Source organism: Serratia sp. NPDC087055 (genome assembly GCF_044900985.1).
Taxonomy (GTDB): domain Bacteria; phylum Pseudomonadota; class Gammaproteobacteria; order Enterobacterales; family Enterobacteriaceae; genus Serratia.
The window spans coordinates 57,672-115,148 of sequence record NZ_JBJDOG010000003.1; the positions used below are offsets into that span (position 1 = coordinate 57,672).

Genomic DNA, 57,477 nt, shown 5'->3' on the forward strand with positions numbered 1-57,477 from the left:
GGCCAATGACCTCATGCCCCATCGAAAATCTGACGATCACCTGGCCGGTCACGTCACGCAGAAATTCGTAATCCATAGCACGCCTCCTGAGCACTTTCCTTTAGTGTAAACATTAATTCATGACTAACTCAGTGAGCGCTCGCAAAGTTGGCAACTGAGAAAAATAAAACGCCGGTGGCGCTATCGCCGCGCAATATAGCCGCTTGCGTCGGCAATGGGAAGTCGCCTGTCGCTCGCTCGATAGGCTCGCGGTTTTGTTTTGCTCCCCGTGGGCGAGACACTAAGCCCACCGCCATCTCCGCGGTGCACAAATTGCCCCGATAATCCTCTCACCACCCTGTCGGCATTAAGGATTAGCTCAATCAAGTTGTCATAAAAAATAGAAGGAAGAGTTGGCGCTATTGCCGGGAGAAAAGTAAACCAGCACGGCTTATTTCGAGATATGGGTAAGGCAGGATCATGGAAAATGTTCAATAATCTTATTTATTCGAACAATGTAAAGAAAGTGAAGATGCATGTCAAAATAAGGCAAATGAAAACAATATACCATTGAAAAATAGATATATTATTATGGCCATGACAATCCTTCTCTTTTGACTTTCTGCAAATATCGATTAGCTTTTACATTATGGAGCTTTCATAAAAGTTCAATACCGGCCAGAGGCGATTTCATCGCCTTCATATCTATCATCAAGATCAGGATGTGTGCCATGAAATACATTATCCCAATCGTTGCACTGAGCATTATTTTCTCAGCATCTTCTTTTGCCGCCAAGCAGATCACCCTTGAAGATTCTGCCAGCTATACAAAACTCGGCGACCTCTCAATCCAACAAACCGGCGTGCCAACCGTCGGACATAAAGGCATCTCCAACGCTGTCGATCAAAAATGCAATGAACTCAGCGGATTGAGCGGCAAAGATTGCTACTACCGAATTGTCGGTGCATCCGGCCAGGAAAGCGATCATAAAGACATCCACGTTGAAATCTTCAAAAAGTAGACAGTGGGTAACCCCATTTTGTGAGCATGAAAACAAGCAGGCATGATTGCCATAAAAAACGGGGGCCTTTATAGGCCCCCGCTTCACATGACGACTCTGTCACTCAATTAAACCGCGGTTTGGAAAATCACGCCGTCAGCTTTTTCAGTGTACTGGCCCAGTTGGTCAAAGTTCAGATAACGGTAGGTATCCGCCGCTGTCTTGTCGACCTGCGCCATATAAGTCTGATACTCGTCCGGCGTTGGCAGACGACCCAGCAACGAAGCAACCGCGGCCAATTCTGCAGACGCCAGATAGACATTAGCGCCGGTCCCCAGACGGTTCGGGAAGTTACGGGTCGAAGTGGAAACCACCGTCGCACCGTCAGCCACACGCGCCTGGTTACCCATGCACAGTGAACAGCCCGGGATCTCGATACGCGCGCCGCTCTTGCCGAATACGCTGTAGTAGCCTTCTTCGGTCAACTGAGCCGCATCCATCTTGGTTGGTGGAGCAACCCACAGACGCGTTGGCAGCTGACCTTTGTGCTGATCCAGCAGCTTGCCGGCAGCACGGAAGTGACCAATGTTGGTCATGCAAGAGCCGATGAACACTTCATCGATCTTGCTGTTGGCCACGTCGGACAGCAGGCGCGCATCGTCAGGATCGTTTGGTGCACACAGGATTGGCTGAGTGATCTCGGCCAGATCGATGTCGATCACCGCGGCGTATTCTGCATCCGCATCGCCTTCCATCAATTGTGGATCCGCCAGCCATTTTTCCATGCCCTGGATACGACGCTCCAGCGTACGGCGATCGCCGTAACCTTCGGAGATCATCCACTTCAGCAGCACGATGTTGGAGTTCAGGTACTCTTGGATCGGCGCCTTATCCAGCTTGATGGTACAACCGGCAGCAGAACGTTCAGCAGAGGCATCGGTCAATTCAAATGCCTGCTCAACTTTCAGATCCGGCAGGCCTTCAATTTCCAGGATACGGCCGGAGAAAATGTTCTTCTTGCCCTTTTTCTCCACCGTCAACAGACCCTGCTGGATCGCGTAGTAAGGGATAGCATGCACCAGGTCACGTAAAGTGATGCCCGGCTGCATTTTGCCTTTGAAGCGAACCAGAACGGATTCTGGCATATCCAACGGCATAACGCCGGTCGCCGCAGCAAAGGCCACCAGACCAGAACCCGCAGGGAAAGAAATACCGATCGGGAAACGGGTATGGGAGTCACCACCGGTACCTACAGTATCCGGCAGCAGCATACGGTTCAACCAGGAGTGGATAACACCGTCGCCTGGACGCAGCGATACACCGCCACGGTTCATAATAAAGTCTGGCAGCGTGTGGTGCGTGGTCACGTCAACCGGTTTCGGGTACGCGGCCGTGTGACAGAAGGACTGCATCACCAGATCGGCAGAGAAGCCCAGACAGGCCAGATCTTTGAGCTCGTCACGGGTCATCGGGCCGGTGGTGTCCTGAGAACCGACAGAGGTCATCTTAGGTTCACAATATTCACCCGGACGCACGCCGGCAACGCCACAGGCGCGGCCAACCATTTTCTGCGCCAGTGAGAAGCCTTTGTTGCTGGCTGCCACTTCTTTGGCAACACGGAACACGTCGCTGTGCGGCAAGCCCAGCGCTTCACGAGCTTTAGTGGTCAAGCCACGGCCGATGATCAGCGGGATACGGCCACCGGCGCGCACTTCATCAAGCAGCACATCGGTTTTCAGTTCGAAGTTCGCGATCAGTTCGCCCGTTTCATGGTTACGCACTTCGCCTTTGTACGGATAGACGTCGATCACGTCACCCATGTTCAGGTCATTCACGTCCACTTCAATCGGCAGCGCACCGGCATCTTCCATGGTGTTGAAGAAGATTGGCGCAATTTTACCGCCCAGTACCACACCACCGCCACGCTTGTTAGGCACATACGGGATGTCGTCACCCATAAACCACAATACCGAGTTGGTGGCCGATTTACGGGAAGAACCGGTACCGACCACGTCACCGACATAGGCCAGAGGGAAGCCTTTTTTGTTCAGCAGTTCGATTTGCTTGATCGGGCCAACGCTGCCCGGCTGATCCGGCACGATACCTTCACGTTCATTCTTCAGCATCGCCAAGGCGTGCAAGGGGATATCTGGACGAGACCAGGCATCCGGCGCCGGTGACAGATCATCGGTATTGGTTTCACCAGTGACTTTGAACACGGTAACAGTGAGTTTTTCTGCCAATTTTGGACGTGACAGATACCATTCGGCATCGGCCCAGGACTGCATGATCTGCTTGGCGTGCGGATTACCCGCTTTAGCTTTTTCTTCTACGTCATAGAAGTTGTCAAACATCAGCAGCGTATGGGACAACGCTTTGGCAGCAATCGGTGCCAGCTTTTCGTTATCCAACGCGTCAATCAGCGGATGAATGTTGTAGCCACCCTGCATGGTGCCTAACAGTTCAATGGCTTTCTCTGGGGTAATCAGGGGAGATGTTGCTTCGCCTTTGGCGATGGCCGCCAGGAAACCTGCTTTGACATAGGCGGCTTCGTCGACGCCTGGTGGTACACGGTTAATCAGCAGGTCTAACAGGAATTCTTCTTCGCCTTTTGGCGGATTCTTTAATGATTCAACCAGCGCTGCCATTTGGGTGGCGTCTAACGGCTTAGGGACGATGCCCTCTGCAGCACGCTCGGCTACGTGCTTACGGTATTCTTCTAGCACGACATTCTCCTCGCTCTCATTGTCATTTATTGTGCCTGGCGTTTTGTACCCGTCGCCTTTAAGCCACAGGGTATATCTTCAAACCGGGTTTAGCGCACGGTGTTGATGCCATTGATCCTGACGGGGCACTGCTGTCGATGTCCTGGACTGTAAGTACAGTGCCCGGTTCCGCTCAGCCAGCATATCAGGATTTGAATTGGTTGTTAATTCGTTCACATAAAAGCAACATTAAATCTTTGCTGAATCGTTGAGCGCAGTGTAATCGGCTGCTACACCGGCCAGACGGGGCTGTAGGACGTTTCCGTCTACACCATAATTCAGCCTGATGAGAACAACACAATACCCACTCACTTACAATGGTTAATGGTTGCAAAAATCGAAAGTTGAGAGCGAAAGACACAAAAAAACCGCCCCAGGTGAAGGCGGTTCTCTTGTTCCGTTCGGTGTTAGCAGGCACCTTACGGATTTCTTACATCGTTAAAGAACGATACAAGCGCCACAAAGCAGGGACATTGTGCGCAAGAGCGATTAAAAAATCAACAAAAAGAATGTCCAACAGTTTATTTCAACGTACTATTAATGCGGGTCTGTTCTGCCGGTTTAGCAGTTGGTCATCGGGCTTGAGAACAGTGCTGCAACTACTGCGATGCAAGCGCCACAAAGCGCTTGTTCCACCGGGATTTTTCCGGTGAAGTCGCGGTGGTCGTGGTTCCACAGGGATCGCGCAATGAAAGGGAGTTCTATGTTTATCCTGCTCATTGTACTGGGATCGGCGTTTGGCGTGAACAAAGGGGGTTGGTCGGTTAACGGCAACAACCTGACGCTGAACGTTATATTCCAGAACAAGTAAGCTACTGGCCGCTCATTGAGCGGCCTTTTACTGAATTCCGCCCATAAAAAAACGGCCCCTTTGCAGGAGCCGCTTATTACCCTTTCAAACCAGCAGAATTACTTCTTCTTGGCTTTCGGGTTAGGCAGATCGGTGATGCTGCCTTCGTAGATCTCAGCTGCCAAGCCTACGGATTCGTGCAGGGTTGGGTGAGCATGGATAGTCAGCGCGATGTCTTCTGCGTCACAACCCATCTCGATAGCCAGACCGATCTCACCCAGCAGCTCACCGCCGTTGGTGCCGACAATCGCACCACCGATGATACGGTGAGTTTCTTTGTCGAAGATCAGTTTGGTCATGCCGTCAGCACAATCAGAAGCGATAGCACGGCCTGAAGCAGCCCACGGGAAGGTGGATGTTTCGTAGCTGATGCCTTTCTCTTTTGCTTCTTTCTCGGTCAGACCTACCCATGCAACTTCCGGCTCGGTATAAGCGATTGATGGGATCACTTTCGGGTCGAAGTAGTGTTTCATGCCGGCGATAACTTCAGCGGCAACGTGGCCTTCATGCACGCCTTTGTGCGCCAGCATCGGTTGACCGACGATGTCACCGATAGCGAAGATGTGCGGCACGTTGGTGCGCAGTTGTTTGTCGACGTTAATGAAGCCACGTTCGTCAACTTCAACACCGGCTTTACCCGCTTCCAACAGCTTGCCGTTCGGTACACGACCGATAGCAACCAGCACCGCGTCGTAACGCTGTGGTTCTGCAGGTGCTTTCTTACCTTCCATCGTGACATAGATGCCGTCTTCTTTGGCTTCTACCGCGGTCACTTTGGTTTCCAGCATCAGGTTGAACTGCTTGCTGATGCGTTTGGTGAAGACTTTCACCACGTCTTTATCCGCTGCCGGGATCACCTGGTCAAACATTTCGACTACGTCGATCTGTGAACCCAGCGCATGGTATACGGTGCCCATTTCCAGGCCGATGATACCGCCGCCCATGACCAGCAGACGCTCTGGGACGGTTTTCAGTTCCAGTGCATCGGTAGAGTCCCACACGCGTGGATCTTCATGAGGAATGAATGGCAGTTGGATCGGACGAGAACCTGCGGCAATGATGGCATTGTCGAAGTTGATAGTCGTTGGGCCATTTTCGCCTTCAACAACCAGGGTGTTAGCGCCGGTGAACTTGCCCAGGCCGTTAACCACTTTCACTTTACGGCCTTTAGCCATACCAGCCAGACCGCCGGTCAGCTGATTGATGACTTTTTCTTTCCAAACACGCACTTTGTCGATGTCAGTTTTCGGCTCGCCGAAAACGATGCCGTGTTCGGCCAAGGCTTTGGCTTCTTCGATCACTTTGGCAACGTGCAACAGTGCTTTGGAAGGGATACATCCCACGTTCAGGCAAACACCGCCCAGAGTGGAATAACGTTCAACCAGAACGGTTTCAAGACCTAAGTCAGCGCAACGAAAGGCAGCAGAGTAACCTGCCGGGCCCGCCCCAAGTACCACGACCTGAGTTTTAATTTCAGTACTCATCATGACCTCTTAATTTATTGTCCGGCGGGTCAGACGTCATTTATACCCGTCATACTCGAAGCTGCCTCTGCGTTGGCTAGGTTCATTCACCCGAATCACTTACTGACGTAAGCTCGACGGGATTCACTCACTTGCCGCCTTGATGCAACTGCAATTATTTAAGGTATGTTATTAATCGATCTCATAACGCCCTTCATCCACCGGGACGCTTACACCGCGAGCAGTTTACAGAATTGTTAATAATCTGCAAAGCGTGTTCGAGTGACCCGTGTCTCAACAATTTTGTCGAGTCATGCAAAAACCGACAAAACTGCTACTGAAGTAGTAAGGGCGCAGCATGCTGCGCCCTTTTTTTATCACATAACCATACGGCGGATATCCGCCAGCATGTTGTTGATGATGGTAATAAAGCGCGCACCATCAGCACCGTCAATGACACGGTGGTCGAAGGAGAGCGACATTGGCATCATCAGGCGCGGAACGAACTCTTTACCGTTCCAGACCGGTTCCATAGCAGACTTGGAAACGCCCAAGATAGCAACTTCTGGTGCATTCACGATCGGTGCGAAGTGAGTCGTCCCGATACCGCCCAGGCTAGAGATGGTGAAACACCCGCCCTGCATTTCGCCTGCGGTCAGCTTACCGTCACGTGCTTTCTTGGAGATAGCCATCAGTTCGCGGGACAGTTCAGTGATGCTCTTCTTGTTCACATCTTTGAATACCGGCACAACCAGACCGTTTGGCGTATCAACCGCAACACCTACGTTGATGTATTTCTTCAACGTCAGCTTCTGGCCATCTTCGGACAGAGAACTGTTGAAGCGCGGCATCTGCTCCAGAGCAGCGGCAACAGCTTTCATGATGAACACCACAGGGGTGAACTTCACATCCAGCTTACGTTTAGCCGCTTCTTCGTTCTGTTGCTTACGGAAAGCTTCCAGATCGGTAATGTCTGTTTTGTCGAAGTGCGTAACGTGCGGGATCATCACCCAGTTACGGCTCAGGTTAGCACCAGAGATTTTCTGAATGCGACCCAGTTCAACTTCTTCAATCTCACCGAACTTGCTGAAGTCCACTTTCGGCCAAGGCAGCATACCTGGCAGACCGCCACCAGCAGCAGCAGCTGGCGCCGCTTCTGCACGTTTGACCGCGTCTTTCACGTAAGTCTGAACGTCTTCGCGCAGGATACGGCCTTTACGACCGGTGCCTTTCACTTTCGCCAGGTTTACGCCGAATTCACGCGCCAGACGGCGAATGACCGGGGTAGCATGCACATAAGCGTCGTTCTCAGCGAACTCGCCTTTGGCAGCAGGAGCAGCCTGCGCGGCAGGTGCCGGGCTGGCAGCAGGAGCCGGTGCAGCTTCCGCTTTCTGGGCAGGTGCCGCAGCAGCAGGCGCAGCGCCTTCAACTTCGAATACCATAATCAGGGAACCGGTTTTCACTTTGTCACCGGCGCTGATTTTGATTTCTTTTACGGTACCTGCGAACGGTGCCGGCACTTCCATAGAAGCCTTGTCACCTTCAACGGTGATCAGTGACTGTTCAGCGGCAACTTTGTCGCCCACTTTCACCATCACTTCGGTCACTTCTACTTCGTCGCCACCGATGTCCGGTACTGCAACGTCTTTAGCTGCAGACGCAGCCGGTGCCGCAGCGGCCGCCGGTGCTTGTGCCGCTGCTGGAGCCGCAGCAGATGCTGCGCCAGCCACTTCGAATACCATGATCAGGGAACCGGTGGTGACTTTGTCGCCGGTAGCGATCTTGATCTCTTTCACGGTGCCCGCGAACGGTGCCGGAACTTCCATTGACGCTTTATCGCCTTCAACGGTGATCAGGGACTGCTCGGCTTCCACCTTATCGCCCACTTTCACCAGGATCTCGGTGACTTCAACTTCGTCAGCACCAATGTCTGGTACCGCAACGTCTTTGGCTGCAGCGGCAGCCGGCGCAGCAGGAGCAGCAGCCGGTTTTTCTTCCGCCTTGGCCGCTGGCGCAGCAGCCGCTGCGCCTTCTGCTTCAAAGATCATCAGCAGTTTGCCCGTTTCGGTTTTATCACCGACGGAAACCTTGATCTCTTTAACCACACCCGCCTGCGGGGATGGGACTTCCATGGAAGCTTTATCACCTTCAACGGTGATCAGCGATTGTTCTGCTTCAACTTTATCGCCAACCTTCACCAGAATTTCGGTGATTTCCACTTCGTCTGCACCGATGTCCGGTACTTTAATTTCGATAGACATTCTTCAGTACCTCTTATGCCAGACGCGGGTTAACTTTTTCTGGGTTGATGTCGAATTTCTTAATCGCATCAGCTACCACAGAAGCTTCGATTTCACCGCGTTTAGCCAGTTCACCCAGTGCAGCAACCACAACGTAAGAAGCATCAACTTCAAAGTGGTGGCGCAGGTTTTCGCGGCTGTCTGAACGACCGAAGCCGTCAGTACCCAGTACGCGATAGTCGCTGGCTGGAACGTAAGTACGAACCTGTTCTGCGAACAGCTTCATGTAGTCGGTAGACGCAACCGCTGGCGCATCGTTCATCACCTGAGCAATGTAAGGTACGCGTGGGGTTTCGGTTGGGTGCAGCATGTTCCAACGCTCACAATCCTGGCCGTCACGCGCCAGTTCAGTGAAGGAAGTCACGCTGTAGATGTCAGAGCCAACACCGTAGTCGTCTGCCAGGATCTTCGCCGCATCACGTACGTGACGCAGAATAGAACCTGAACCCAGCAACTGAACCTTACCTTTGCTGCCTGCCAGAGTGTCCAGCTTGTAGATACCTTTACGGATACCTTCTTCTGCACCCTGCGGCATTGCCGGCATGTGGTAGTTTTCGTTCAGTGTGGTGATGTAGTAGTAGACGTTTTCTTGCGCGTCACCGTACATGCGGACCAGACCGTCGTGCATGATCACTGCCACTTCGTATGCGTAAGCTGGATCGTAAGAGATACAGTTAGGGATAGTCAGGGACTGGATGTGGCTGTGGCCGTCTTCGTGCTGCAGACCTTCACCGTTCAGGGTGGTACGACCGGAAGTACCGCCGATCAGGAAGCCGCGAGCCTGTTGGTCGCCTGCTGCCCAGCACAGGTCACCGATACGCTGGAAACCGAACATCGAATAGTAGATGTAGAACGGAATCATTGGCAGATCGTTGGTGCTGTAAGACGTCGCTGCGGCCAGCCATGAAGATGCTGCGCCCAGTTCGTTGATGCCTTCCTGCAGGATCTGGCCTTTCTCGTCTTCTTTGTAGTAAGCAACCTGCTCACGGTCCTGCGGGGTGTACTGCTGGCCGTTCGGGCTGTAGATACCGATCTGACGGAACAGACCTTCCATACCAAAGGTACGCGCTTCGTCGGCGATGATTGGAACCAGGCGATCTTTGATCGACTTGTTCTTCAACATCACGTTCAGGGCACGCACGAAGGCGATGGTGGTAGAGATTTCTTTGTTCTGCTCTTCCAGCAGTGAGCTGAAGTCTTCCAGTGCCGGCATTTCCAGTTTCTGGGTGAACGCTGGCAGACGGGTCGGTACATAACCTTTCAGTGCCTGGCGGCGCTCGTGCAGGTATTTGTACTCTTCAGACTCTTTCTCGAAGGTGATGTATGGCAGTTTTTCGATGTCAGCATCGGCAACCGGCACATTGAAACGATCGCGGAAGTGGTGAACCCCTTCCATGTTCATTTTCTTCACCTGGTGAGCAATGTTTTTACCTTCCGCGGTTTCACCCATGCCGTAACCTTTGATGGTATGGGCCAGGATAACGGTTGGTTTGCCTTGGGTGTCCTGCGCTTTTTTCAGTGCAGCAAAGACTTTCTTCGGATCGTGACCACCACGGTTCAGCGCCCAGATTTCGTCGTCGGTCATGTCTTTGACCAGAGCAGCGGTTTCTGGGAAGCGGCCGAAGAAGTGCTCACGGACATAAGCGCCGTCTTTGGATTTGAAGGTCTGGTAATCGCCGTCCAGGGTTTCGTTCATCAGTTGGATCAGCTTGCCGCTGGTGTCTTTACGCAGCAGCTCGTCCCAACGACCACCCCAAATGACTTTCAGTACCTGCCAGCCAGCGCCAGCGAAGATGCCTTCCAGTTCATTGATGATCTTGCCGTTACCGGTGACCGGGCCATCCAGACGCTGCAAGTTACAGTTGATGACGAAGACCAGGTTGTCGAGCTTCTCACGGGTAGCGATAGTGATCGCGCCCTTGGATTCTGGCTCGTCCATCTCGCCATCGCCCAGGAAGGCGTAAACGGTTTGAGCAGAGGTATTTTTCAGGCCACGGTGTTCCAGATATTTCAGGAACTTCGCTTGATAGATGGCGCTGATTGGACCCAGACCCATAGAAACGGTCGGGAACTGCCAGAATTCAGGCATCAGTTTTGGATGCGGGTAAGAGGACAAGCCTTTACCGTGAACTTCCTGACGGAAGTTGTTCATTTGGTCTTCGGTCAAGCGGCCTTCAAGGAAGGCACGTGCGTAAACGCCCGGAGAGATGTGGCCCTGGAAGTAAACCAGATCGCCGCCATCTTGCTCGTTGCGTGCACGGAAGAAGTGGTTGAAGCAGACTTCATAGAAGGTCGCAGAAGACTGGAAGGAAGCCATGTGGCCGCCCAGGTCCAGATCTTTTTTGGAAGCACGAAGAACGGTCATTACCGCATTCCAGCGAATGGCGCTGCGGATACGACGTTCAAGATCCAAGTTACCAGGGTAAGCAGGTTCGTCTTCCACCGCGATGGTGTTGACGTAGTTGTGAGCTGCAGCACCGGCTGCAACACTAACACCGCCTTTACGGGCTTCACCCAGAACCTGATCAATCAGAAACTGAGCTCGCTCAACACCCTCTTCACGGATGACCGATTCGATCGCCTGCAGCCAGTCGCGGGTTTCGATCGGATCCACGTCATTGTTTAAACGTTCTGACATGGTGGTATTCCTTATCTGTCTAATGGTTTGTTTTGGAGCCTGTCTTCCTGTGTTCTGAGGCAAAACACACGAAGACAGGCCCATCAGTTTAGTTGCCGCTTAAATGCTTAACTAAGCACTTCGAACGTAAGCCCCACAGGCTGGTGTACCCTGAAGAGAACCGTTCTTAATCCTTGCGTTGCTGGAGACGCCGCAGCGATCTCTCGCGTCGAGTATGCTCCCGACTGAGATCCAGCAAGATTTCCTCGATAAACGCCAAATGGCGGTGCGAGGCTTCACGAGCCTTTTCCGGCTCGCGTGCCACTATCGCCTCAAAAATTCCGGCGCGGTGGCTGCTCACTTTTGCCAACATCTCACGGCGCGAGTAGAGCAATTCAAAGTTCTGTCGTACGTTCTGTTCCAGCATCGGCCCCATACAGCGCAGCAGGTGCAGTAACACAACGTTATGGGCAGCTTCGGTCACGGCGATTTGGTACTGCATGACCGCGTCCGCTTCGGCGTCAAGATCGCCGCTTTCCTGGGCCTGCTGAATCACAATGTGGCAATCGCGGATGCGTGCCAGATCTTCGTCGGTCCCGCGCAACGCCGCGTAATAGGCAGCAATGCCTTCGAGGGCATGACGGGTTTCTAACAGATCGAATTGCGATTCAGGATGGTCGGCCAGCAGTTCAGCCAGCGGATCGCTGAAGCTCTGCCACAGATTAGTTTGTACAAAGGTGCCACCGCCCTGACGGCGCAGGAGCAGCCCTTTAGCTTCCAGGCGCTGGATGGCCTCTCTCAGAGAAGGACGGGAAACATCAAATTGTTTCGCCAGTTCGCGCTCCGGTGGCAGTTTCTCGCCTGGACGCAGTGTACCCTCGAGGATCAGGTGTTCGAGCTGCTGCTCAATCACATCTGACAACTTGGGTTGGCGGATTTTGCTGTAGGCCATGGGTGAATTCTTCTCTGCGAATGGCGCGGAGTCAATTGGTAATACCAATTTCAAAAACGTGACGGTAAAGTAACAAAGTATTCACCTCCTGTCCATATGGGCCTTGATCGAAATCAGGTTACCCGCACATTTTAACACCTCAATTCCAGACCTGCTGCAAACCGCTAACGCACGCGTGGTAATACCATTTACGCGGTAGGTTCTTGATTTAACTTTTGCGAAACCTTCCAGTCAGCAGACTGAGGCCTCAAGGGCAGGATATTACTGCATGTTTATTAAGCTTTAACGAATACCTATTTGCATCGCAAAAGGTCCATTTAACCGGTTAATACTTCGCCACCGACAACCCACGCTATCTAAATTATTTTTGCGCATTATGTGAGTTATTGCTTATTTCATGCATTGAATCCCCCCTGCCGTCACACAACCCGCATTTTGTTTCCTAAACTGCTGAAATCTTAATCACTCACAACATAAAGCAGGTGCAAACTGAAGCGCATAACATTATTCTTTGCCAAACGGTAGCGGCTCCGTGGAATTAATAGATATAACGCCGTAAATAAAACAAAACACACATCGTAACCACTGCTTTACAGCATGTGAGTAATTCTGCAACGACAGAGGGTTTCATTAATGGATGGTCAACAGCATGGCGACCAGCTGAAACGCGGCCTGAAAAACCGCCATATTCAGCTTATTGCTTTAGGGGGCGCGATTGGTACCGGGCTATTTCTCGGTATCGCGCAAACAATAAAGATGGCCGGTCCATCGGTTATTCTCGGCTATGCCATTGGCGGCTTTATCGCATTTCTGATCATGCGCCAACTGGGTGAAATGGTGGTAGAAGAGCCGGTTGCCGGTTCCTTTAGTCACTTTGCCTACAAATACTGGGGCAACTTCGCCGGTTTTGCTTCCGGCTGGAACTACTGGGTGCTGTACGTTTTGGTTGCCATGGCGGAACTGACCGCGGTCGGTATCTATGTGCAGTACTGGTGGCCCGAGATCCCAACCTGGGTGTCTGCGGCAGTGTTCTTCCTGGCCATTAACGCCATCAACCTGGCAAACGTGAAGGTGTATGGCGAAATGGAATTCTGGTTCGCCATTATCAAGGTCGTGGCGATTATCGGCATGATCGTGTTCGGCGCCTATTTGCTGTTTAGCGGCCTGGGGGGCCCAGAGGCCACCGTGACCAACCTGTGGGCTCAGGGCGGGTTCTTCCCGAACGGCATCATGGGGCTGGTGATGGCAATGGCGGTGATCATGTTCTCGTTCGGCGGGCTGGAACTGGTCGGCATCACCGCAGCGGAAGCAGACAACCCACAGAAAAGCATTCCTAAAGCGACCAACCAGGTCATCTACCGTATTCTGCTGTTCTATATCGGTTCACTGGCAATCCTGCTGTCACTGTACCCGTGGGGGAAAGTGGTTGAAGGCGGCAGTCCGTTCGTACTTATCTTCCATGCACTGAACAGCAACCTGGTGGCAACGGTACTGAACGTCGTGGTGTTGACCGCCGCGCTGTCGGTGTACAACAGCTGTGTTTACTGTAACAGCCGCATGCTGTACGGCTTGGCTAAACAGGGTAATGGTCCGAAGAGTTTGCTGAAGGTCGATGGCCGCGGCGTGCCCGTCATTGCGATTGCCGTCTCCGCAACGGCCACGGCATTCTGTGTGCTGATTAACTATCTGATCCCTGGCCGCGCCTTCGAACTGCTGATGGCGTTGGTGGTATCGGCACTGGTGATTAACTGGGCGATGATCAGCCTGGCACACCTGAAGTTCCGTGCAGCCAAGAACCGTGAAGGCGTAGAACCAAAGTTCAAAGCCTTCTGGTATCCGTTCAGCAACTACCTGTGCCTGGTGTTCATGGCCGGCATTCTGGTGATCATGTACCTGACGCCGGGGATTCAAATCTCGGTGTTGCTGATCCCCGTTTGGGTAGCGGTACTGGCCATCGGTTACGCCGTCAAGCAGCGTAGCCAGCGCGCAGTAAGCGCAACCCACCGCGGATAAGCTTTTCCCAAAACAAAATGGCCCGCAGATTGATCGTCTGCGGGCCATTTTTTTAGCTTAACTCAACCTATTTATGACGCAAGGCTTTCACCTGTTCGGCAGTCACATCCGCCGGTAATCCGCCCCAGGTCACACGCAGATAGTTCACCAGTTCCGCCACCTGCGCATCATCCAGCCGGTCGCCAAAGGCTGGCATGCTTTGCATACTTTCATCGTTAGGGAATTGCTGCGCCGGCAAACCGTCCAGTACCGAGACAATCAGGTTTTTTGCGTCCGGTTGGCGCAGCGTGGCGTTATCGCGCATCGCCACCGCCACGTGCGGTTTACCCTCGCCTTCACGCGCATGGCAACCCGAGCACTGATCCAGATAGCTGATGCGTCCGGCATCGCTACCCTGGCCGATTTTGACCGGTACTGCTGCCGGCGGTTGCTCACCCATCAGATAGGTCGCCAACGCCTGATGATCTTCCGGCGTCAGGTGACGCGTGCTGAGATCGACCACCATATGCATCTCGCTGAAAGCGGAACCCTGCGGTGCTATACCGGTCGCGAGGAAGCGGCTCAGATCGTCCGGCGTCCAACCGCGTTGTGCCAACCCATGCGGCGTAATGTCCGGTGCCATAAAGCGCCCCAAATCACCGCCCTGCATCGGTTTGCCGAGATCCATCTGCCCCAGCAAGCCGCGCGGCGTGTGACATTCGCCACAGTGACCCAGCGTATCCGCCAGATAGCGACCGCGCTGCCACTGGGCTGAATCACCCTGCGAGCTGGCCGGCAGCGGATCCTGGCTGCGGAACAGCAGATTCCAGCCAATCAACGCCATGCGTTGATTGAACGGGAATGGCATGGCGTTTTCTGGAATGGCGACATCTACCGCCGGGCGAGTCATCAGATAAGCATAGATATCATCGGCATCTTGGCGCGACATGCCTTTATACGAGGTATAAGGCATCGCCGGATACAGATGACGCCCGCCGGGTGCCACACCCTGAGTCAGCGCCAGGAAGAAGTCGTCTTTGGTCCAGCGGCCAATACCTTGGTCGGCAGAAGGTGTCAGGTTACTGCCGTAGATCGTGCCAAACGGCGTATCAAGTGGATAACCGCCAGCCATTGGCGCACCGCCACTGGCGGTGTGGCAGGCGGCACAGTCGGCAGCCTGAGCCAGATAACGACCACGGGCAACCTGTTCAGTACTGACCGTCACCTGCTGCACAGGGCCATCATAATGGCGGTTTTCACGCCACCACAGCACGGCAATGATGACAATCACCACCAGCAGGATCAACAGCGCGAGACGTTTCTTCATTGCGCAGTCTCCTTCACCAGACCTGGGGTTTTCAGCACCACATCACGTACGGCTTCGTAATAACGCACATAGCCCGTACAGCGGCAGATATGGCTGTCCAGCGCCTGTTCAATAGCGCCTTCCAGTTGCTCGCGGGCTATCGGTTCACGCTTAAGTTTTTCCACGAAAATGGTGGCAGCGTTGACAAAGCCCGGCGTGCAGTAGCCACACTGGAAGCTGTAATGCTCCAGGAAAGCCTGCTGAATAGGGGAAAGCTCGACGACCTCGCCTTGTTCATCCACCTTGGCGTGACCTTCGACCGTGCGCACTTTCTTGCCGCTGAAGAAATGTGCGCCGGTGATGCAGGTACGCACTTCCTCACTGGTGCCGCTCGGATGATCGACAATCGCCACACAGGCGTGACAAATCCCCTGCCCGCAGCCAAGGCGTGAGCCGGTCAGGTCGAGATATTCATGCAGGAAATCGATCATCATCAGCCCTTCCGGCACGTCGATAGGGCCGTACTGCTTGTCGTTGATGGTCAGGGAAATTGGCTGGGTTTTAATGCTCATTGTAATACCTCACGAATATTTTCTGCACGAACGGGCAAATCACGGAAACGATGGCCGGTAGCGTCGGCGATAGCGTTGACCAGTGCGGCAACCACTGGGATCATCACCACTTCAGCCATACCTTTTGGCGGATCGGTTTCCGACAGCGCGGGCAGGATGTCATCAGTCTGTTTCCAGACCGCCACATCGCTGGCTCGCGGCAGGTGATAACGGTTAAAGTTCCAGGTACCGTTACCGGGTCCGTCTTCGTACAGCGGTAAATATTCGTGCAGCGCATGGCCGATACCCATCGCCAACCCACCCTGCAATTGGCCAGAAACCAGTTCCGGCACAATCAGGTTGCCGCACTCCATGATGGAATGGTGGTTCAACAGTTCCACCTGGCCGGTTGCGATATCCACCGCCACTTCCGCCAGTGTTCCGACGGCACTGTAATACGTCACCGCAGCGTTATTGCGCTGAGTCGGTGGGTAATAGACCTGGTTGCGCGCCAGCGTCTTGAACTCACCGTTGGCATTGCGTACCGCCAGCCCGTCAATCGGTAGACGTTCACTCTTGCCGCCCAGGGTGAAGTCCGCTTCCGCCCACTGCCAACGGTTGAACACGTGCACCGCCGCACCGGTGATGCCGCCCATCTGGTAGGCTTTTTTCGCCAACAGTTCCAGGCTCAGCACCTCCATACCCGCAGCGGTCAACCCGCCTTCCACCCAACGTGCGTCTTCTCTGCGCACCACCAAGGGGGCAGCCTGGCCACCGCCGATGCCGGATTGCCAAATGGCCATCGCCGCCGGCCACAGACCATGGTCGAATATCAACCGTGCAGCTTCGCGTGTGCTGTGTGAGAAGTAATATGCCGAGTTGCTGGCACTGGACGGCGAACAGTAGCTTGGTGTCCAGGCTGGGTTGGCTTGCAACCGATCCTGATCGGCCTGTGACATGATATAAGGATCGCCGCTGGTGACCATTGGCAACACAGACCAATCGGTCACCGAGAAGTGCGCCTCATCTGCCGGTTTGCCCAGCCACTGAGCACACAGCACCGACTGCGAAGTCGACATCCCGGTCCCCATCTCCGCACCGCTGTGATGCAGCATGATGCGCCCATCTTCCGCCAGTTCAACACGGGCGAACGAAGTCTCGGCACCGGTACCGAAGTCTTTTTGCACGCAACCGAAGCCAACGCCAAAACGTTTGCCTGGGTGCTGGCTCTCAAATTCCGCCTTACGCTGAGCACGTTGCAACCACATCTCATGCTTGGCGGCCTTTTCCAGCACTTCATCGGCACGAATGGCCCCGGCAGGAATCGCACCCTGGGTATTTTTCATGCCGGATTTCAGCACGTTGCGCAAACGGAACTCGATCGGGTCAATCTTCAGCTCGGCAGCCAGCTCATCCACCATCATTTCGGTGGCAGCCATGCTTTGCAGCGTGCCATAGCCACGTGCCGATCCTGCGTCTATCGCACGTGAGGCTAACCCCACCGCAGACAAATCGCTTTTCGGGAAGTAGTAGATCGACTGCGCCGCGGTTGCCGCCACCATGACTACCGATGGCGTAAAGTTGCTACGACCGCCGCCGTCTGCCGTCATCTCGCCGTGGAATGACTGCAGCACGCCGGTGTGCCGATTCACCGCAATACGGTAATTCATGTCGAAAGCGTGGCGTTTGAGCGCGGTCTGGAACTGTTCAAAACGGTCATTGGCCAAGCGTACAGGACGCCCGTCACCGTACATTGCCGCCACCGCCCCGTAGTACGGGAAGTTATAGTGATCTTTCGAACCGTAACCAACGGTGTAGCATGGGTGCAGAATCAGCTGTTTCACCGGCGGATTATGCTTAGCCAGCATGCGCGGCATTTCATCTGCCACTTCCTGCGGTGACTGGGTAGGTATCACCAGATGCAAAGTCTGGGTCGCTGGGTCGAACCAACCGTTCGCGTTGTCCGGCTCCAGCGCAGAGGTATCCACTGACTGCGTCGTGTAGCGCCGCGACATTACCAGCCAGTCTTCCGGCGGGGTTTGCAGCTCATTGGCGATCATACCGGCGTAATACATGCCTTCCTGATCCAGCTTGCCGCCTTCACGGCCTTCTGGCCAAACTGGCAGGTGTTTCTTCATCGATACAGGGAAAATCGGCGTGTCTTTCAGGCTGGAGAAGCGATCGTCGTCAAACGGTTTATCTCCGCCAACGCGCACATAACGGAATGTCCCCCAGGGATCACGCTGCAGCGGGCCGGTTTCCGCCCCGTATTTCAGGGTTTCCTCACGGAATTTCAGCTTGTCTTTTGCAAAGCGGAAACGCGCGAAATCATGATAAATCAGGATGGCCACGGCTTGGCCGAGATAGGCTGGGGTTTTGCCGACGGGCAACAGCATGTCATCGCCGTAGAAGGCTGGGAACGCCAGGCCGTCACGGGCCAAATCCTCCGCCGTTACCAGTCTGTCTGGTTGTAAGTCGTCCCCCAGCAATGAGAGATCGATCCCCGCAAACAGCCTGTCGGCCTTGGTCACACGTAGAACGAAGGCATGTGCCTGCTGCTGCGGCCAATGCGGCATGTCGACCGCACGGATGTCACGCGCGAACACTTTTTGCCCCATCACTTTAGCGCGACCATCAATACGGAAGCGTATACGCTTTTCATGGGCATCCCAGTTCGGGGACTGGAGTATTTTTTGCTCAAACAGTGCGGCATAGGCGCGGCTGTACAATGGCGCGAGGTATACGGATACCCCCGCTATCACGGCGCTTTTGATAAAGCGACGCCGCGACGGGTTGAAATTGCTCATAAAAAAGTCCTTCGTATCTTTATTGTATTTTTGTATTCAGCGGTGTTGTTGCGCAAACGCTGACGACCTTGCCGTAGACGTCATAAGCATATGCTTATAACCAAAATTATGTGATGATTAACATGTTGTTTTCAACAAAAATACATCTCAAAAACACATAATTTTAGTAAGGTAATAAAAAGTTGCGCAAATTCGGGCGTGGAAAATGACAGCAGGCATACTGATCGCAGCCGCCGGACGTGGAGAACGTTTCTCCCAGGCCGGTGGCGAAGGCAATAAATTAAATGCTGCGTTTGTGGATGGTGCGGGTCAACAACGCTCGCTGTTTGAACAAACGCTGCGTCAGGCACTGGCTTCTGGCCTGCCGGTATGGGTAGTCACGCGACCGGATAACGTGCAAGTACAACAGATCTGCGCCACTTATCAGGTTGCGACCACGCTGCTCGCCAGCCCGGGTCTTGGTGATTCCATCGCCGCGGGCGTTAATGCAACGCCCCACTGGCAGGGCTGGTTGATACATTTGGCGGATATGCCGTTCGTTACGCCCACCGTTTTCCAACGGGTGGCCAGCGCCCTGCAGCAACACGCCATTGTTCGCCCCATTTTCCAGCAGCAACCGGGCCATCCGGTCGGTTTTTCCGCTCTATTGCGCAAACAACTGTGCCAATTGCGTGGTGATAATGGGGCACGAGAGCTAGTTAAAGGGCAACCGGTGCATCTGCTTCCTGTTGAACAACCCGCTGTCGTGCAGGATATTGATCTTCCGTCGCAGCTACCCGTCAGCGAGTAAATCATCTATGCAACATCTCGATATCAGCGTGGTCAGCCAGGCGATAAACTGGCTGAAACAGCAACCGGTGTGGCTGTGCACCGTACTGAATACTTATGGCTCCTCGCCACGCTCGCCGGGAGCATTACTGGCGGCAACCCAAGATGGACATTATTGCGGTTCGCTGTCAGGCGGCTGTGTGGAAGAGGATTTTCTTCGGCGTGTGGCGGCTGGAGAGTATCAGGCGGCCAGCCAGGTGATCCGCTACGGCGAAGGGGGACTGGAACCGAACGTCGCGCTGCCCTGTGGCGGCGTGTTGGAAGTGTTGATTGAGTACCTACCGGCCGGTGACGAGAGTATTGACTATCTGACTACCATTGCAGGTGCTCTCAACGGGCACCACGCGTTGATTAAACGACTGACCTTACCTGATGCTTGCAACGGCCTGACACTGACCGATTTTGCCAGCGCCACCCAAGTCGAGCGCCGTGGCCCGCACATCACTTTGCATATCGCTGCAGCCCCGCGTTTACTGATCGCCGGGTTATCCAGCGTGGCCCTGTATTGCGCCGACTTCGCCAGTTCATTGGGTTTTGAAGTGCTGGTCTGTGAAAACCGCCCAGATGCGCTGGATAATTTTGCCGCGCAGCTCAGACCCAACGTCACCTTGTTGCGCCAGTTCCCGGCCAAATTTATTGAAGATGGCGGCTGTCATGCCAATACCGCGATTGTGGCGCTAACGCACGATCCGCGCATGGACGACCTGACGCTGATGGAGGCGATTCACACCCCCGCCTTTTACATTGGTGCCATGGGTTCATTGCGTAACAGTGCGCGACGCCGCCAGCGTCTGCAGCAAATTGCCGAGTTCAGCCCACAAGAATTGGAGCGTATACATGCCCCGATCGGTCTGCCGCTCGGCAGTAAAACCCCGGCGGAAATTGCGCTGGCGGTAATGGCCGATATTGTGCAACAAAAAAACCGCACGCCTGACGTTCGGTCACTCAACCCAGGGGCGTCACTGGCACCAGATGCTGGAGCTCAAGATGCAGCTCCTCCTGCTCATTCAGCGAATAGTTGAACATCGTAATGTCTGGCCCTTCACGACGGGCCAGGCCGAGCTCCGGTAATGCCTGGGTATAAATTTGTACGACATGATCGTGCAGGGCGACAGGCTTGCCGGAGTAGAAAAATCGGCAATAATCGCCGTAAATTTCAGGCAGCGGCTCAAGACCTGCATCCTCGCTGACGGGGTAGTCCGCTGCAACACCGAGAACATACTCGACCCTGACCTGTTCACCATCCGGAATAAACTCGGTGAGTGCATAGGTCAACGCCGGCCGACTAGCCACCGACGCATAGAATCTCTCTCTGAGCTTACTGCGGATATGCAGATGCGATTTATCCAGATCGGCAATGTCCAGATGGTAAGTATAACTTTTGCCTCGGATCGCATACTGGCCTTTGGCGACCTTGATGCAGTCCACTTGGATGTCACCCGGTTGACTGACCGACAATGAACGCACCAAATGGCTGAAATCCTGCTTGCGGGCATGGCGGTAAACACTGGGGGATTCAGCAAAGTGCTTCTTGAAGCAACGAGAGAAAGTCTGTTGGTTATCAAATTGATATTCAATTGAAATATCAAGAATGCTTTTGCGTGTGAAACGTAAGGCGAAGGCGGCAAGATACAAACGACGAGCGCGAATATAGGAGGCCAGCGACAGGTTGGTTTGCGTTTTGAACATTCGCTGCAGATACCATTTCGAGTAGCCTGATTTGGCAGAAACGATATCCAATGACAGTGGGTTAGTCAGGTTGTCTTCAATCCAGACCAGCAACTCCCTGATATGATTTTCCTGCGTTTCCATGTGTTTGCCGAACCTTCTATTCCAAATATGCCTTTACGCGAGTGATACTGCTTAGCGCGTAGGTTATACAGGTTAAAAGGTGGCGTCCAGCAGGCTACAGGACTTTACACATGAACCCCACAAGCAGGAAACCTACCGCCCGGCGTCGGGCGGTAGGTCTTTAGAGGGGGGTTATTTCACGCAGCGTGAACATTGGCCGGCCTGGATCTTCTGGAAGAAGTCATTGCCTTTATCATCGACCAGAATAAACGCCGGGAAATCTTCCACTTCGATTTTCCAGATCGCTTCCATCCCCAACTCCGGGTATTCGACACAGGTCAGGCTCTTGATGCTCTGCTGCGCCAATACCGCAGCTGGGCCACCGATACTGCCGAGATAGAAGCCACCGTGCTTGTTACAAGCGTCGGTCACCTGTTGGCTACGGTTACCTTTCGCCAGCATAATCATACTGCCACCGTGGGACTGCAGCAGATCAACGTACGAATCCATACGCCCAGCGGTTGTCGGCCCCAGCGAACCCGATGCGTAGCCGTCCGGCGTTTTGGCCGGGCCAGCATAGTAAATCGGGTGATCCTTCACGTACTGCGGCAAACCTTCACCCTTGTCCAGGCGCTCTTTCAATTTGGCGTGTGCAATATCACGGCCCACGATAATGGTGCCACTCAGTGACAAACGGGTGGATACTGGGTATTGCGACAGCTGTTTGAGGATCTCGGCCATTGGGCGGTTAAGATCGATTTTAATCGCCTCACCTTCCCCGGCCTGACGCAGTTCCTGTGGAATAAACTTGCCCGGGTTATGCTCCAGTTTCTCCAGCCAGATGCCGTCACGGTTGATCTTGCCTTTGATATTACGGTCAGCGGAACAGGAAACCCCCATGCCCACCGGGCAGGATGCGCCATGACGCGGCAGACGTACCACGCGGATGTCGTGCGCAAAGTATTTGCCACCAAACTGGGCACCTAACCCGAGGTTCTGCGCTTCTTTCAGCAATTCGGCTTCCAACGCCACATCGCGGAACGCCTGGCCGTGTTCGTTACCTTCGGTCGGTAGCCCGTCGTAGTACTTGGTGGACGCCAGCTTCACGGTTTTCAACGTTGCCTCGGCAGACGTCCCGCCGATAACAAACGCGACGTGATAAGGCGGGCAAGCCGCGGTACCCAACGTGCGCATTTTCTCGACCAAATAGTCCTTCAACTTGCCCGGTGACAGCAGCGCTTTGGTTTCTTGGTAAAGATAGGTTTTGTTGGCTGAACCACCGCCCTTGGCGATGCACAGGAATTTATATTCTTCACCGTCGACGCTGTAGAGATCAATCTGCGCTGGCAGGTTGCTGCCGGTGTTGACCTCGTTGTACATATCCAGCGCGGCGTTTTGCGAATAACGCAGGTTGTCTTCAATAAAGGTGTTATACACCCCGCGTGACAATGCGGCTTCATCACCACCGCCAGTCCAGACACGTTGGCCCTTTTTGCCGACGATAATGGCCGTCCCGGTGTCCTGACAGGTCGGTAAAATACCCTTGGCGGCGATTTCTGAGTTACGCAGAAATTGCAGCGCAACGTACTTGTCGTTTTCGCTGGCGTCCGGATCTTTGAGAATATCGGCAACCTGCTGCTGGTGCGCTGGGCGCAGCATGAATGAGGCGTCATGGAACGCATGTTGAGCAAGGAGGGTTAACGCTTCGGGGGCTACTTTCAGGACTTCCTGGCCTTCAAACTCGCTCACGGAAACGTGATCGCGGCTCAACAGATAGTATTCGGTATCGTCTTTCTTCAGCGGGAACGGATCTTGATAATGGAACGGTTTATTCGACATTGATCTCTCACTTGCAACATCAGCTGCGTTAAATTCACACTTACTCAGCCAGCTCGGGGCAGGCCGCGTCAAAAAACTCCCCATACCTTACGTATTTTTAATCAGTCGGTTATTGCGCTAAATCGCATAATAACCCCCTGCTTTGTAGGGGCAGCGTATACTGCGCCCGCGTCAATCGGGACGAATATAGGCGTCCCCAACGGGTACAGACTCAGCATGTACGGTTTATTATCCCGCAGTTAACACATTGATTACAATCCATCAGCGTCGATCGGGTTATCAATGCGGTGAAAAACCTGCTTGCAACTGCACATCTTGCCAGCCGATGCGCCATTGCTTAAGCTAGCGGCAATGAACAAAGTAAGAATCCCCATTGCGCTACAACAAGCGGTGATGCGCTGCCTGCGAGAAAAATTGCAGTTGGCCCGTCAGCACTTTTCCGTCGAGTTTCCGGAGCCTAAAGTCGTTTACCAACAGCGCGGCACCAGCGCGGGTACGGCCTGGCTACAGGCTTGGGAAATCAGGCTAAACCCCATATTGCTGATGGAAAACCAACAGGCGTTTATCGACGAAGTGGTGCCCCATGAACTGGCACACCTGTTGGTATTTCGCCAGTTTGGTCGCGTCCCTCCTCACGGCAATAAATGGCGTTGGATGATGGAAAGCGTCTTGCAGGTCCCTGCCAGCCGTACTCATCAATTTGAGATTGCCTCAGTACAGAGCAAAACCTTCCCCTACCTGTGCCGTTGCCAACAGCACCAGCTCACTGTGCGTCGCCATAATCGGGTGCTGCGTGGAGAGAGTGAATACCGCTGCCGTCAGTGCGGCGAAAAGCTGAGATTTATCGCTAACGATCCGCTTTAATGAAACGATTTATACGTTAAAACAAGTAAATATCGCCATTTGCCACTGCCTTAAACTTCCGTTACCCTGCCTGCTTTTCCAATTTTGAGCTGTTTTGGAATATGCTTCGCAAAATTTTGTTTATGGTAGTTCTCACTGCCGGTGCCGCACAGGCCCACGGCATCAATAACTTTTCTCAGGCCAAAACGGCGGCGGCTAAAATTAACCAGGACGCGCCGGGCTCATTCTACTGCGGCTGCCGGATCGACTGGCAGGGCAAGAAAGGCATTCCCGATCTGAACAGTTGCGGCTATCAGGCGCGTAAAAATGCCCAGCGCGCGCAACGTATCGAATGGGAACATGTGGTACCCGCCTGGCAATTCGGTCACCAATTACAGTGCTGGCAGCAGGGTGGCCGTAAAAACTGTAATAAGGATGCCGGCTACCGACAAATCGAGACCGATCTGCACAACCTGCAGCCCGCGATAGGTGAAGTGAATGGCGATCGTAACAACTTCATGTACAGCCAGTGGAAAGGAGGGGAAGGCCAATATGGCCAGTGTCCAATGAAAGTGGACTTCAAAAACAAACAGGCCGAACCGCCCGCCCGCGCCCGCGGTGCCATCGCTCGTACTTACTTCTATATGCGCGATCGCTATCAACTGCAGCTTTCACGCCAACAGACCCAGCTTTTTGACGTGTGGAACCGTCAATATCCGGTAAGCCAGTGGGAATGCCTGCGCGAGGCACGCATCGCTAAGGTGCAGGGCAATCATAATCCCTATATTCAACAGGCTTGCCAGCAACGAAACGGCTAACTCCGTTCGTACTTAAAGCTGCCGCGGTGTTGACTGCATGAGCTTACGTGGCCCATCCGTGGGCCACGCCCCTAAAGGGGCCGCTGCAAGCGGCGTTCAAATCTGCTCCCGGCAGATTTGTATCCCGAATCACTTACCTCAGTAAGCTCATCGGGATGCACTCACTTGCCGCCTTGCTGCAGCTTCAATTACTTTGGGTATATACTCTTTTTTTTAAGCTGCAGCACTGATGACTGCACATTAGTCAGGATCGAATATTTCTATGCGTATACCCCGCATTTATCACCCGCAGTCGTTGAACGATCATGCGGAAGTCGCGTTGAGCGAAGACGCAGCCAACCACATCGGGCGTGTACTGCGTATGAGCGCCGGCCAAGCGCTGCAGCTCTTTGATGGCAGCAACCAGGTGTTTGACGCCGAGATCACCCAGGTCGATAAAAAAAACGTGCTGGTGCGACTCGGTGCCGGCCAACAGGAAGACCGTGAATCGCCGCTCAATCTGCATCTGGGCCAGGTGATTTCTCGCGGTGAGAAGATGGAATTCACCATTCAGAAATCCATCGAGCTTGGCGTCAATGTCATCACTCCGCTGTTTTCCGAGCGCTGCGGTGTGAAGCTGGATGGTGAACGCCTGGCGAAAAAAATTCAGCAATGGCAGAAGATCGCCATCGCCGCCTGCGAGCAGTGCGGCCGTAACCGTATTCCGGAAATTCGCGAAGCTATGAAACTGGAAGACTGGTGCGCCGAGCAAGATGGCAGCCTGAAACTTAACCTGCATCCGCGCGCCAGCCACAGTATCAATACGTTGCCGCTGCCGGTGGAACATGTCCGCCTGCTGATCGGGCCGGAAGGCGGTTTATCCGCCGACGAAATTGCGATGACCACAGGCCACGGATTTACTGATATCCTGCTGGGGCCACGCGTTCTGCGTACAGAAACCACAGCGCTCACCGCGATTACCGCTTTGCAGGTACGTTTCGGTGATCTGGGTTAAAGGAGAAAAGATGATTAAGCTCGGCATCGTGATGGACCCTATCGCCTCCATCAACATCAAGAAAGACACCAGCTTCGCCATGCTGCTCGAAGCGCAGCGTCGTGGCTGGGAACTGCATTACATGGAAATGGACGATCTCTATCTTCACGCCGGTGACGGCCGCGCCCGCACTCGCCTGCTGAGCGTAAAGGAAGATAAAGAGAGTTGGTTCAGCTTTGGCAGCGAGCAAGATCTGGCGCTGCAGGATCTGGACGTGATCCTGATGCGTAAAGACCCGCCTTTCGATACCGAATACATCTATGCGACCTACATTCTGGAACGCGCAGAGGTTAAAGGCACGCTGGTGGTCAACAAGCCGCAAAGCCTGCGCGACTGCAACGAAAAGCTGTTCACCGCCTGGTTCCCTGAACTGACGCCGGATACCTTGGTCAGCCGCAGCGCAGCGCACATCCGCAAATTCCATCAGCAGCATGGCGATATCATCCTCAAACCGCTGGATGGCATGGGTGGCGCGTCGATCTTCCGCGTAAAACAAGACGACCCTAACCTGTCGGTCATTATCGAAACCCTGACCGAACACGGTAGCCGTTTCTGCATGGCGCAAAACTTCCTGCCGGCCATCAAGGAAGGTGATAAACGCATTCTGGTGGTTGATGGGGAGCCGGTACCTTACTGCCTGGCGCGCATTCCCGCACAGGGCGAAACCCGTGGCAACCTGGCCGCAGGTGGCCGTGGCGAAGCTCGCCCGTTGAGCGAAAGCGACTGGAAAATCGCACGTGCGGTGGCACCAACCCTGAAAGAAAAAGGGCTGATCTTTGTTGGCCTGGACGTGATCGGTGATCGCCTGACCGAAATCAACGTCACCAGCCCAACCTGTGCACGGGAAATCGAAGCCGCCTTCCCGGTGTCGATTACCGGCATGCTGATGGACGCGATAGAAAAACGTCTGGCGGCAAAATAATCGCAGTGCGGGCGTAACGTCGCCCGCCATTCTGGCTTCACGGGCCGGCTCGCTCGGCCCGCGTCAAGCAAGCTGTGGCTTGAAAGGCGATGGGTATAACCGCATACTGGCGGTTGTTTAACTTCTCACCAATCAATTACCTTAAATAACACCATGAATTTACAGCACCATTTTCTTATCGCTATGCCATCGCTTCAGGATCCCCGCTTCAAACGCTCGGTAATTTATGTCTGCGAGCACAATGAAGACGGCGCCATGGGCCTGGTGATCAATAAACCGATGGAACAGTTCACGGTGGGAACGGTGCTGAGCAAACTGAAGATCATGCCACAGGCGCGTGATCCGGCCATCAGCCTGGATAAACCCGTATTTGCCGGTGGCCCGCTGGCGGACGATCGCGGCTTTATCCTGCATACCCCCTGTGAGGGCTTCGGTTCAAGCATTCAGATCTCACCAGAAACCATGATCACCACGTCGAAAGACGTGCTGGAGACGCTGGGCACCGCAGACCAACCCGATGACGTGCTGGTAGCGCTCGGTTATGCCGGCTGGGAAAAGGGGCAGCTGGAACAGGAAGTGCTGGAAAACGCCTGGCTGACCATTGAAGCCGACGCCAACATTCTGTTCCATACGCCAATCGCCAACCGCTGGCGCGAGGCAGCTAACCGCCTCGGTATCGACATTTGTAGCATTGCCAACCACGCAGGACACGCTTGATGACCAACCGCACCATTATCGCCTTCGACTTCGGCACCAAAAGCATTGGAGCTGCCATCGGGCAGGAGCTCACCGGCAGCGCCCGTGCACTGGCGGCGTTCAAAGCCCAAGAGGGTAAGCCGGACTGGCAAAAGATCGAGAAACTGCTGAAAGAGTGGCAACCTGATCTGGTCGTCGTCGGCCTGCCGCTGAACATGGACGGCACGGAGCAGCTGGTCACAGAGCAAGCACGCAAGTTCGCCAACCGCTTGCATGGCCGCTTTGGCGTACAGATCGCGCTGCATGATGAACGCCTCAGTACTGTCGAAGCCCGTGCTAATCTGTTCGATCGCGGCGGCTTCCGCGCTCTGGACAAGGGCAGCGTGGATTCTGCTTCCGCCGTCGTGATCCTGGAAAGCTGGTTTGAGCGGCAATTGGGTTAATCGCCCCCTGAGCCGAAAGCGTTCTCTTCCCCACTCAGTAACCCTGCGCTGATCCGCTGTTGCAAACCCTGTTCAAACGTCTGCATGCCAAACTGCCCACCCGTTTGCAGCACGCTGGCCAGTTGATGGGTTTTGCCTTCGCGGATCATGCTGCTGACTGCCGCAGTTACCGTTAACACTTCAAAAATAGCCACACGCCCGCCGCCCAGCCTGCTCAATAGTTTTTGGGCAATCACCGCCTGCAAACTGCCAGCCAACTGGGTACGCACATAAGGCTTTTCCTCCGCCGGGAAAACATCCACCAGCCGATCGATCGCCTGCGGCGCGCTGCGGGTATGTAAGGTTGCCAGTACCAGATGACCGGTCTCCGCAGCAGTCAGCGCCAGACGTATTGTGGCGGTATCACGCAATTCGCCCAGTAAAATCACATCAGGATCTTCACGCAGTGCGGCGCGCAATGCGTCGTCAAAACTGTGGCTATCGCGGCCCAATTCCCGCTGTTGGATTAAACACTTCTGGCTACAGTGGATAAACTCGATAGGATCCTCCACCGTGAGGATATGCCGCCGCTGGTGCTGATTAATGTTGTCAATCATCGCCGCAAGCGTGGTCGACTTGCCGCTGCCCGTCGCTCCCGTCACCAGAATCAAACCGTCCTCCCGCCGCAATAGCGCCGAGATAATGTCGGGAGCTGCCAGAGCTGCCAAGGTTGGACAGCGATCGGCAATGAGCCGCAAGGCAATGGAAATGCCCTGACGTTGCAAAAAGAAATTGGCACGCAGCCGGAGACCGCCCGACAGAGAAAGTGCCAGATCGAGCTGGCCCTGCTGTTGCAACTGCTGGCACTGCGCCGGTTGCAACAGCATGCTGCACAGCAAATCCATACTCGCCTCGGTGAGCATTTCCGCCCCTTCCAAGGGCTGCAGATCGCCATCAATGCGCAACATCGGTCGATGACCGGTACAAAGGTGCAGATCCGAAGCATTATGCTTTACACTAAGGGCCACGAATTCATCGATATCCATATCAATCTCCTGGGTCAATAATGAGCACTATCCAACAGAATCTGCAGGATGTCAGAAACCGCATTGTCGCGGCCGCTCAAAGCTGCGCTCGCGCTCCAGAAGAAGTGACGCTGCTTGCAGTGAGCAAAACCAAACCTGTGGCGGCGATCGCAGAAGCCATCGCGGCAGGCCAGCGCGCCTTTGGCGAGAACTATGTTCAGGAAGGCGTGGATAAGGTTCAACATTTCTCCGCACTGCCAGAAGGTGCAACGCTGGATTGGCACTTTATCGGCCCACTGCAATCCAACAAGAGTCGGCTGGTGGCAGAACACTTTGCCTGGTGCCACACCGTCGATCGGTTGCGTATCGCCCTGCGTTTGAACGATCAACGCCCGGCTGACATGCCGCCGCTTAACGTGCTGATCCAAATAAATATCAGCGATGAACAGAGTAAATCTGGCATTGTACTGACTGAATTGCCGGCACTGGCTGAGGCGGTTGCCGCCCTGCCGAATATCAAGCTGCGCGGGCTGATGGCCATCCCCGCTCCGCAAGAGGATTACCAGAGCCAGTTGGCGGTGTTCGGGCAAATGCGTGAGGCCTTTCTGGCCCTGCAACAGCAGTATCCCCAGGTGGACACGCTGTCGATGGGCATGACCGATGACATGGCGGCGGCGATTGCCGCTGGCAGCACCCTGGTGCGTATTGGCACCGCAATTTTTGGCGCCCGTGATTATTCACAGGCCTAATATGCCCCTTGGCTTTCACGTTGCCGTCCTACGGCCGGCTTGAAAGACAACGGGTATACACACAGATGAGGGGTTTTAATGCAACACCGTAAGATTACCTTTATTGGTGCCGGTAATATGGCACGCGCTATCATCGCCGGCCTGGTTGCCGGGGGTTACCCCGCTACATCCATCAGCGTCTGCGCACCCTCGGCCAAAAACCGTGATGCGTTGGCGGCAGACTACGGCATCATCAGCAGCGGCGATAACCTTGCCTGCGCACGCACTGCCGATGTCGTGGTGCTGGCGGTAAAACCGCAAATGATGGCGGACGTGTGTCAGCCCCTGCACGATCAGATCGATTTCAGCGGCAAACTGGTGTTGTCCATCGCTGCGGGTATTCAGGTCAGCCGTTTTTACCAACTGCTGGGGGATAAACTTAACATCGTGCGCATCATGCCGAACACCCCATCATTGGTAGGCAAAGGCATGAGTGGCCTGTATGCGCCACAGCACGTTAGCCAGCAGGACCGCGACTACACCAGCGATTTGATGGCATCCGTCGGTAAGGTTTGTTGGGTGGATGACGAAAACGGCATCAATAGCGTCATCGCCGCAGCGGGCAGCGCACCGGCGTATTTCTTCCTGTTTATGGAAGCGATGCAACAGGAAGCCGAACGTATGGGCTTTGACAGCCAAACCGCCCGCAACCTGGTACAACAGGCCGCTTCTGGCGCCGCCGCACTGGTCGAAGCCAACCCGGATACGCCATTGTCGACTTTGCGTGAACAGGTCACCTCCAAAGGCGGCACCACCGCCGAGGCGTTACGGGTGTTCAACGAACAACAACTGCCGGCCACCGTGGCCAAAGCCATGCAAGCGGCAGTATCCCGCGCGCAGGAAATGGAAAAATCATTTTAAATAATCGAGAGTTAAGGAGAAGGGCTACTACATGCTAACGCTGACTTTTTTGGTCAAAACCGTTGTCGATCTTTACGTCATGGTACTGCTGCTGCGCATCTGGATGCAGTGGACTCGCGCTGACTTTTACAACCCATTCGCACAGTTTGTCGTGAAGATCACCCAGCCGGTGGTTGGCCCACTGCGCCGTATCATCCCGTCACTTGGGCCAATCGACAGCGCCTCACTGCTGTTGGCATTCTTGCTGATGACCATCAAGTACCCGCTGCTGTTGCTCATTCAAGGCGGCGCAATGTCACTCAGCCCATATAACCTGCTGTTTGGCCTGATCTCGCTGGTGAAGTCGGCCGGTTACCTGATCTTCTGGGTAATGATTATCCGTGCGCTGATGAGCTGGATCAGCCAGGGCCGCAGCCCAATCGATCAGTTGATGTATCAACTGACTGAGCCTTTAATGTCCCCTATCCGCCGTATTCTGCCGGCGATGGGCGGCATCGATTTCTCAGCGATGGTCGTGATCCTGATCTTGTATCTGATCAATTACCTGGGCATGGATGTGTTCGGCGAGATCTGGTTCCTGCTGTGAGTGCTGTTACTCCGGTGCTGGACGGGCTGGCTATCAGGCTATATATTCAGCCAAAAGCCAGCCGCGACCAGATTATCGGTTTGCATGGCGACGAACTTAAAGTCGCCATTACCGCCCCGCCGGTAGACGGCCAGGCCAACGCTCATTTGATCAAATTTCTTGCCAAGCAGTTCAAAGTGGCGAAAAGCAACGTCACCATCGAGAAAGGCGAGCTGGGGCGGCATAAACAGTTACGCATCGTTAATCCGCAACAGATCCCCGCCGTGGTCGCGGCGCTATACACAAAGTAGCTGAATCAGCAGCAAGGCCGCTGCGGTTTCAGCTACGTAGAGCATCATCGAATCATTTTCAAGGTAGTCACTATGCAAAAAGTCGTTCTTGCCACCGGTAACCCGGGCAAAGTGCGTGAACTCGCCGACCTGCTGGCCGATTTCGGGCTGAATGTGGTCGCACAAACCGAGCTGGGCGTGGATTCCGCAGAGGAAACCGGCCTGACCTTCATCGAAAACGCGATCCTGAAAGCACGCCATGCCGCGCAAATCACCGGCCTGCCGGCGATTGCCGACGACTCGGGCCTGGCTGTCGACGCGCTGGGCGGTGCACCAGGCATCTATTCTGCGCGCTACGCGGGCGTTGACGCTTCTGACCAGCAAAACCTCGACAAACTCCTGGTTGCGCTGAAAGACGTGCCGCAGGGCAGTCGCGGTGCACAGTTCCACTGCGTACTGGTGTATATGCGCCATGCGGAAGATCCCACGCCGTTGGTATTCCACGGTAGCTGGGCCGGCGAGATCACCTTTGCCGCCGCAGGTGAAGGCGGCTTCGGTTACGATCCCATCTTCTATGTCCCGGAACTGGGCCGTACTGCAGCGGAGCTGAGCCGTGATGAGAAACGTGCAGTATCCCACCGTGGTAAAGCGCTGAAACTGATGCTGGAAGCAATGCGTAATGCTTAAGTTGCCCCCGCTGAGTTTGTACATTCATATCCCGTGGTGCGTGCAGAAATGCCCGTACTGCGACTTCAACTCGCATGCGTTGAAGGGTGAAGTACCGCATCAAGAATATGTCGATCATGTGCTGGCAGATCTGGATGCCGATCTGCCATTGGTTGCCGGCCGCGAAATCAGTACCATTTTTATCGGCGGCGGTACCCCTAGCCTGCTCAGTGCCGAAGCGATGCAATCCCTGCTGGACGGTGTCCGGGCACGTATTCACGTGGTTGAGGGTGCCGAGATCACCATGGAGGCGAACCCCGGTACCGTAGAGGCCGATCGCTTCAGCGGCTACCAGCGCGCCGGTGTGAACCGCATTTCTATCGGCGTGCAAAGCTTCAGCGCCGAGAAGTTAACCCGTCTGGGGCGGATTCACGGCCCGGAAGAGGCCAAACGCGCGGCACACCTGGCCACCGGTCTCGGGCTGCGCAGTTTTAACCTTGATTTGATGCACGGCCTGCCGGATCAGTCATTGGAAGAGGCGCTGGACGATTTGCGCCAGGCGATAGCCCTTAATCCGCCGCACCTGTCATGGTATCAACTGACCATCGAACCCAATACGCTGTTCAGCTCACGTCCACCGGTATTGCCAGACGACGACGCGTTGTGGGACATTTTCGAGCGCGGCCACGCGTTACTGAGCGCCGCCGGTTACCAGCAATATGAAACCTCGGCCTATGCCAAGCCAGGCTATCAGTGCCAACACAACCTCAACTATTGGCGCTTTGGCGACTATTTGGGGATTGGTTGTGGTGCACACGGCAAAGTGACCTTCAGCGACGGCCGTATTCTGCGCACCGCGAAGACCAAGCACCCGCGCGGTTTTATGCAGGGCAAGTATATGGACAAGCAGCATGAGGTGACGGCGGCCGATCGGCCGTTCGAATTCTTCATGAACCGTTTCCGCTTGCTGGAAGCCGCGCCGCGAGCCGAATTCGTCAACTACACCGGGCTGGATGAAAGCACCATCCGTGCGCCCCTGGATGAAGCATTGGCGAAAGGCTATCTGGAAGAAACGCCGGAGTATTGGCAAATCACCGAGAAAGGCAAACTGTTCCTTAACTCGCTGCTGGAGTTGTTCCTGGCAGATGAATAGAAAAAAGCGCTGAATGTTCAGCGCTTTTTTTTGCTTCAGTTGGAAGACGTAAAACAGCAGGCGACCAGCGTGATGTCGTGTTACTTCAACGCCTTCAACAGGTCTTTACGCTGAGTTTCCAGACCAGTTACACGGTTACACACGTCACGGCCAAAGTTTTGGAAGTCCTGCTCTTGGTTGTTCCATTCATTCTGAATCGCTTTCTGTAGGCCACCCAGATTGCCCATGATCGCCTGCAACGGGTTACCGCCACTGTTGGCAGCCTGTTTGACGCCCATCTCATTCAGGCTGTCTTGCAACACACCGCCCATGCTCTGCTGCACGAGATTACGGCCATCCTGCTCAACCTGATCAATCGCCTTGTGGTGGAAGGTCAGGCCGTCGCTGCGGTGCTCGATGATACGGTTCATTTGCTGCTTGAGCTGCCCATTCAGGGTGGTCAGGCGGTTGCGCACGTTACTGTCGCTACCCAGCTCCTTCACAATGACCTTGTCCAGCGCCACTCGCGCTTTCTCCAGGTGTTGCTGCGCACCTTTATCGATCCACGGCAATTCTTTGCGCAGTGCGCTCTGATAGCTGAACGCCTTTTGGCGCTGGCTGTCATTTATGCTCAAGGCCTGGCCGTTGCGGGTAACATCACCATCAGGTGAAATCTGCAGATTGCCACTGGCGCCCGTCACCTGCACATTTTGCGGGCTGATAATCACGTCGTCCTGAGGTTTAACACTGCACTGATACTCGGCATGTGCCTGTGAAGCCGTCAACAGCAACAAGGCTAGCCCGGTTTTCTTTAACATATTTTCTCCTGACGCCCTTCCGTGATGGGCTAAAAAATCGAACGGCTAATCCGTTGAGACAACAGTTCCAGTGCCGCAGTTCCCGCCAATGAGTTACCGGAGGCATCCAGCTCCGGTGACCAGACTGCGATCGACAGCTCATCGGGAACAATGGCGACAATGCCGCCGCCGACGCCAGATTTGCCCGGCATACCCACACGGTAAGCAAACTCCCCTGCGCCGTCGTACATACCGCTGGTCATCATCAGCGCATTAATCTGCCGCGCCTGCAATGGGCTGATCACTTCACGCCCTCGAAGATCGCGGCCATGATTGGCCAGGTAAACAAAGCTGCGTGCCAGCTCTACGCAACTCATTCGCAGCGCACAGTAGTGAAAATACGTTTGCAGCACGGTGAGCACGTCGTTTTCGAAGTTACCGAATGATTTCATCAGATAGGCTATTGCGGCATTGCGATCCGAGTGCTCAAACTCGGAACGTGCCACCCGCGCGTCATAGGCCAGATCATCTTCACCGGCCAGTTGGCGCACCACTTCCAACATGCGCTGTTTGGGGGCGCTGAGCCGGGTTTGCAGCATGTCGCACACCACCAGCGCACCGGGGTTAATAAACGGATTGCGCGGTTTACCCTGCTCCATCTCCAGCTGCAACAACGAGTTGAACGGCAGGCCGGAAGGCTCTTTGCCGACCCGCTGCCAGATTTCATGTTCCTGATAGCGCGCCAGTGCCAGCGTCAGGCTCAGTACCTTAGAAATAGACTGAATAGAGAAGCGCTCGGTGGCTTCACCCGCCTGGAACATTTCACCGTCGACAGTGCAAATGGCAATGGCCAAGCGATCAGCAGCCACTTCCGCCAACGCAGGAATGTAATCCGCCACTTTGCCCTGGCCAATCAGCGGGCGCACCTGTTGCAGAATGTCATCCAGCAACGCGTTATCCAATGTAGTTACCACCGCGGTCACACTCCGGGTCTCCCTTCATCTTTCAAGCCGCCGCGTTGTTGGCTGCGTTTCATCGCCCCGGTCACTTACCTGAGTAAGCTCCCGAGGACTCACAAACTTGCCGCCTAGCTGCAACTTGAAATATTTTGGGCATAAAACAAAGGCGCCGTTAAGGCACCTTAAAATCAATAAGCCTAGCGCGGCACCGGGCCGCGCCGATCGGGCAGGGAAAATCAGTCCCACCAGATATCGAACAGATCGCTGACCTTAACGTCGGACAGTTTACGCGCTTCCAGCCATTTTTTGACCAGTTCGCGCTGTTCGTCGGTGCAGTGACCAATAGTTTGCAGGCAGATCAAACCTTCCCACTGCAGGTAGCCGCTACCGTCAAACGCCATGCCGTTCGGCTCGATCACTTCATCAATGAAAGCGTCCAGCGTGCCGTCGATATCTTCAACCGAAGTGCCTTCGGCAAAACGCCATGCTACGGAGAAACCCAGCTCCTGAAACTCTTCAATGTGTAACTTTTTACGTAAACGACGACTGCGGTTCTTAGCCATTATTCTTTCCTCTCAAACATCAAATCCCAAACGCCATGTCCCAGACGCTGGCCACGTAATTCAAATTTTGTCAGTGGGCGTGAATCCGGACGCGGCACATAATCATTATCGCTGGAAAGATTACGGTAGCCTGAGATCCCGTTCATAACCTCTAACATATGTTCTGCATAAGGCTGCCAGTCGGTAGCCATGTGGAACACGCCGCCAACTTTCAGTTTACGACGCACCAATTCAACAAACGGCGTCTGTACGATGCGGCGCTTGTTATGGCGCGCTTTGTGCCACGGATCGGGGAAAAACAGCTGAACCATGTCCAGCGAACCGTCCGGGATCATATTCTCCAGCACCTCAACCGCGTCGTGACACATTACGCGCAGGTTGCTCAATTCCGCTTCGGTGGCGTCGGCCAAGCACGCGCCCACGCCCGGCGAATGCACTTCAATCCCCAAGAAGTTCTGCTGCGGGTTATTGCCCGCCATGGTCACCAGCGAGGCGCCCATACCAAAACCGATCTCCAGCACGGTTGGCGCATCGCGCCCGAACAGTGCTGCGATGTCGACAGGTTCAGCCTGATACTCCACGCCCATCACCGGCCAATAGTGGTCCAGCGCGTGCTGCTGGCCTTTGGTCAGCCGCCCTTGGCGGCGAACAAAACTGCGGATACGGCGCATAGCGCGGCCGTTCTCATCAAATTCCGGGGAGATGACGTCATTAATCATAGTGCTTTCTGTCTGTTTGGCTGCTAATTAGGGGAAACGCGCATTATGCAAAGATACATTGGTTTAGCAAGTGTTCATCTTATGTACCTGCCGTGCGACGTCGGAAAGTTCCGGTTTACAGCATCATGACTCTATGCTGCAATCGCGCTTCATTTTCTGCCGGATATCGAATCTGCTTATGATGCAAGCACAACAGTTCGCACAGGTGGTGCTTGACTGGTACCAACGCTACGGCCGCAAAACCTTGCCGTGGCAGTTGGATAAAACCGCCTATCAAGTATGGCTCTCTGAGGTCATGTTGCAACAAACTCAGGTTGCCACCGTGATCCCTTACTTTCAGCGCTTTATTGCCCGTTTTCCCAACGTGCGTGCTCTGGCAGAGGCGCCGCTGGACGAAGTGCTGCATCTGTGGACCGGCCTGGGCTACTACGCCCGAGCGCGTAACCTGCACAAGGCTGCGCAGACTATTGTCGCACAGCACGGCGGCGAGTTCCCGACAACCTTTGAAGAAATCCACGCGCTGCCCGGAATCGGCCGTTCAACCGCTGGGGCAGTGCTGTCGTTGGCACTCGGCCAACATTACCCGATCCTCGACGGCAACGTGAAACGCGTGTTGGCACGCTGCTATGCGGTGGAAGGCTGGCCGGGCAAGAAGGACGTCGAAAACCGTCTGTGGCAGATCAGTGAAAATGTTACCCCAGCCCAAGGTGTCGGCCAGTTCAATCAGGCGATGATGGATCTGGGTGCGATGGTCTGCACCCGCTCCAAGCCCAAATGCGAGCTATGCCCGCTCAGCCTGGGCTGTATCGCCTATGCCAATCACAGCTGGGCGAAATACCCGGGTAAGAAACCCAAGCAGACTTTACCGGAAAAAACGGCCTACTTTTTATTGTTGCAGCAGGGCGAACAAGCCTGGTTGGAACAACGGCCGGCCGTTGGGCTGTGGGGAGGCCTATTCTGCTTCCCGCAGTTCAGCGAACGTGAAGAGATGGAACTCTGGCTGCAACAACGCGGTCTGAAAAACAATCGCCAGCAACAGTTGACCGCATTTCGCCATACTTTCAGTCATTTCCATCTCGATATTGTGCCGATATGGCTGGAAATGGACGACGCAGGCAGCAGCATGGATGAGGGTGCCGGTCTCTGGTATAACTTAGCGCAGCCGCCATCGGTCGGGCTGGCAGCGCCGGTTGACCGTCTGTTACAACAGCTGGCAAAACAGTCACCGCGCCAGCAGGATTAATACCCTAAAGACGTCGAAAGTATGACGGGTTTATTTGGCGATAGCGCCATTGATGAGGAATTAGCATGAGCAGAACCATTTTTTGTACCTTCCTGCAGCGTGATGCCGAAGGGCAGGACTTCCAGCTTTATCCTGGGGACGTCGGCAAACGTATCTATAACGAGATCTCGAAAGAAGCCTGGGCAGAATGGATGAAAAAACAAACCATGCTGATCAACGAGAAGAAGCTGAACATGATGAACGTGGATGACCGCAAACTGCTGGAAGCGGAAATGATCAAGTTCCTGTTCGAAGGGCATGACGTGCACATCGAAGGCTATACGCCGCCAAGCGAATAACGCTGTTGGGGCCAGGCGCTGGCCCTCTTCAATACCTTAAATTCTTCTCGTATACGGCTTTTATTTTAGATGAAGAAAATTTTAGCTTTGCTAGTGATAGCGCCTTTGCTGATTTCTTGTTCCAGCAAAAAAAGTGAAGACGTCAACGAAGCCTGGGTCAAAGACACCAATGGCTTTGAGATCCTGATGGGGCAGTTCGCCCACAACATTGAGAATATCTGGGGTCTGAACGAAGTTCTGATCGCCGGGCCAAAAGATTACGTTAAATATACCGACCAGTATCAAACCCGTAGCCACATTAACTTTGATTCTGGTGCCATCACCATTGAAACCATCGCCACCACCGATCCTGCTGCACACCTGCGTCAGGCGATTATCAGCACCTTGCTGATGGGTGACGATCCGGGTTCTATCGATCTCTATTCCGACGTCAACGATATCCAGATCAGTAAAGAGCCATTCCTGTACGGCCAGGTGCTGGATAACAAAGGCGCGCCGATCCGTTGGGAATGGCGTGCGGCGCACTTTGCTGACTACCTGTTGCAGACCAAACTGCAAAAACGCACCTCCGGCCTGCACGTGATTTACTCAATCACCATCCAGTTGGTACCAAACCACCTGGACAAACGTGCGCATAAATACCTGCCAATGGTCCGTAAAGCGTCGGAAAAATACGGTGTTGAAGAATCACTGATCCTGGCCATCATGCAGACAGAATCAAGCTTTAACCCGTATGCGGTAAGCGGTTCGGATGCACTCGGCCTGATGCAGGTGGTACAACACACCGCCGGTAAAGACGTGTTCCAGATGCGCGGGAAATGGGGTACGCCAAGCCGCAGCTACCTGTTCGATCCAGAGAACAACATCGACACCGGTACTGCCTATTTGGCCATTTTGCAGAACAACTATTTGGGCGGCATCCAGAACCCAACCTCACGCCGCTATGCCGTTATCACCGCCTATAACGGTGGCGCAGGCAGCGTATTGCGGGTGTTCTCCAGCGACAGGACGCGCGCGGTGGGTATCATCAATGGCATGCAGCCGGGCGACGTCTACCAGACGTTGACGACCAAGCATCCAGCCGGTGAATCACGCCGCTACCTGGTAAAAGTGAACAACGCGCAGAAGAGCTATCGACGCCGTTAATCACCTTGGTCAGGGCGGCCTGTCGCGCCGTCCTGACCAACCACATCACTCTGCAATGCTATAGCCATTGCGACCAAGCGCCTTGGCACGGTATAACGCCATGTCGGCTGCCGCCAGCAGTTGCTCACGGCTTTGTCCCGGTTGCCATTGCAACCCCCTGGCTTACCGTCACCCATTGCGCCACCTCAGAATCTGCATGCGGCAACGCCAACCCCGCGAGCAGCGCCGCGATTCGTTGTGCTACGTTTTCAGCCTCACGGGCATCGGATTTCGGCAGCAGGATAATAAACTCTTCACCACCATAGCGGGCCACCAGATCCTGCGAACGCCGGGTCGCGCTCTCCAGACAGGCGGCTAGCCTGATCAGGCACTCATCCCCCTGCTGATGGCCATAATGGTCGTTGTATTTTTTGAAAAAATCGACGTCCAGCAGGATCAGGGCAAAGGGCGACTGCAGCGTCGACTCCCGCAATAACACAGCGTCAAAGTAGTGATCAAAGTAACGCCGGTTGGCGATACCGGTAAGTGGATCGCGGTGCGCCAGCTTGCTCAGGCGTTCAATCAGTCGTTTGTTTTCTTGCTCACGCTCAATCGCCAACTGGAACCACTGCTTCAACCGCCGCTGCGCCGAGTAAATCAGAAACAGCATCAGCGCATATGAAATCATGTTCGCCAGTGAAAAGGCGCTGCGGATAAAAATATTCTCGGCAATAGCGACCAGCAGCACCGGCATGCTGAACAAGAAAAACAGCTTTGGCGACAGGTAAAACGCGACCAATGAAGAAAACAGCAGGCCTATCGTCAGCGGGTAGACCAGGTAAATGAGATCGTTGACGATAAGGTGGTGAAAAATGGCACACCAGCACAAAGCCAGCAGCGAGATAGAAACGACGGCGCCACGCCACGCGGCACTTTCCCCTCTTGGGGCTAACTGACGTAAAACAACATAGGACAGGGCCGACACCGGGATCACGGCGCTTATCGCCGGCATTTCGCCTATCAACTGCGCGAAAGAGTGGGCAGCAAAGGCCTGACCCCGTTGGAAAAACAAATAGACAGAGAACAGGGCATTAACCAATAAGAACCAGTTAAAATTACGTAGCGTCGAGCGCCTTTTCTCTCCGTCTACCCACTCCAGATAACCCTCTTCTTTCATCTTCTTATTCTTATTCTTGATATCTATGGTTTTACCTAAAAGGTAGCGGTGGGTTTCAGCTTTGTCATCCCGTGAACCGATAATGTGAAAGCGGCCCGTTATGGGCCGCCTGTCGCTATTGCTTGATCATATAGCCGAAGATGCGTTTCCAGCCGTGATCTTTTTTCTCGATATACACGCCCTGCAACTCCGGCGAGAAGCCCGGCAGCCGGTTAATCCCGTCTTCCAAGGCCAGGAAGTAACGCTGCACCGCCCCGCCCCAGACTTCTCCAGGCACCACGCACAATACGCCCGGTGGGTAAGGTAATGCGCCTTCCGCCGCAATGCGCCCTTCCGCCTGGCCGATAGGCACCAGTTCGACGTTATCGCGAATAAATTCCACATTTGCGTCTTGTGGGTTCATCATCACCTGTGGGAAATGACGCTGACGGAACATCTCTTTTTGCAGCTGCTTGACATCAAAGCTGACGTACAAATCGTGCATTTCCTGACACAGTTGGCGCAAGGTATAACCGCGATAGCGCTGTTCATTCTTGCGATATACCGTTGGCAGGACCACGCTTAACGGCGCATCTTCTGCCACATAGCGTTCGAACTGCACCAACATGTCCACCAACTGCTCCATCTTGGCCGGGTTTTCCGCCGGAGTCAGCAGGAACAAGATTGAATTAAGATCGCATTTTTCGGGAACAATGCCGTTCTCGCGCAAGAAGTTGGCCAGAATAGTCGCCGGCACGCCAAACTCGGTGTACTGGCCGGTGGCCGCGTCAATGCCCGGCGTGGTCAACAGCAGTTTGCACGGGTCCACCAAATACTGATCCTGAGCATAGCCTTCAAAACCGTGCCATTTCTCACCCGGTACAAAGTTGAAGAAACGCGCGTCGTTGGCGATCAGATCGGTGTCGTAATCTTGCCAATTCTTACCCGCCACCTGCAGCGGAATAAAGGGTTTAAGCTGCGAGCAGCGCTCCAACAGTTGCTTGCGCGTCTCAATGCCCAGTTTAACGCAGTCCATCCACATGCGCCGACCGGCTGCCCCGGCATGCATCTTGGCATTCACATCCAGCGCGGCGAACAGCGGGTAAAACGGGCTGGTCGAAGCGTGCAGCATGAAAGCATTATTGAGATGCTTGTGATTGCAGTGGCGCTTCTGCCCCTTGATGTGATCGTCTTTCTTGTGGATCTGCGAAGTCTGTGAGAAGCCTGCCTGCTGCTTATGCACCGATTGAGTGACAAAGATGCCCGGATCCAGCTCATCGAGCTCCAACAACAACGGGGAGCACTCTTTCAGCATCGGGATAAAGCCTTCGTAACCTACCCAGGCAGAGTCAAACAGGATGTAGTCACACAGATGGCCGATAGTGTCGATCACCTGACGTGCGTTATAGATGGTGCCGTCATAGGTACCAAGCTGAATGATTGCCAGCCGGAACGGACGTGCTGCATTGGCCTTTTCTGGCGCAACGTCACGAATTTGCTCGCGCAGGTAGTGTTCATCAAAGCAGCGTGAATCAATACCGCCAATGAAACCAAACGGGTTGCGCGCCGTTTCCAGATACACCGGTGTCGCACCGGCTTGAATCAAGGCGCCATGGTGATTGGACTTATGGTTGTTGCGGTCGAACAGTACCAGGTCGCCACGCGTCAGCAGTGCATTGGTCACGACTTTGTTGGCCGCAGAAGTCCCATTGAGCACAAAGTAGGTTTTATCGGCGTTGAATACCCGCGCAGCATGCTTTTGCGCATCCTTGGCCGACCCTTCGTGGATCAAAAGATCGCCCAACTTCACATCAGCATTGCACATGTCAGAACGGAAAAGCGTTTCACCGTAGAACTCGAAAAACTTTCGACCGGCCGGGTGTTTGCGGAAAAACTCCCCACCTTGGTGCCCAGGGCAAGCAAAGGTCGAGTTCTCCATTTCCACATAGGTTTTCAATGTCTTGAAAAACGGCGGCAACAACGCTTGCTCATAGGCATCCGCAGCAGCCTCCAATTGCGCCATATAGAACGCCTTACTGGCGCCGTCCAGTGCAAACACGCCGCTGATAAAAGGCAGGTAGTCAGGTGAAAGATGTTCATCCGCGGCAACCGCCACAAAGGTCGGGATCTCGAACCCGGTCGCTTTAAGTTGCGTCAGGATACCGGTGTTGACGTCATCAACCGACACCACTAATGCAGCAACATCGGTGTAGTCCGTTTGCTCTACGCGGACGATCTGACGCAGCGTTTCAATGGTAGCGACCAGGCTGGCGCTGGTGGCGATTTTCAATTCTTTCATCATGCTAACTCTCAAACGGTTAAGGATGAGGGTGTGCCACAGGGCACAGTAATGAGATAACAAAGGTTATCCCGGCAAAGTGATGTCCGGGGTTGCAGCATAGAGCGCAATTGTGACCGGCTGACTCTCCTGAGGTTATCAGGTAGCTATCCAAAATAATGGGTATTGCATCCAGGCGGCAAGTGAACCAACCCCGATGAGCTGACATTCGTCAGTGTCTCGGGCGTGTGAGTGTGGCCAACACAGATGCAACTTCAAGTATGAAGGATATATCGGGGGCTGGTATCGGCAGCGACCAATAGACATCAGTAAAACCAGAACCGCAGTTCTATTTTTAATAATGCCTAACAGCGAGCATCAGATAGCCTTACCGCATGGCAGGCAGAGTATTACTGGCCGAGCGCGTTCGGGAAAAGTAACGGCAGAGTGATGGCATCATCAGATGTCTGGTGCGCAACTGCACTTGAGCAACAAAACCAGTCATGCCTGTAATCCTCTGACATATGATGAGGGGGAATCACCCTAGGGTGAATGTGCGCAATGATTGCACGTTTTTTTTGACGGTTCAAGCCGGTTAATAGCCGCTAAAAGTGCATAATTATTTAATTCTTGCCATATGGGTAATACCACATGGCAAGACTGACAGGATGAGAACACGTTAAACGCGTAATCCACTTGCAGTTCGACCACATGGTTTCTCGACCGCATAGGTTTGCCGCACGGCGCGAACTTAGGCTGATTGTGCTGGCGTTGAAAGCTTCAGGAAGGTCTGCCAGAAAGCTGTAGCGAAAGATTATTCGGCACAGGCTGCGAAGGTGCCCAACGTGAATAAACCCGCGTTTCGCCACGTTAAATCTTCTGGCCCCGGCACTTCCCCCTTCAGGTAAGAAAGTCAACGATTGTCGCGTTTGAGCCGGTATTGAAGTAACCGCAAGGCTTACCATAAGGGCTGAAGTGTTAACTAAATCGTAGCGATTGCAGAGAAGCCAGCGGGACTTGCTTGAAAATAGAGCAACCGGTCGGCTTTGTGATAGAAAGCGATTGACGGCATCCGGTCAATACGGTTTAATGCGCCCCGTTGCCCGGATAGCTCAGTCGGTAGAGCAGGGGATTGAAAATCCCCGTGTCCTTGGTTCGATTCCGAGTCCGGGCACCATATTTAGAAGAACCCGCCTATGGCGGGTTTTTTGCTTTCAAAGATACGGACTCTTCATCGAACTCCGTTCGATTATTCGGCCCCAAGGCCTCACCCTACGGGCCAGCGCTAAAGCGCTGTTCAACACGGCGCAAGCGCCGGTTGTCCGAGTCCGGGCACCCTATTTAGAAGAACCCGCCTATGGCGGGTTTTTTGCTTTCAAAGATACGGACTCTTCATCGAACTCCGTTCGATTATTCGGCCCCAAGGCCTCACCCTACGGGCCAGCGCTAAAGCGCTGTTCAACACGGCGCAAGCGCCGGTTGTCCGAGTCCGGCACCCTATTTAGAAGAACCCGCCTATGGCGGGTTTTTTGCTTTCAGAGATACGGACTCTTCATCGAACTCCGTTCGATTATTCGGCCAAAAGCCTCACCCTACGGGCCAGCGCTAAAGCGCTGTTCAACACGGCGCAAGCGCCAGTTGTCCGAGTCCGGGCACCCTATATAGAAGAACCCGCCTATGGCGGGCTCTTTATTTTCTGAGATATGAACTCTCTATCTAACACGTTCGATTATTCGGCCTCAAGGCCTCAGCCTATGGGCTGGTCCCAAAGCCATCATCGCCCCGATCCTCCCAGACGATTTTTATTAATTGACTTGGTATGTTTAATAAATGCATACACACTTAATAAAAGCATAATCACTGCTAAAAATAATAGCATCATTTTTACCGTCCTTTGGCTACACGCAGCGGGAAAGGTCACCTTGATAACAAGCAATTCTGCTTGGTACCATGACGAAGCCATTCACAATATTGGTGTAAAATAATAAATTATCTTAGTGGACTATAAACAGCCCTGGTTTTTCCCATCTGATGGGTTAAGAAATTATCACTGGCAGATTACCGCATACTTTTTCATAACGGGTGATTTGCAAATTGAATTAAGCACGTCGCCCTTTTCTTGTTCCTTGGGCTTAGTGGTACCGTTACTCTCCCCAACGCATTTACCCCCATTCTGGCCTTTGCCCTCATCACAGTGGCCAATATTAATGTCCCCTGCGCCGTTACCGTTTCCTTGATTATCGTGAGTATTGGTGTTCCCATTAAAACCAGCATAGGCATAAGACGCCATCATGATGCAGGCACCGAAAAATGAAATGGTTAATTTTTTCATATACAACGCTCCTTGTTGGTGTTTTTCAATCAGTAAATAAAAACAACTCATTAATTTATTTTGATAATTATGTAAACGCTAAGCTATAAATTTTGTGGAGATATAACATTCTGTATTCTTGTTATACCCAATCCCCGTGGGACAAAAGCCAGTAAATAAATTCATGATGTCGACTTAGCATCAATTTTTTCATAACGGAACGTTTATGGCTGTGTACCGTTTTGACGCTCACGCCCAGCACTCGGGCCGCTTGTGATTGATCGAGCCCCCTTCTGAGATAGCTCATAACCTGCTGCTCACGCTGGGTCAGAAGCGGATGCTCAAACGATCTTACTGGGCGTATATTCGCTAAGGTTTCGGCCAGCAGTTCGAACAACTTAGCCGGCCTGTCCGTTCGGTACAGCACGCGCGGTGGTTGACTTACGGCAACCACCGGCCTTTCCTTGATCGTGACGACAGGCGAACGCCCATTATCATAAGCCGTTCGGCGCCAACTCTGGGCCCCCCGACGTGTTGAAACAAACACCACATCGGGCTGAATTTCAGCATCCTGCTTTAAAAAACAAATCGTTTTATTATGGCACCGGGCATATTCCTTAATGCTGCTCTGCAGGCCAGCAGAAAAGTAGCGATTATCATCATCAATGATGATATTGATTACCTTCATCCTTACCTCCCTAGAATAGGAGCATAGCAATATAATCTGCAAGAACGCAGAACATGCCCGTGCCCGTCATTAAGACAACAATGAAAATTACATCAGTCATTGTGTCTCTCGCAGGAAACTTTATAACCTACGAGGTTATGTACCCCCCTTATAGATGATTAATAAGAGTTTATGATAAGAATGCCATTGCCACTGAACGGCCCCTCTTCAACATTACCGACAGTGTGCAGGGTAGATTCCAGGTTAATCGATGCCCCACCAGTAGGAATGTTGATTTTCTTACCGGTTATGCCAGGTACACCATCGATAGTGACAGTGGAATACAGGCTATCGTCACCCTTTAGCATTATTTTTTCACTGGCATTATTACTCACCAAAGAAATATCTGCGTTAGCCGGGTAGGTGCAGGAAATACGAAAAGTCTCTTGTTTCTTATGGCCATTAACCTCATCTGTACTTAATTGTCCGTGATCCAGTGTTACCGCGCCCGCATCAATATTGCATTCATTATTAGGCGGTGTTGGGCCAATACAACCCTGTCCAGGAAAAGTGTTATAATATGCAGATGAAGTCCGGTAATAAACAAGCGCATAGCATACTTTTGAATAGGCCTCCCACTTATTCTGAATAATACATATCGCGGAAGCAAGCTCAGGGTCACAATAGTATTTAACACTGCCATACCCCCCTACCTCAGCCCCAACATGAAAATTATTTCCGGCTTTACTGCTTAAGGCTGCATAAAGCTCCCCCATAGTTTTCGATTGGTATATTGGCCCCATCTCCCACATATAGGCTAAGTATGAACGTACATAAGGTGCAGGTATACTCGAGAAATTAGTATAAATGCCAATAGTTGCTATGCATGCTTTCTGATAACAAGGGTTCGGTGTTGGATCATTAAAGTCCATACTCACAATTTTACCAGCAGCCCCATAGTACTTGGCATTTGCGGACGAAATAGTTCCATCTATTATAGGCGCATTGGTGGTTTCCCAAACTATGCCCGCTTCTGCTTTACACACAAAAATAAAAATTAAAAAAGAAGATAAAATAACCTTACCCATCCATGCCACTTTGTCATTAAAAAAATACAAATTATAAAAACTCATAAGTTCCTCTTTGAAACCATGGATGTATTAGAAATTAAATAGGCATAAATAACAAACACCACTCAATTAGCACACATAAAAAGCAGCAATGCATTTTATTAAAATAATATTACTAAAGCCCCTCTAATAACCATACCGACTGCATGATTAAATAGCATATTTACGTTTAAAAAGTTAACACCGGCGATATCTATTTCCTGCAACCAGGCATATCTGCCTAGTTGCAGAAACCGCTATTACTCATACTCAGCAGTCAGAGTCGCAGCGCCGGTAAAATCGGTACCCACTAACATGCTCCCAGGCCGTGCGATGGGTACCGCATAGAGCTTTGTGGGGTTAGCGGCATTAATGATCAGTTTGGTGTCGCTGACATAGGTGGTGTCGCCCGCGCCCTGCGTAATACGCAACCCAAGGTTGCCAATACTAGACTGCAACGGTTTGCCGTCACCCCAGGATACCGGTGCAAATCCCAGCTTCACTTTCAGGTCACCATAACCCGCTGAACCACCATTGCAGCTAACGGTATAAGGGATTTCCATTTTTTTGTAGTTAACACCGTCAATTTTACTGATGGCGACGTTGGCGAAATCAACGCTAATATCTTTGCCATCATTCAGCGTACAGATCGGTTGTTCTACCAATTTGCCCATGAACTTTACATTTACCGCTTGCGCAGAGCCAACCACCAGCAATCCCATGCAGAGCATTGTCGCCATGGCGGAATAATGCGTCACATTCATTTTTTTCATATTAGCTTCCTTCATGTTTATCTCCTTATTGAACCTCTACAAGTAACGTGGCGGCACTGGAAAAATCCCCCCCTCTCAGCGTGGCACCGCTGCGCTTGACCGGAACTGCATATAATGCAGGTGCAATCGGGTAGGTAAAATTAAGCCAGGAATTCAACCGCAGCTGTTGGCCATTCTCTTGCACCAGCTTAATTGCCAGATCGTTATTATTGGTACGCAACAAACCGTCGCCGAAATCCGGTGCCAAGCCTTGCAAGCTGATTTTCAACAACCCTGCGCTACCTGATGTATTGCCACTGCAGCTCACCCCGTAAGGGATCGGCCGTTTGCCGTATCTTTCACCATCAATCTTGATCGTGGTCAGCTCACCGAAGGGCACGTTAATATCCTGCCCGCCATTAATCTCGCATTTTGGCTTGGCAACAATGACGCCTTTGACGGTAACCGTCACCGTCGCGGCCCACCCGGCCTGGCTAATCAACAGCACTGCTAACAAGGTCAGCGCTGAGGTCGTCGCCATGGTTGCCGCCAGAGCGCAGCAGATCAGAATGCCCTCCTTCGCCTTTTGCCACGCGCAGTACCCTGGGTTGCCCATTGTTTTCGCCTCAGTCATAGTTCATCCGAAAATCAATCGCGACCTGGTAGGCACCTGCAACCAAAGGCGCACCTGTACGTTCCGCCATGACGTAGAAATTCAGCACGTCATTTGCACCTTTCAACAGCTGTGGTCGGCTGCGGCTGCCCAAACGCACATCCTTTTTGTCGCTATCCAGCAGGCGAAGCGCTAACCCACCCGCCCCACGAACCTTGACCAACTGCGGCTTATCCGCGTCTAAGGGCGCGTTGAAACTCACCGTAACGGCCGGCTGATAGGCATCCCATACGCGATTGCCCAAACGGTCATCTTGTATTGCTCCCCCCGTTCGCAGGCAGTCTCGCAAGCGAAGTTGGAAAGCGACCGGCTTAGTACGTTCGCCCACCTTGGCGAGGCTGCCCGTTGTCGTTTCCCCCAACCAGACATCTTGATATGCCGACGTCATATCCAGCCGACAAGCGCCTTCTGTTAATGCACCATGGACAAATAGAACGCCGTGATTCCCTTCGTCCGCTTCGGCGTAGCCGGCCGTCAGCAAGGCCACCGCCAATAGGGTACCTATGCCTGCTTGCCGTGTTAAAAAGCCGTCCCGCAGATTGCTGTAACCCTTGCCCATTCTTTGCATTGTTTCTTCCCCACACGCTTCAACCAGTAAAATAGGCCACCGGCATCGGTTACCCTTTTGCGTCTGGCACAACCTGGCAATCACTGGTGCCGCATTTGAACGTCAGATCAGGGCGACCGCCGTAATCATTGACGTAGGTCAGCACCGGTGAATTACCCAGGCCGGAGGCCCCTAACGCAATACTGCCCTTAGGCGGCACCATCAGCGGTTCAAAACCCTGCGCCGTTTTGCCTTTTTTGCTGCTGCTGGCATCCACCAGCGTGATGTAGTAAGGCGTAGGGTTATTAACCTGGAAACCTTCTCCTTGGCGTGTCAGCGTTAATTTTTCCTGCCACGGCGTAAAGGCGTTGCCCTTGCTGGGTGTAATCGCTGCGGGGCGATAAAACAGCTTAATGCGCGTCTGCAAGGCAATTTGCAGCGTGTTAGCCTTATCACTCTTTGGGGGAATTTCACGCAAGTTGAAATAGAACAGGGTTTCACGATCCTGTGCTAACAAATTCGCCGCTGGCGTCGCCTGCACTTTTATTTGGCTCTGTGCACCCGGCTCCAACCGTTGCACCGGAGGCAAGACCACCAGCGGGCTGGTGATTTTTTTGCCATCGGCGTCCTCGAGCCACCCCTGAGCCAGATACGGCAATTGCGTGTTTTTATTGCTGATATTCATGCTCACCGACTTCTCGCCACCGTTAAAGATCACACGGGTACGATCCAGCGCAATAGCCGCCTCTACCTGGCTGCTCAACAATGTTGCCGACAACACCCCAACAACAGAAAATGCCTTTACCCTATTTGTTTGCATAAAATTGTTCCGTTTCCTAACGCTGTTCTTACTGAAATAATCACGGGAGCGACGGCTTATTCCGCCCGCATCTCGGTGTTCGCCCGGCACGGCAACAGCAGGTTGCTTAACGCGATATCCGTGCGGATCTCCGGCAGTGCGATCCGGCATTGCGCTTTACCATCCCAATTCACCGTCATCTCGGTATTGGGCTGGATGCCGCTCAGATATACGCTGCCTTCATCATTAACCAGGCCTGTCTGTTGCTGCCTGCTGTTGTAGACCAGTGCGCCAAACGGCGGTGCACTGCCGTCGGCCAGACGGATTACCGCCATCGCCTTTTGCCCCGAAATGACGTTAAACCGCCGATAACCAATTGCCCCTTCGGTTAGCGTCGCCTGCACCACCGACTGCGTTGCGTCAACATCATCCGGCAAAGTGTTGAGATCGATACTCGCCCTGCTGCGGTAGTAACTGCTGATGTCCGCAACCACTGCTTTGCCAAACGCATTGGTACTCGTCGTTGCACCAAACCCTCGCACCGGTACCCCGGCCACACCGTCGGTATCCAGCAATAAGCGTGTCCCCCCCAGCGAGCCGGTTCGATGCAGCGCCGCCCCTTTGGCCGTTGCCGTCATCCCGCCTTGTAAGGACATGCCCATGGATGAATAGCCGCCACTTTGGTAACTGGCGTTGGCGCCGATCCGCGCGCTATCACCTTCGTGGGTGTAGAAACCACTGGCTGAGCTGCCTCGGCGTGAGTGGCCGGTGCTCAATTGGTAATTATTGTGTTCATCCAGTCTTTCGTAATATCCCACTCGCTGGGTAGTCTCATTACGGTTCCATGAGCTGCTATAACTGACGTTAGAGTTCATGCCCCAAGGCAGGGTAAAGGACAAATACATGCCATCGTCATTGGCGCGGTTATCTTTATTTCGATAAACCGTTAATGATGCATTCATATTTTTCATTGGCCCCAAATCGAAATAGCGTGAGAGTGCCAGGCTATAACGCTCGCTCACGGGCTGATCCCAATAACTCTGGTGGCTATAATTGAGATATGTGCTTAACCCCAAATCACGAAACTGTTTATTCAGCGTGATGGTGTACATTTCTCTGTTTTTCCCGATGCGGTTATCGTAATAACGAGCATCAAGATATTCACTCATGGTCATAAAGTTCTGCTCTGAGAAGCGATAGCCGGCAAAGGTGATCTGGCTGTCGTACTCGTCAAAACTCTTTGAATAACTGACCCGATAAGACCCGCCGCTTTTAACATCAGCCTGCTGCGGTAATTTCGCTCGCGATTGCGTAGAGTCAAACGACACTGCACCAAAGGCCAGCAGGTCACGCCCCAGCCCCATAGACAATGCGGTGTAATCCCCGCCGGCAATAGCGCCGCCGTACAATGACCAACCGTTACTCACCCCCCAAGAGAATTCGCCGGTGGCGAACAAAGGCCCCTGGACATGATGATTCCAGTCGGAAGGCTTGCCGCTGGCAAATTTATAACGTACCGAACCCGGGCGGGTCAGGTATGGGATATTGGCGGTATCTACCTTAAATTCCTGCACGCTGCCGTCTTGTTCTTCAACCCGAACATCCAACTGGCCGTTAATAGAGTCATTAATGTCCTGGATGCGGAATGGCCCTGCCGCGACACGGGTTTCATACAGCACACGCCCCAGCTGGCTTATAACAACTTTGGCATTGCTTTTGGCTATGCCTGTCACTTCAGGCGCATAGCCACGTAAGTTAGGTGGCAACATATTGTCGTCTGAACTCACGCTGACCCCGGTAAAGCGGAAGCTGTCGAAAATATCCGTCGCCAGATAATCCTCCCCCATCGTCAGGCGAGCGCCCCAGCGAGGTAGTGCACGAAACGCGTAATACCGACTCCAGTCAAAATTCTGCTGGGTAGGTAAACCGGAGCCGGTCTGATGATTGATGTTCATCTGCCAGTCAGCACGTAAACGCCAGGCCCCCAGGTTAGCCCCGGTAGTACCATTACCGCTAAGGTTGTATGACTGCTGCCCACCTTGTTGCGTACGTTGAACCTGTGAATTCAGGTTATAGTCCAACAGCAAACCGGGAATACCTTCATCCCAACGTGATGGAGGGTCCCAATCCGGAGACGAATATTCCAAATAGGCCTGTGGCACATTCAAATACAGGCTGGACGTGGCCAGATCGCCTTTGGCTTCCAGGCCGTTAAGGCTGGTTAAATCCAGGCACTGTTCGTCATGCCACCAGCGCAGCTTTGTTAGGGCGTCCGGTTTAAAACCCAGTTTTTCAACCAGCGTTGGAGATATACAAGCCTGGCTGCCTTTTGCATCATTTTCCGGCGCATAGAATGCGATAGGCTCTTCGGGTAAAACCTGCGTGTTCAGACGAATAGACATGACATATTTCCCCGGCATGATATAGCCGCCGCGAGAAAACTGACTCAAGTCAATATTCTTTCTGTCATTGAGATCCAACACGTCAATGTTAAACTGCACCTCATCACTTGCCTGTAATTGAAATGGCAAGCTGCATATCGCCAAAGCGACGCACACTCCTAATAGGCTCAATAAAGGTGCGCTCGAATTATTTGCGTTCGATTCCATGATACCGCCAACCTTTAACTTATTTATAATCAGTAGTAATTCAATTTAAAACGGATAGCGGTTCTATAATCCCCGGCACGCAACACTTGGCGATTAGCCACCAGTTGCATTGAATAGTTTAATTGATTCTCTTTTATTACCGTGCCGTCTATCGGCATGGTCAAGCCTGGGTAAATAACATTGCCGACGCTGTCTGAAAGACGTAATGCTATTCCCGTTGCATCTCCCATCACCCCGAACAATCCGTTATCGGCTCTGCCATCAAACATCATTTGAAAATGTTGACGGCCGGGTTGTATTTTTCCTGCGTCTGTTAAACTGCAATTTAATAACCGCAAGCTAAATGCCTTGGTCAGGCCCTTGCCATCCCGGGCAATTTGTTCCACCGGTAATGTTTGCATGTCGATAGTTTGATCACGGCTCGCAGATTCAATTGCACAAGCAGCATTGACAATGGCGCCTTCCATATTGACCCTTCCCCACCCAATCACAGAGCTCTGTGCCATTAATGGCTGGGTAATAAAAATCAGGGTCAACAGGGAAGGTGCCACTAAGGTTTGGACTTTCTCAAACATATACACGTTCCTGGCAATAAGGTTCCATTTTAAAAAGCATGCGGTTACCCGCATGCTGAATACGCTTATGAATATTGCTTATTGGTAGTTCAGAGCGAAGTTAACAACGCTGGTGAACGCACCAGGAACGATGGTGTCCAGAGCGCCACCATTGCCTTTCAGATAAGCCTGGAATTCCAGCTCGGCATCAGTATCACCTGCAGCAATAACCTGACCGGTCGTTGCGGTACCCAGCTCAACAACGGCATTACTGTTTTTGGTATCGGTAATAACAATACTTGCACCTTTAGCAGTGCTGCCGCTGCCCAGAGCAACCATTTTCTTATCTGTACCTGTAGCGCCGCCCGGCTCACCGGTAAAGGTGGTCTTCACTGTTTTCGCTGTTGCTGAAGTACAATCTTCCAACACGATTTTGAAGTCTTGTTTTAATTCAGACGCACGACCATCTTTCAGGCTCAGGTTAGAGATTTGGCCCATTGCGATAGTCTGATCAATATTGCCTGGTGCGATTGAACATGGTGCATCGATAATTTCACCGGTAAAGGTGACTGAACCGCTGCCCTGGTTTGCTGCGTTAGCGAAAGAAGAAACACCAAAAGCCATCACTGCAGCCAGCATAATTTTATTCAGTTTCATATAAAGCCCTTACATTCCTTAGCAAGAAGAGAAATCAATGTATTCCATCATCAGATCATCAACGCTGAGGGTTAATTTATCCAAGCGTTGTTTGAGTGCCGATACATAACGTTTAGCGCTCCGTATCAGTGGGAACAAAGTTACCTTCTTCAAAGCCAAAATAAAATGTTATGCGTGAAATAGACAAAAACACAGGATATTATAAAATAAAATAGCAATTAGATAGGTTTTAAACCCAAAAAATACGTATTAATTACACATATTTATTTTAATGTACTTATAACATAAGCAATTATTTACGGATATTATAAGAATATAGAGATAAATCCTATTTACTCATATTGAGTAGGATTGAAAAAAAAGTCAGAAGGTCTCAGAATCATCTCTCGACAGGAAAGTTGACAGGTAAATAACATGATTTTTAATATTAATGACAACGTCCTCTATAATGAAGAGGAAGGCACGCTAATGCATATAGACAATGCGAGCAGTAAGCTGGCGTTGTTGAAACCGACGTGCCGCTTGCTCTCTTTATTTATTCGCAATAATGATGTTCTCTTGTTGCGAGATAGATTACTTAATGAGGTTTGGGTAGAGTATGGTTTAAAAGCATCCAATAATAACCTTAATAATTACGTGTCCGGGCTCAGAAAGTCTCTGGCACAGTTTGGGGAGGAGGAGCTTATCGTTACCTATCCACGCCAAGGGTTTAAATTTTCCGCCAAAGTCATTCATCAGATAGCGAATGAGGATGAACCCTACGCCTATGAAAATAAATTTTCTTGGCAGGATGAATATTCTCCGTCAACCAAAAAAAGGTTATGGAATCCTTTTCAGCGCTTAATCATGATCACTGCTGCTTGCCTAGTGCCGTTTGCTGCCATCGTGCTGTATCAGAACAGCACTCGCATTAACGTCTATCCGCTGGGGAATTATGAGCGCTGTCAGATCTACAGTATGAAATTGGGGAGTGGGAGTTTAGATAAGATTAGAGGCATCATTCAGCAAGCGGGCTTTAACTGTAAAAGTAAAGCAGACGTCTACTATTACGATAACATCCGTAACGAAAACTCACAGAGTAATGAGGAGCAGATAACCTTTTGTCCGCGTGAAATTAGCAGCCCTTGCATTAATAATTACATCAATAATAATAATTAAAATTCTATATGCCCCCCAGGGTCAGATTTTTAGTCCCCTTGGCTGTCTTACTCCAAGGGGATACAACTTACCGTACAGTGCTGCAGACAAAAAGCGGAGCGTAATTTCCAACAAATAAGAAGCGCTGGCTGTCTATTTGTTCAATACGTAAATGATACTGTTGCCCCTGCATTGGCATACGCCGATTCAATTCGGGTGCTATTAGCGAATCCGCCGGTCTATTGTTGTTTTCCCGCACGGTAAACGTATAGTTATCTCCTTGGCGTTGATAATCCATTATCACCGCACGGTCAATGTTGTATCTGACATATCCGTCGAAAAAACTGCCGTGAATCAACACCTTTGCCCGTCGTGCACCTTCTGGTGCGATGCTAATCAGCAATACGCGCCGCATCGTTTTATCTTTTAGCTGATTAGTCACCCATAATGTCGCCTGGCACTCCGGGAGCTGGGGTCTAAAAAACAACGCGTAAGCGGAAATGCCGCAGACAACCAGCGCCAGCAGTGCTGCCATCCCATAGCCGCAACGGCGAAAAAAACTATAAGTCCTTATTTTCATAAAAATTCTCACATTGCACTTGGCTAGAACTCACCTGCTTCTCAGGACAATAATAGAAATAAGAGGTTCTGAATCGCCCGGCGGCATTCGGCATTAGCGATAAGGTGTCGTAAAAAAATAGCGTCGCTGGCTCGGTGCATTTGATATCGTTTTTTTGCGCCAACAGTTCCTTCAAATGGGTCAAATCGACCTGGCCGGAGCCCACCTTATGGTAAGACGTAATGAATTGAACGTCACAGCTGCCTATTTTACCCACGGACCTCGTTTTAATCGGTGAATATCCAAGGTCCGACCAGGCCCAAACGCCACTGACGGCAGCCAACAGAACCAGTGTGCTCAAAGCAACACCTTTAAGACGAGCAAAATGTGGCGAAACAACAGGCAATGTCTGCGCCATGTCATTCGGGAGTTCAGTAGCCGGTAAATCGGCAGCCAAACTGTCCGCCGTTTCCAGCGTCGCGGCGGTAAACATAAACCCCTGCCGGGGCAAGGTAACGATAATGTCCTCTTCGCCGAGCGAAGCGAATATTTTGCGCAGGATAGAAATGGTGTTATTGAGATTATTGCCGGAGGCCACTTGCCCATGCGCCTCCCAGACCTGCATCAGAAGCGTATTGCGAGAAAGCACCAGATTATTGTTTCTGACCAAGGCGGAGAGCAAGCGATTCAGGGTTGCCGTCAAGGCAACCGGCGGGATGTTATCATTCAGTACAACCAGTTCAGATCTATCTTCATGATATTTAATATTATTATTAATTATATATTTCATAATCCCTTGCCCTACAAACTAATTAACAATAATTCACCTTTATTAAGCATGGTTATATTACCATAGAACAACGACTAAGAAAATTCCTAACGCAATGGTATAATTTTATATAAAACAATAGCCTATTGAAAAACATTAACGGCCCTTGGGTAACTATTAACGTCATTATTGGCAAAGAAATACCGCCAGCTGGCCTGATAGGGTGAATTTCCGAACCCGATTTTGATATTCAGGTACGACAATTATGAGGGATGGGTTTCTCTACGCACAGTGGGTTGGTGATTGGGTCATTCTGAATCCAGCTTCGCCCTCCCCCCTTATCAACCCACTGAGCACATCACCGGGCTGCTTTGCTTTTATGGCGACCGCTGAACGGCCATACCCCCCATTTACTGATGAGATGTTATTATCGAGGTTTTTCAGTTGAACAGGCTCAGCATGGCATCCTCTTTTCTTCGCAGTCTTACCTTTGTCATCTCGCTGATTATCGGCGTTGGCTCCCCCATGATGGTGCAGGCCAGGCCCGATCTGGAACGTAAAATTGGCGTGACCATCGCCGATACACAGTCACCTGATTATCAATTCAGTGATTTACGGTTCAATTCAGTGGATGGCCAGCGCCATTACCGCATCCGCATCGCGCAGCCGCGTATCGCCCCGCCACCGGCTGGGTATCCGGTCATCTACTTTTTGGACGGCAACGCGGTACTGATGGAGCTGAATGCCAGCTTGTTGGCACGGCTTGCAGCACAAAAACAGCCGCCGGTATTGGTGCTGATCAGTTATGACAACGATTTGCGTATCGATGCCAATGGCCGCAGCTACGATTACACCCCGGCCGCACTGCAAACCAGTGGGATGCGGCCCAATGGCGGCGCAGATGCCTTCTTGCAACTGATTGAACGTCAGGTGAAACCGGCAGTTGCAGCGAAGGTTACCGTTGATCCTCAACAGCAAACGCTGTGGGGACACTCTTACGGCGGTCTGTTCGTTCTGCATACGCTGCTAACCCAGCCAGCGGCGTTCCAACATTACGTCGCGGTTGAACCCTCTCTCTGGTGGGGCAAAGGCTTTATTCTGCAAGAAGCACAACGGGTTATTGATCGACATCCTGCGTTATCTGCCCATCTGTGGTTATGGACCGGCGGTGGCGAGAAAATGCGTTCAGCACCGCCCAATGTCAAGCAGGCTCCACTTCCCGCAGATGCAGCTCAGCAGTTGGCCGAACGGTTGGGTACGCTAAAGGGACTTGAGGTTGATTTCCGGGAATGGCCAGGCTTGGATCACGGTGCTATGTTCAGTGCGGCTATCGCACCTGCATTGGAGGACATCGCCAAGGGTACCGCTCAGGATAAATGATGGGATTACAGTTGCTGACTCTGGGGAATTTTGAACATGGCGGCTCCCCTTTGGCAAGTTAGCTTGCTCTACCGGTGGAGCCTGAATGGCTAATGTATTTTCTGAAGGAGGCCCTGGTGAGGCACAATAAGAAGAGATTGACTGGACAGGATTTACCGCTATTTATTACCGCGTATTGCGCTATTTTCTAGCCCCGTCACAGTTAATATAAAGGTTTGCCCCACCGACGGGAACGGGTGAAAACCACCCTTGTAATACATTATGAAAAGTGATAGTTAAACCCGTTGGTAGACATCAGATTGATTGCAAAAACAATTATTATCACAGGGAATTATATTACAACAATGAATATCAATATTACCGATCAACCAAACCCACAAGATGAAGAGTTCGTCATTGATAGCCTGTGGGCTCACAACGAAAAAACCGAACATGTCGATATCCACCCGCTGTTCCTGACCATTACCGATGACGAAGGCAAAATCGTCGCCGGCCTGGTTGCCAGAACCTGGTGGGGCGGGCTTGAAGTACAGTATCTTTGGGTCGGCGAGCAATATCAGAAAAGCGGCTATGGCCGCCAATTGATGTTACAAGCCGAAGAAGAAGCCAAGAAGCGCGGTTGCCACATGGCTTATGTCGATACTTTCGACTTCCAGGCCCGAGGCTTTTATGAA

At 52.7% G+C, this 57,477-nt stretch carries 52 protein-coding genes, 1 tRNA gene and 1 pseudogene (2 of these 54 running past the window's edge); 24 read left to right on the plus strand and 30 right to left on the minus strand.

The features are described from left to right. Positions 1-76, minus strand: partial view of a protein YacL gene (gene yacL, locus ACI2J2_RS16495; protein ID WP_037416800.1) — the 5' portion only. It extends 287 nt beyond the left edge of the window; 76 of the gene's 363 nt are visible here — the first part of the coding sequence; it begins with the start codon at positions 74-76; the stop codon falls past the left edge of the window. Between the two features lie 634 nt (positions 77-710). Between yacL and ACI2J2_RS16500 the strand changes: the two genes are divergently transcribed. After that, the gene (locus ACI2J2_RS16500; protein WP_265556821.1) at positions 711-1,001 is read left to right on the plus strand and encodes a hypothetical protein; all 291 of its coding nucleotides are present in this window, start codon (positions 711-713) and stop codon (positions 999-1,001) included. A 107-nt stretch (positions 1,002-1,108) separates the two neighbouring features. Here the strand turns inward: ACI2J2_RS16500 and acnB are convergent, their stop codons facing one another. Then, positions 1,109-3,706, minus strand: coding sequence for a bifunctional aconitate hydratase 2/2-methylisocitrate dehydratase (acnB, locus tag ACI2J2_RS16505; RefSeq protein WP_265556822.1), 2,598 nt, complete (start codon positions 3,704-3,706; stop codon positions 1,109-1,111). 727 nt (positions 3,707-4,433) lie between these two features. Here acnB and ACI2J2_RS16510 point away from each other — a divergent pair. Then, positions 4,434-4,556 carry a hypothetical protein gene (locus ACI2J2_RS16510; RefSeq protein ID WP_265556824.1) on the plus strand — a complete coding sequence of 41 codons (123 nt, stop codon included), beginning with the start codon at positions 4,434-4,436 and terminating at the stop codon, positions 4,554-4,556. A 98-nt stretch (positions 4,557-4,654) separates the two neighbouring features. Here ACI2J2_RS16510 and lpdA read toward each other — a convergent pair whose 3' ends face one another. The 4 genes from lpdA to pdhR all read right to left on the minus strand — a co-directional run bounded on the left by lpdA (position 4,655) and on the right by pdhR (position 11,927). Continuing rightward, entirely contained in the window at positions 4,655-6,079 is a 1,425-nt protein-coding gene (gene lpdA / locus ACI2J2_RS16515) for a dihydrolipoyl dehydrogenase (RefSeq protein WP_012146711.1), read from the minus strand. A gap of 356 nt (positions 6,080-6,435) precedes the next feature. Then, positions 6,436-8,319, minus strand: coding sequence for a pyruvate dehydrogenase complex dihydrolipoyllysine-residue acetyltransferase (aceF, locus tag ACI2J2_RS16520; protein ID WP_404760453.1), 1,884 nt, complete (start codon positions 8,317-8,319; stop codon positions 6,436-6,438). Positions 8,320-8,332: 13 nt separating this feature from the next. Further along, on the minus strand, positions 8,333-10,996 hold the full coding sequence (gene aceE, locus ACI2J2_RS16525; protein ID WP_061807927.1) for a pyruvate dehydrogenase (acetyl-transferring), homodimeric type: 2,664 nt from the start codon (positions 10,994-10,996) through the stop codon (positions 8,333-8,335). 166 nt (positions 10,997-11,162) lie between these two features. Next, complete coding sequence (gene pdhR / locus ACI2J2_RS16530) at positions 11,163-11,927, minus strand: pyruvate dehydrogenase complex transcriptional repressor PdhR (RefSeq protein WP_020828585.1); 765 nt, start codon at positions 11,925-11,927, stop codon at positions 11,163-11,165. A 633-nt stretch (positions 11,928-12,560) separates the two neighbouring features. Here pdhR and ACI2J2_RS16535 point away from each other — a divergent pair. Further along, the gene (locus ACI2J2_RS16535; RefSeq protein WP_404760454.1) at positions 12,561-13,940 is read left to right on the plus strand and encodes an amino acid permease; all 1,380 of its coding nucleotides are present in this window, start codon (positions 12,561-12,563) and stop codon (positions 13,938-13,940) included. Between the two features lie 67 nt (positions 13,941-14,007). Here ACI2J2_RS16535 and ACI2J2_RS16540 read toward each other — a convergent pair whose 3' ends face one another. The 3 genes from ACI2J2_RS16540 to ACI2J2_RS16550 are packed head-to-tail and all read right to left on the minus strand — an operon-like array spanning position 14,008 to position 18,583. Further along, entirely contained in the window at positions 14,008-15,246 is a 1,239-nt protein-coding gene (locus tag ACI2J2_RS16540; protein ID WP_404760455.1) for a c-type cytochrome, read from the minus strand. Further along, positions 15,243-15,797: a (2Fe-2S)-binding protein gene (locus ACI2J2_RS16545; protein ID WP_404760456.1), complete on the minus strand. Its 555-nt coding sequence runs from the start codon at positions 15,795-15,797 to the stop codon at positions 15,243-15,245. Before ACI2J2_RS16545 ends, ACI2J2_RS16540 begins: the two co-directional genes overlap by 4 nt. Beyond that, entirely contained in the window at positions 15,794-18,583 is a 2,790-nt protein-coding gene (locus tag ACI2J2_RS16550) for a xanthine dehydrogenase family protein molybdopterin-binding subunit (RefSeq protein ID WP_265556831.1), read from the minus strand. Before ACI2J2_RS16550 ends, ACI2J2_RS16545 begins: the two co-directional genes overlap by 4 nt. A gap of 205 nt (positions 18,584-18,788) precedes the next feature. On the opposite strand from ACI2J2_RS16550, the gene ACI2J2_RS16555 reads away from it, so the two are divergent. Then, the gene (locus tag ACI2J2_RS16555) at positions 18,789-19,373 is read left to right on the plus strand and encodes an NTP transferase domain-containing protein (RefSeq protein WP_209637512.1); all 585 of its coding nucleotides are present in this window, start codon (positions 18,789-18,791) and stop codon (positions 19,371-19,373) included. A 7-nt stretch (positions 19,374-19,380) separates the two neighbouring features. After that, positions 19,381-20,433, plus strand: coding sequence for an XdhC family protein (locus tag ACI2J2_RS16560; protein ID WP_404760457.1), 1,053 nt, complete (start codon positions 19,381-19,383; stop codon positions 20,431-20,433). On the opposite strand, the gene ACI2J2_RS16565 is transcribed toward ACI2J2_RS16560, so the two are convergent. Beyond that, positions 20,357-21,223, minus strand: coding sequence for a helix-turn-helix domain-containing protein (locus tag ACI2J2_RS16565; protein ID WP_209637507.1), 867 nt, complete (start codon positions 21,221-21,223; stop codon positions 20,357-20,359). The two genes, ACI2J2_RS16560 and ACI2J2_RS16565, sit on opposite strands and share 77 nt — an antisense overlap. A gap of 171 nt (positions 21,224-21,394) precedes the next feature. After that, positions 21,395-23,041, minus strand: coding sequence for a class I fumarate hydratase FumA (gene fumA, locus ACI2J2_RS16570; RefSeq protein ID WP_209637505.1), 1,647 nt, complete (start codon positions 23,039-23,041; stop codon positions 21,395-21,397). Between the two features lie 351 nt (positions 23,042-23,392). Between fumA and ACI2J2_RS16575 the strand changes: the two genes are divergently transcribed. From ACI2J2_RS16575 to ruvX, 6 genes are all read left to right on the plus strand, one after another. Beyond that, the gene (locus ACI2J2_RS16575; RefSeq protein ID WP_209637503.1) at positions 23,393-23,905 is read left to right on the plus strand and encodes a SprT family zinc-dependent metalloprotease; all 513 of its coding nucleotides are present in this window, start codon (positions 23,393-23,395) and stop codon (positions 23,903-23,905) included. Between the two features lie 101 nt (positions 23,906-24,006). After that, positions 24,007-24,702, plus strand: a complete 696-nt coding sequence (endA, locus tag ACI2J2_RS16580; RefSeq protein WP_209637501.1) for a deoxyribonuclease I — start codon at positions 24,007-24,009, stop codon at positions 24,700-24,702. 262 nt (positions 24,703-24,964) lie between these two features. Further along, positions 24,965-25,696, plus strand: a complete 732-nt coding sequence (gene rsmE / locus ACI2J2_RS16585; RefSeq protein ID WP_209637499.1) for a 16S rRNA (uracil(1498)-N(3))-methyltransferase — start codon at positions 24,965-24,967, stop codon at positions 25,694-25,696. A 10-nt stretch (positions 25,697-25,706) separates the two neighbouring features. Then, the gene (gene gshB / locus ACI2J2_RS16590) at positions 25,707-26,657 is read left to right on the plus strand and encodes a glutathione synthase (protein WP_265556836.1); all 951 of its coding nucleotides are present in this window, start codon (positions 25,707-25,709) and stop codon (positions 26,655-26,657) included. A 153-nt stretch (positions 26,658-26,810) separates the two neighbouring features. Further along, the gene (locus ACI2J2_RS16595) at positions 26,811-27,374 is read left to right on the plus strand and encodes a YqgE/AlgH family protein (RefSeq protein ID WP_209637495.1); all 564 of its coding nucleotides are present in this window, start codon (positions 26,811-26,813) and stop codon (positions 27,372-27,374) included. Further along, a complete protein-coding gene (gene ruvX / locus ACI2J2_RS16600) occupies positions 27,374-27,796 on the plus strand; it encodes a Holliday junction resolvase RuvX (RefSeq protein ID WP_037416753.1) in 423 nt (140 codons plus the stop codon). The genes ACI2J2_RS16595 and ruvX overlap by 1 nt, the downstream gene beginning before the upstream one ends. On the opposite strand, the gene ACI2J2_RS16605 is transcribed toward ruvX, so the two are convergent. Continuing rightward, a complete protein-coding gene (locus ACI2J2_RS16605) occupies positions 27,793-28,821 on the minus strand; it encodes a type IV pilus twitching motility protein PilT (RefSeq protein WP_404760458.1) in 1,029 nt (342 codons plus the stop codon). The genes ruvX and ACI2J2_RS16605 overlap by 4 nt on opposite strands. 20 nt (positions 28,822-28,841) lie before the next feature. On the opposite strand from ACI2J2_RS16605, the gene ACI2J2_RS16610 reads away from it, so the two are divergent. The 6 genes from ACI2J2_RS16610 (at position 28,842) to hemW (ending at position 33,123) form a co-directional block, all read left to right on the plus strand. After that, on the plus strand, positions 28,842-29,549 hold the full coding sequence (locus ACI2J2_RS16610; protein ID WP_404760459.1) for a YggS family pyridoxal phosphate-dependent enzyme: 708 nt from the start codon (positions 28,842-28,844) through the stop codon (positions 29,547-29,549). Positions 29,550-29,627: 78 nt separating this feature from the next. After that, positions 29,628-30,449, plus strand: a complete 822-nt coding sequence (gene proC, locus ACI2J2_RS16615; protein ID WP_209637489.1) for a pyrroline-5-carboxylate reductase — start codon at positions 29,628-29,630, stop codon at positions 30,447-30,449. 31 nt (positions 30,450-30,480) lie between these two features. Beyond that, positions 30,481-31,035, plus strand: coding sequence for a YggT family protein (locus tag ACI2J2_RS16620; RefSeq protein ID WP_209637487.1), 555 nt, complete (start codon positions 30,481-30,483; stop codon positions 31,033-31,035). After that, a complete protein-coding gene (gene yggU, locus ACI2J2_RS16625; protein WP_265556841.1) occupies positions 31,032-31,325 on the plus strand; it encodes a DUF167 family protein YggU in 294 nt (97 codons plus the stop codon). The genes ACI2J2_RS16620 and yggU overlap by 4 nt, the downstream gene beginning before the upstream one ends. Positions 31,326-31,397: 72 nt before the next feature. Further along, a complete protein-coding gene (locus tag ACI2J2_RS16630) occupies positions 31,398-31,991 on the plus strand; it encodes an XTP/dITP diphosphatase (protein WP_209637482.1) in 594 nt (197 codons plus the stop codon). Beyond that, positions 31,984-33,123: a radical SAM family heme chaperone HemW gene (gene hemW / locus ACI2J2_RS16635; RefSeq protein WP_209637480.1), complete on the plus strand. Its 1,140-nt coding sequence runs from the start codon at positions 31,984-31,986 to the stop codon at positions 33,121-33,123. The genes ACI2J2_RS16630 and hemW overlap by 8 nt, the downstream gene beginning before the upstream one ends. Positions 33,124-33,203: 80 nt before the next feature. Here the strand turns inward: hemW and ACI2J2_RS16640 are convergent, their stop codons facing one another. The 4 genes from ACI2J2_RS16640 to trmB form a co-directional block, all read right to left on the minus strand. Next, complete coding sequence (locus ACI2J2_RS16640; protein WP_209637477.1) at positions 33,204-33,920, minus strand: DUF2884 domain-containing protein; 717 nt, start codon at positions 33,918-33,920, stop codon at positions 33,204-33,206. 29 nt (positions 33,921-33,949) lie between these two features. Next, positions 33,950-34,873 carry a glutaminase B gene (gene glsB / locus ACI2J2_RS16645; protein ID WP_404760567.1) on the minus strand — a complete coding sequence of 308 codons (924 nt, stop codon included), beginning with the start codon at positions 34,871-34,873 and terminating at the stop codon, positions 33,950-33,952. Positions 34,874-35,094: 221 nt separating this feature from the next. After that, positions 35,095-35,421 (minus strand): YggL family protein, encoded by a 327-nt coding sequence (locus tag ACI2J2_RS16650; protein WP_135318011.1) that lies wholly within the window; start codon positions 35,419-35,421, stop codon positions 35,095-35,097. Next, positions 35,421-36,140 carry a tRNA (guanosine(46)-N7)-methyltransferase TrmB gene (gene trmB / locus ACI2J2_RS16655; protein ID WP_209637475.1) on the minus strand — a complete coding sequence of 240 codons (720 nt, stop codon included), beginning with the start codon at positions 36,138-36,140 and terminating at the stop codon, positions 35,421-35,423. Before trmB ends, ACI2J2_RS16650 begins: the two co-directional genes overlap by 1 nt. Before the next feature lie 133 nt (positions 36,141-36,273). Here trmB and mutY point away from each other — a divergent pair. From mutY to mltC, 3 genes and pseudogenes are all read left to right on the plus strand, one after another. Next, a pseudogene (mutY, locus tag ACI2J2_RS16660) lies at positions 36,274-37,452 on the plus strand (A/G-specific adenine glycosylase). Further along, the gene (locus ACI2J2_RS16665) at positions 37,449-37,721 is read left to right on the plus strand and encodes an oxidative damage protection protein (protein ID WP_061807913.1); all 273 of its coding nucleotides are present in this window, start codon (positions 37,449-37,451) and stop codon (positions 37,719-37,721) included. The pseudogene mutY and the gene ACI2J2_RS16665 overlap by 4 nt, the downstream one beginning before the upstream one ends. Before the next feature lie 69 nt (positions 37,722-37,790). Next, positions 37,791-38,867 carry a membrane-bound lytic murein transglycosylase MltC gene (gene mltC, locus ACI2J2_RS16670; RefSeq protein ID WP_209637472.1) on the plus strand — a complete coding sequence of 359 codons (1,077 nt, stop codon included), beginning with the start codon at positions 37,791-37,793 and terminating at the stop codon, positions 38,865-38,867. Between the two features lie 124 nt (positions 38,868-38,991). Here mltC and ACI2J2_RS16675 read toward each other — a convergent pair whose 3' ends face one another. Both ACI2J2_RS16675 and speF read right to left on the minus strand, forming a co-directional pair. Continuing rightward, positions 38,992-40,023, minus strand: coding sequence for a membrane-associated sensor domain-containing protein (locus ACI2J2_RS16675; RefSeq protein WP_404760460.1), 1,032 nt, complete (start codon positions 40,021-40,023; stop codon positions 38,992-38,994). Positions 40,024-40,138: 115 nt separating this feature from the next. Continuing rightward, a complete protein-coding gene (gene speF, locus ACI2J2_RS16680; RefSeq protein ID WP_209637641.1) occupies positions 40,139-42,301 on the minus strand; it encodes an ornithine decarboxylase SpeF in 2,163 nt (720 codons plus the stop codon). Positions 42,302-43,381: 1,080 nt separating this feature from the next. On the opposite strand from speF, the gene ACI2J2_RS16685 reads away from it, so the two are divergent. Further along, a tRNA-Phe gene (locus ACI2J2_RS16685) sits at positions 43,382-43,457 on the plus strand. Positions 43,458-44,327: 870 nt separating this feature from the next. On the opposite strand, the gene ACI2J2_RS16690 is transcribed toward ACI2J2_RS16685, so the two are convergent. The 10 genes from ACI2J2_RS16690 to ACI2J2_RS16735 form a co-directional block, all read right to left on the minus strand. Further along, positions 44,328-44,612 (minus strand): hypothetical protein, encoded by a 285-nt coding sequence (locus ACI2J2_RS16690; RefSeq protein ID WP_404760461.1) that lies wholly within the window; start codon positions 44,610-44,612, stop codon positions 44,328-44,330. Positions 44,613-44,733: 121 nt separating this feature from the next. Further along, positions 44,734-45,279: a helix-turn-helix transcriptional regulator gene (locus tag ACI2J2_RS16695; protein ID WP_404760462.1), complete on the minus strand. Its 546-nt coding sequence runs from the start codon at positions 45,277-45,279 to the stop codon at positions 44,734-44,736. Positions 45,280-45,437: 158 nt separating this feature from the next. Beyond that, positions 45,438-46,391: a hypothetical protein gene (locus ACI2J2_RS16700; protein ID WP_404760463.1), complete on the minus strand. Its 954-nt coding sequence runs from the start codon at positions 46,389-46,391 to the stop codon at positions 45,438-45,440. A 236-nt stretch (positions 46,392-46,627) separates the two neighbouring features. Next, positions 46,628-47,155 (minus strand): fimbrial protein, encoded by a 528-nt coding sequence (locus tag ACI2J2_RS16705; protein ID WP_404760464.1) that lies wholly within the window; start codon positions 47,153-47,155, stop codon positions 46,628-46,630. A gap of 10 nt (positions 47,156-47,165) precedes the next feature. Beyond that, on the minus strand, positions 47,166-47,735 hold the full coding sequence (locus tag ACI2J2_RS16710) for a fimbrial protein (protein WP_404760465.1): 570 nt from the start codon (positions 47,733-47,735) through the stop codon (positions 47,166-47,168). A 10-nt stretch (positions 47,736-47,745) separates the two neighbouring features. Further along, positions 47,746-48,360 carry a fimbrial protein gene (locus ACI2J2_RS16715; protein ID WP_404760466.1) on the minus strand — a complete coding sequence of 205 codons (615 nt, stop codon included), beginning with the start codon at positions 48,358-48,360 and terminating at the stop codon, positions 47,746-47,748. A 49-nt stretch (positions 48,361-48,409) separates the two neighbouring features. Further along, a complete protein-coding gene (locus tag ACI2J2_RS16720) occupies positions 48,410-49,159 on the minus strand; it encodes a fimbria/pilus periplasmic chaperone (protein WP_404760467.1) in 750 nt (249 codons plus the stop codon). Positions 49,160-49,215: 56 nt separating this feature from the next. Next, positions 49,216-51,747 carry an outer membrane usher protein gene (locus ACI2J2_RS16725; RefSeq protein WP_404760468.1) on the minus strand — a complete coding sequence of 844 codons (2,532 nt, stop codon included), beginning with the start codon at positions 51,745-51,747 and terminating at the stop codon, positions 49,216-49,218. A gap of 29 nt (positions 51,748-51,776) precedes the next feature. Beyond that, positions 51,777-52,322, minus strand: coding sequence for a fimbrial protein (locus ACI2J2_RS16730; RefSeq protein ID WP_404760469.1), 546 nt, complete (start codon positions 52,320-52,322; stop codon positions 51,777-51,779). Between the two features lie 78 nt (positions 52,323-52,400). Then, entirely contained in the window at positions 52,401-52,958 is a 558-nt protein-coding gene (locus tag ACI2J2_RS16735; RefSeq protein WP_209637438.1) for a fimbrial protein, read from the minus strand. 414 nt (positions 52,959-53,372) lie between these two features. Here ACI2J2_RS16735 and ACI2J2_RS16740 point away from each other — a divergent pair, with 414 nt between their 5' ends. Continuing rightward, a complete protein-coding gene (locus tag ACI2J2_RS16740; protein ID WP_209637436.1) occupies positions 53,373-54,116 on the plus strand; it encodes a winged helix-turn-helix domain-containing protein in 744 nt (247 codons plus the stop codon). Positions 54,117-54,183: 67 nt separating this feature from the next. Here the strand turns inward: ACI2J2_RS16740 and ACI2J2_RS16745 are convergent, their stop codons facing one another. Continuing rightward, positions 54,184-54,630, minus strand: a complete 447-nt coding sequence (locus ACI2J2_RS16745) for a hypothetical protein (RefSeq protein WP_209637434.1) — start codon at positions 54,628-54,630, stop codon at positions 54,184-54,186. Positions 54,631-54,655: 25 nt separating this feature from the next. After that, the gene (locus tag ACI2J2_RS16750; RefSeq protein WP_404760470.1) at positions 54,656-55,444 is read right to left on the minus strand and encodes a winged helix-turn-helix domain-containing protein; all 789 of its coding nucleotides are present in this window, start codon (positions 55,442-55,444) and stop codon (positions 54,656-54,658) included. A 438-nt stretch (positions 55,445-55,882) separates the two neighbouring features. On the opposite strand from ACI2J2_RS16750, the gene ACI2J2_RS16755 reads away from it, so the two are divergent. Then, positions 55,883-56,803 carry an alpha/beta hydrolase gene (locus tag ACI2J2_RS16755; RefSeq protein ID WP_404760471.1) on the plus strand — a complete coding sequence of 307 codons (921 nt, stop codon included), beginning with the start codon at positions 55,883-55,885 and terminating at the stop codon, positions 56,801-56,803. A gap of 344 nt (positions 56,804-57,147) precedes the next feature. Continuing rightward, a protein-coding gene (locus ACI2J2_RS16760) for a GNAT family N-acetyltransferase (protein WP_209637428.1) crosses the window boundary here: on the plus strand, positions 57,148-57,477 show its 5' portion. The gene runs 81 nt beyond the window's last position; only the first 330 of its 411 coding nucleotides appear in the window; the start codon lies at positions 57,148-57,150; its stop codon lies beyond the right edge, outside the window.

Bases quoted from the DNA above. Each gene is read 5' to 3' on its own strand.
- ACI2J2_RS16500 (WP_265556821.1), top strand. From the start codon at position 711: ATGAAATACATTATCCCAATCGTTGCACTGAGCATTATTTTCTCAGCA.
- ACI2J2_RS16510 (WP_265556824.1), top strand. From the start codon at position 4,434: ATGAAAGGGAGTTCTATGTTTATCCTGCTCATTGTACTGGGATCGGCG.
- lpdA (WP_012146711.1), bottom strand. From the start codon at position 6,079: ATGAGTACTGAAATTAAAACTCAGGTCGTGGTACTTGGGGCGGGCCCG.
- aceF (WP_404760453.1), bottom strand. From the start codon at position 8,319: ATGTCTATCGAAATTAAAGTACCGGACATCGGTGCAGACGAAGTGGAA.
- aceE (WP_061807927.1), bottom strand. From the start codon at position 10,996: ATGTCAGAACGTTTAAACAATGACGTGGATCCGATCGAAACCCGCGAC.
- pdhR (WP_020828585.1), bottom strand. From the start codon at position 11,927: ATGGCCTACAGCAAAATCCGCCAACCCAAGTTGTCAGATGTGATTGAG.
- ACI2J2_RS16535 (WP_404760454.1), top strand. From the start codon at position 12,561: ATGGATGGTCAACAGCATGGCGACCAGCTGAAACGCGGCCTGAAAAAC.
- ACI2J2_RS16540 (WP_404760455.1), bottom strand. From the start codon at position 15,246: ATGAAGAAACGTCTCGCGCTGTTGATCCTGCTGGTGGTGATTGTCATC.
- ACI2J2_RS16545 (WP_404760456.1), bottom strand. From the start codon at position 15,797: ATGAGCATTAAAACCCAGCCAATTTCCCTGACCATCAACGACAAGCAG.
- ACI2J2_RS16550 (WP_265556831.1), bottom strand. From the start codon at position 18,583: ATGAGCAATTTCAACCCGTCGCGGCGTCGCTTTATCAAAAGCGCCGTG.
- ACI2J2_RS16555 (WP_209637512.1), top strand. From the start codon at position 18,789: ATGACAGCAGGCATACTGATCGCAGCCGCCGGACGTGGAGAACGTTTC.
- ACI2J2_RS16560 (WP_404760457.1), top strand. From the start codon at position 19,381: ATGCAACATCTCGATATCAGCGTGGTCAGCCAGGCGATAAACTGGCTG.
- ACI2J2_RS16565 (WP_209637507.1), bottom strand. From the start codon at position 21,223: ATGGAAACGCAGGAAAATCATATCAGGGAGTTGCTGGTCTGGATTGAA.
- fumA (WP_209637505.1), bottom strand. From the start codon at position 23,041: ATGTCGAATAAACCGTTCCATTATCAAGATCCGTTCCCGCTGAAGAAA.
- ACI2J2_RS16575 (WP_209637503.1), top strand. From the start codon at position 23,393: ATGAACAAAGTAAGAATCCCCATTGCGCTACAACAAGCGGTGATGCGC.
- endA (WP_209637501.1), top strand. From the start codon at position 24,007: ATGCTTCGCAAAATTTTGTTTATGGTAGTTCTCACTGCCGGTGCCGCA.
- rsmE (WP_209637499.1), top strand. From the start codon at position 24,965: ATGCGTATACCCCGCATTTATCACCCGCAGTCGTTGAACGATCATGCG.
- gshB (WP_265556836.1), top strand. From the start codon at position 25,707: ATGATTAAGCTCGGCATCGTGATGGACCCTATCGCCTCCATCAACATC.
- ACI2J2_RS16595 (WP_209637495.1), top strand. From the start codon at position 26,811: ATGAATTTACAGCACCATTTTCTTATCGCTATGCCATCGCTTCAGGAT.
- ruvX (WP_037416753.1), top strand. From the start codon at position 27,374: ATGACCAACCGCACCATTATCGCCTTCGACTTCGGCACCAAAAGCATT.
- ACI2J2_RS16605 (WP_404760458.1), bottom strand. From the start codon at position 28,821: ATGGATATCGATGAATTCGTGGCCCTTAGTGTAAAGCATAATGCTTCG.
- ACI2J2_RS16610 (WP_404760459.1), top strand. From the start codon at position 28,842: ATGAGCACTATCCAACAGAATCTGCAGGATGTCAGAAACCGCATTGTC.
- proC (WP_209637489.1), top strand. From the start codon at position 29,628: ATGCAACACCGTAAGATTACCTTTATTGGTGCCGGTAATATGGCACGC.
- ACI2J2_RS16620 (WP_209637487.1), top strand. From the start codon at position 30,481: ATGCTAACGCTGACTTTTTTGGTCAAAACCGTTGTCGATCTTTACGTC.
- ACI2J2_RS16630 (WP_209637482.1), top strand. From the start codon at position 31,398: ATGCAAAAAGTCGTTCTTGCCACCGGTAACCCGGGCAAAGTGCGTGAA.
- hemW (WP_209637480.1), top strand. From the start codon at position 31,984: ATGCTTAAGTTGCCCCCGCTGAGTTTGTACATTCATATCCCGTGGTGC.
- ACI2J2_RS16640 (WP_209637477.1), bottom strand. From the start codon at position 33,920: ATGTTAAAGAAAACCGGGCTAGCCTTGTTGCTGTTGACGGCTTCACAG.
- ACI2J2_RS16650 (WP_135318011.1), bottom strand. From the start codon at position 35,421: ATGGCTAAGAACCGCAGTCGTCGTTTACGTAAAAAGTTACACATTGAA.
- trmB (WP_209637475.1), bottom strand. From the start codon at position 36,140: ATGATTAATGACGTCATCTCCCCGGAATTTGATGAGAACGGCCGCGCT.
- ACI2J2_RS16665 (WP_061807913.1), top strand. From the start codon at position 37,449: ATGAGCAGAACCATTTTTTGTACCTTCCTGCAGCGTGATGCCGAAGGG.
- mltC (WP_209637472.1), top strand. From the start codon at position 37,791: ATGAAGAAAATTTTAGCTTTGCTAGTGATAGCGCCTTTGCTGATTTCT.
- ACI2J2_RS16675 (WP_404760460.1), bottom strand. From the start codon at position 40,023: ATGAAAGAAGAGGGTTATCTGGAGTGGGTAGACGGAGAGAAAAGGCGC.
- speF (WP_209637641.1), bottom strand. From the start codon at position 42,301: ATGAAAGAATTGAAAATCGCCACCAGCGCCAGCCTGGTCGCTACCATT.
- ACI2J2_RS16690 (WP_404760461.1), bottom strand. From the start codon at position 44,612: ATGAAAAAATTAACCATTTCATTTTTCGGTGCCTGCATCATGATGGCG.
- ACI2J2_RS16695 (WP_404760462.1), bottom strand. From the start codon at position 45,279: ATGAAGGTAATCAATATCATCATTGATGATGATAATCGCTACTTTTCT.
- ACI2J2_RS16700 (WP_404760463.1), bottom strand. From the start codon at position 46,391: ATGAGTTTTTATAATTTGTATTTTTTTAATGACAAAGTGGCATGGATG.
- ACI2J2_RS16705 (WP_404760464.1), bottom strand. From the start codon at position 47,155: ATGAAGGAAGCTAATATGAAAAAAATGAATGTGACGCATTATTCCGCC.
- ACI2J2_RS16710 (WP_404760465.1), bottom strand. From the start codon at position 47,735: ATGGGCAACCCAGGGTACTGCGCGTGGCAAAAGGCGAAGGAGGGCATT.
- ACI2J2_RS16715 (WP_404760466.1), bottom strand. From the start codon at position 48,360: ATGCAAAGAATGGGCAAGGGTTACAGCAATCTGCGGGACGGCTTTTTA.
- ACI2J2_RS16720 (WP_404760467.1), bottom strand. From the start codon at position 49,159: ATGCAAACAAATAGGGTAAAGGCATTTTCTGTTGTTGGGGTGTTGTCG.
- ACI2J2_RS16725 (WP_404760468.1), bottom strand. From the start codon at position 51,747: ATGGAATCGAACGCAAATAATTCGAGCGCACCTTTATTGAGCCTATTA.
- ACI2J2_RS16730 (WP_404760469.1), bottom strand. From the start codon at position 52,322: ATGTTTGAGAAAGTCCAAACCTTAGTGGCACCTTCCCTGTTGACCCTG.
- ACI2J2_RS16735 (WP_209637438.1), bottom strand. From the start codon at position 52,958: ATGAAACTGAATAAAATTATGCTGGCTGCAGTGATGGCTTTTGGTGTT.
- ACI2J2_RS16740 (WP_209637436.1), top strand. From the start codon at position 53,373: ATGATTTTTAATATTAATGACAACGTCCTCTATAATGAAGAGGAAGGC.
- ACI2J2_RS16745 (WP_209637434.1), bottom strand. From the start codon at position 54,630: ATGGCAGCACTGCTGGCGCTGGTTGTCTGCGGCATTTCCGCTTACGCG.
- ACI2J2_RS16750 (WP_404760470.1), bottom strand. From the start codon at position 55,444: ATGAAATATATAATTAATAATAATATTAAATATCATGAAGATAGATCT.
- ACI2J2_RS16755 (WP_404760471.1), top strand. From the start codon at position 55,883: ATGGCATCCTCTTTTCTTCGCAGTCTTACCTTTGTCATCTCGCTGATT.